This window comes from Citrobacter sp. NCU1 (assembly GCF_010231475.1).
In the GTDB taxonomy this organism is placed as follows: Bacteria; Pseudomonadota; Gammaproteobacteria; order Enterobacterales; family Enterobacteriaceae; genus Citrobacter_D.
In genome coordinates this window covers 1-54373 of sequence record NZ_NRDO01000012.1, presented here as the reverse complement: position 1 = coordinate 54373, position 54373 = coordinate 1, and the positions used below count along the sequence as shown (strand labels likewise).

Below are 54373 nucleotides of genomic sequence, written 5' to 3'. Positions count from 1 at the left end.
TACGTGCGACCAGGTAGTCAGAGTTGTTATAGCTTGAAATCACTTGGATTTGAGCAATATTTGCTATTGCTATCTTTTGTCATGAACTCCATTTCATTGATGTAGTATTAAGGCTCAGCAATGAATTTGAAGAGAAAAGAGGATTTATGGACCTGTCTCCCCTTGATAAATGGTTAAAAGTATCCACATGGAATACCCTTCATCCATCTGATGAAAAAAGATTTAATCAAGCAGTTTTGAACCTTATGCGAGTAAATGGTGCAACGGGTATCCATCCTGATGATTTCAAAAATTATATTATGGAGATGTTCCAGGGGAGGTTAGAACACGACTATTTGGTGCGTGTAGTGGAACGTTATACAGATAAATACGATGCGATATCCTCCTTCTATTATGATAATGATTTGCTCCAGTAATGAATAATGGTCACATCATAAGCGAAATGAGGGCAGTCTGAAAAAACGTGTACCCAAGGGTGTACCCAATTTTGCGGTGTGATTTTATATCATACCGATTTACTGGGTTTTAATGGGGTTCTGATGCTTCATTTTGTGCATCAAAACAGGGCGCTCGCGCCCTGTTTTGCATTACGGTAGTGCATAACACTGGAGAATGCGATGACAGAGAAACAGGTTGTTTTTAGTGGACAGGTCACACTCCCTGCGGTGGGACAGGGGACCTGGTATATGGGTGAAAAGCCCCATCATCGACGAGCCGAAGTGACAGCACTGCGTGCGGGCATTGATTTGGGTCTAACGCTTATCGACACCGCAGAGATGTACGCTGAAGGTGCGGCAGAGGAGGTGGTTGGCGAAGCGCTGGCAGGCAGGCGTGATCAGGCCTTTCTGGTCTCAAAAGTTTACCCCTGGAATGCCGGAGGGCAAAAAGCCATTACGGCATGTGAAGGCAGTCTGCGCCGCCTTAATACCGATTACCTGGACCTCTATTTATTACACTGGTCAGGCGGTTTTTCATTTGAAGAGACGGTCGAGGCGATGGAAAAACTGATCGCACAGGGAAAAATCCGTCGCTGGGGCGTTTCTAATCTCGATACTGACGCTATGCAGAAATTGTGGCTGGTCGCTGGCGGGAAGCAGTGCGCCACCAACCAGGTGCTTTATCATCTGGCCTCCCGCGGGATTGAGTACGACCTGCTGCCATGGTGCCAGCAGCATCAGCTGCCGGTGATGGCATACAGCCCGCTGGCGCAAGCCGGGCGGTTGCGTAGCGGCTTATTGAACAATCCCATCGTTAATGACGTTGCTCATGCTCATCATGCGAGTGCGGCGCAAATTCTGCTGGCGTGGGTCATTAGTCATCAGGGCGTGATGGCGATACCAAAAGCGGCAAATGTGGAGCATGTGCAGCAGAACGCGGCGGCACTGAATATTACTCTTTCAGCCAGTGAGCTGGCTGCACTGGATAACGCGTATCCGGCCCCGAAGGGGAAAACCGCGCTGGATATGGTGTGATGATGCCGGATGTTATTTTCGAAGGCCAGATAAGACGTGAGTCGCCATCTGGCATTGTAGGCCGGATGGCGATGCTCACGCATCTTATCCGGCCAACAGAAACACCGGCATCACTGATCGCTTAACGTTTGGCGACGCTAAGGGTCTGTGCCAGACGGGAAGGTTTCTCTTCGGTGGCCTTTTGCGGCGCGGTAGCGTACGCCGTTTCCACACAAACAAACGTCTTGTAGCCATCATCCGGCATATCACCCATGCTCACGGACAGCGCCGGGCCTGGGTTCCAGCCGACAACGTTGAGGTGATGATGGTGTACGACGTCAATATTGCGATTGAGCGCATCATCGTGAATGACGCTACAGGCTTGTGGATTCAGGTACACACGGTCAGTCCTGTCCGGGAACGTTTGCACACCGTCGGCCAGCACATCTTCTTTGGCATCGTTCACTTTATCGATATAGCGATCGCCAAGACCACTCACTTTCACTGCCGCAATATCACCGACGTTAAAATAGGTGTGCAGCGCGGATGTCGTTTCAAACTCACCGTGGGCTTCCAGTTCGATCTCGCAGGTTTTCCCCAATTTAAAGCGGGCTAACAGCGAAAAATCATGCGGCCAGAACTTCCGGGTGGCGTCGCTATGTTGCAGTTCGAAGGTCAGGACCACGCCGTTATCGTCTTCGTTGTGCGCTTTGAGCGTCCATGGCAGATTGCGGGCAAAACCGTGAGCAGGCAGGCCTGCTTGTGCCGCCGGGCCGAACCACGGCCAGCAAATCGGCACGCCGCCGCGCAACGCGGTGCCTGTTTTGAACGGCGTCGTGTTGCTTAGCCACAGAACGTCGTCTTCTCCAGCCGGTTTCCAGGAGAGCAGGTGCGCGCCCTGTAATGCGAAAGACGCTTTTACCTGCGGGTGGTCGACAACAATGACCTCCAGCTCATCAAGCTGGCGGCGGGAGAGGACAGGGGTAATATGTTCGACTACCGGAAGTGCAAAAATTTTATTGATCATCACGCAATCCTTTCTCTTCAGGCAAAAAAAAGAGCGACCGAAGTCGCTCTCTTATAGATTACTGTTTCATTCCAACTTATTTGGAGATGTGAGCAATCAGATCCAGAACTTTGTTGGAGTAGCCGGTTTCGTTGTCGTACCAGGATACCAGTTTCACGAAGTTGTCGTTCAGTGCGATACCTGCTTTAGCATCGAACACGGAAGTGCAAACTTCACCGTTGAAATCGGTAGAGACAACGTCGTCTTCGGTGTAACCCAGAACGCCTTTCATCGGGCCTTCGGAAGCTGCTTTGATGGCTTTCTTAATGTCTTCGTAAGAAGCCGCTTTTTCCAGACGAACAGTCAGGTCAACAACGGATACGTTCGGGGTCGGAACACGGAACGCCATACCAGTCAGTTTACCGTTCAGTTCTGGCAGAACTACGCCAACTGCTTTAGCAGCACCGGTAGAAGAAGGGATGATGTTCTGAGCCGCGCCACGGCCGCCGCGCCAGTCTTTGTGAGACGGGCCGTCAACAGTTTTCTGAGTAGCGGTGGTTGCGTGAACGGTGGTCATCAGGCCTTCAACGATACCGAAGTTGTCGTTGATAACTTTAGCCAGCGGCGCCAGGCAGTTGGTGGTGCAGGATGCGTTGGAAACGATGTCCTGGCCAGCATATTTGTCAAAGTTAGCGCCTTTAACAAACATCGGGGTTTTGTCTTTGGACGGGCCAGTCAGAACCACTTTTTTCGCGCCAGCGGTGATGTGCTTACGAGCGGTTTCGTCAGTCAGGAACAGACCAGTAGCTTCAGCAACTACGTCAACACCAACTTCGTCCCATTTCAGGTTAGCCGGATCACGTTCAGCGGTAACACGGATTTTTTTACCGTTAACGATCAGATGACCGTCTTTCACTTCAACGGTACCGTTGAAACGGCCGTGAGTGGAGTCATATTTCAGCATGTAAGCCATGTAGTCAGCGTCTAACAGATCGTTGATTGCAACGATCTCGATGTCAGAACGTTCTTGAGCAGCACGGAAAACAATGCGACCGATACGGCCAAAACCGTTGATACCTACTTTGATAGTCATATATTCCACCAGCTATTTGTTAGTGAATAAAAGGTTGCCTGTAAAATTACAAAAACCTTACGCAGCGTCAAGCGGAATCGTGTCAATCATTGCGACAAATCAATCCTATGAACAAGCTTTGCACGACTGATTCGCCTCACTCTTCCTTTGGGCTTGAAACCACGTGGGGGCGGCGCCCCGAATTTTAAAGGGCAACTCAGATAAAAATGTGATTGCGATCACGAATCATGAGCTGCCATTTCGCCAGGTTCAAGTTTAGAACAAAAGTTCACACTGGGGTGTTAATGTTTTGTTAGAATCGGTTGCGTGATGTGAGTAAATCTACAGCGAGATGCGAGTAAATGGCTAACCAACCCTCTCCGGAAGAACTGAAAAAAAATTTGTCGGAAATGCAATTTTATGTAACGCAAAATCACGGCACAGAACCGCCGTTTACCGGGCGTTTGCTGCATAACAAGCGGGGTGGAACCTACCATTGTCTGGTCTGCGATGCTGCGTTGTTTCACTCCCAGACGAAGTTTGATTCGGGCTGTGGTTGGCCCAGTTTTTATGAGCCGGTCAGTGAAGAGTCCATTCGTTACATTAAAGATAATTCCCATGGGATGCAGCGTATAGAAATTCGTTGCGGCAACTGTGATGCGCACCTGGGACATGTCTTCCCGGACGGCCCGCAACCGACCGGCGATCGTTATTGCGTCAATTCCGCCTCATTAAGCTTTACCGATGATGAAAATGGCGAACAAATCAAAGGTTGAAAAAACGATTCAGCAAATTATTCCAAAGGAGCGGACTTATCATGAATCTTGACGAGATGATCGACAGCATGACACCGGAAGTTTATCAGCGGTTATCTACCGCGGTTGAACTGGGGAAATGGCCTGATGGCGTTGCGCTGACGCCGGAACAAAAAGAGAACAGTCTGCAACTGGTGATGCTCTGGCAGGCGCGCCATAATACCGACGCGCAGCATATGACGATAGACACCAACGGTCAGATGGTCATGAAGAGCAAACAGCAGTTGAAAGCCGATTTCGGCATTGTGCCGCCGCCGATAGCGACGCTGAAAGTGCAGTAAGCGGCGCTTGCCGATGGCGTTATCGCGCCACCGGCAACATTATCATCATTGCTGTGTCTCTTCCCAGTCCGCCAGGGTATACAGCGTTGCGCCTGCGCCCGACATCTCCATAAATGCCTGCGCGCTGTCCTGCGGCTGGATATTCACGCCACGACAGCCATCGGTGATGACATTCACCGTGTAGCCCAACTGTAACGCATCCAGCACGCTAAACTTCACGCAGTAGTCGGTTGCCAGCCCCATGATGATAAGCGTATCCACGCCATGCTCATGAAGCCAGGCGTCTAACGCCGTTTTCTGGCGACGGCCGTTATCATAAAAAGCACTGTAGCTATCGACCCGCGGGTTTTCACCCTTATGAAAAATGGCCGTAATGGCACGTTGGTTGAGCAGGGGATGTAGCGCCGCGCCGTCGCTGTTTTGCACGCAGTGATCGGGCCAGAAGGTTTGCGCCAGACCGTCAAGCTGCCCCTGACTGTACGCCTGTGCCTGATGCTGACTGGCAAAGCTACCGTGACTGGCAGGGTGCCAGTCCTGACTTGCGATCACGGCATCTCCCCGGGAAGCACACCAGGCAATCAGTTGGTTGGCAACCTCTACTGTGCTGTCTCCTTCAGGAACCGCCAGCGCGCCACCCGCACAAAAGTCATTCTGTAAATCGACCAGTAACAAAGCCCGGTTTGTCATATTGTCCTCCTGAGGGTGACTTAGTCATCCGGTGTCAGTTCACCGCGAAGGTTCTGCGTCATCGCGGTGCGAATAGTTTGCGTATCTACGCCCTGACTCAGCAAATAATGCAGTTTGGTTAGCGTTGCCTCAACGGTCATGTCGGCACCGCCGATAACCCCGGCGTGCGCCAGCGCGTTACCTGTGGCGTAACCTCCCATGTTCACTTTGCCGGACATACATTGCGTAAGATTGACCACGACAATACCCCGTGAGCTGGCGTCTTCCAGTTCTTTCAGGAACTCTTTGTTTTGCGGCGCATTTCCCACTCCGTAAGAGCGCAAAATCAGCGCTTTTACCGGCTGGCGCAGGAAGTTACGTACCACATCGGCGGAAATTCCCGGATAAATAGTCACCACACCAATCGGTTGCGGCGTGATCGGGTGAACGCGCAATTCACCGTCGCCGTGCGGTGCGGGCGGGGTGCCCAGGCGACGAATATGGATCCCGGCTTCCAGTAATGGCTGCAGATTCGGAGATGCAAAGGCATCGAAACCGTCAGCGTGCGCCTTGGTGGTGCGATTACCACGGAAAAGACGATTATTGAAAAAGAGCGTCACTTCGTTGATCGGGTAATTCGCCGCGATATACAGCGCATTCAGCAGATTGATTTGGCCATCGGAACGCAGCTCCGCTAGCGGGATTTGTGACCCTGTCACTATGACCGGTTTACCCAGATTCTCCAGCATGAAAGAGAGTGCAGAGGCGGTAAACGCCATAGTGTCGGTGCCGTGCAAAATGACAAAACCATCGTATTCGTCGTAATGCGCTTTGATGTCTTCTGCAATATGCTGCCAGTCTTCCGGTGTCATATCGGATGAATCCATCAAGGGGGCGTATTCATGAATAGTGAAGTCTGGCATTTCAGGACGGTGGAACTCGGGCATCAGCGCCAGTTGGCGTTGAAGATGGCCGGAAACAGGAATGTAGCCTTGTTCGGAACGCTGCATACCAATGGTACCGCCAGTATAAGCAACGTAAATCGATTTCTTCTGCATGATAGTTTCTTCTGGAACATAAAAAACCCCTCTTCGTGTGAAGAGGGGTTGATGATTAGCGAACGTTCGCGCAGGTTAAACAGAACGCATAACGGTTTTGCGGATCATTAAACGCCGCCAGTTTGTCGCTCTCTGCTTTTACCACATTTGCCGCAGAGACCAGCGGTGCTGGCAACATTGCCTGAATGGCTTCTGGCAGCATAGCGCGAACCGAGCCGGACATGCTGTCCATGACCATATCAAAGAAGGTTGGCTCATCCTGATAATAATCAAGATGCCATTGCTTGATTTTGGCCAGTTCAGCGGCTTTGGCAACCGCATCGTCAAAGTCGCCCAAACTGTCGACCAGACCATTGGCTTTCGCATCCTGTCCGGTCCAGACATGGCCTTGCGCAATCTTATCAATTTGCTCCGGTGTGCTCTTACGCGCATCGGCCACCAGCGTGATAAAGCGTTTGTAGCCGTTCTCAATACTCAGTTGAATCATCTGTTGCACTTCTGGCGGCAGGGCTTTGGTCATTGACATATCCGCCAGTGGGGAGGTGGAGACGCCGTCAGTATGTACGCCAATCGAATCCAGACTGTTTTCAACGGTGTTGATCACCCCGAAGATACCGATAGAACCGGTCAGGGTACTGGGGTTGGCCACAATATAGCTGGCAGGCGTTGAGATCCAATAACCGCCGGAAGCGGCCATGCCCCCCATTGAAACCACAACTGGCTTACCTGCCGCTTTCGCTGCCGCCAGTTCTGCACGGATCACTTCGGAGGCGCTGACACTACCGCCAAGACTATTGACGCGCAAGACAATCGCTTTCACTTTAGGATCCAGACGTGCGTCGCGGATCTGTGCTGCGGTCGTGTCGCCACCGACATTCCCCGGCGTCTCTTCGCCATCCATGATTGCGCCATTCGCGAACACAACGCCAATGCTGTCGCCAGTATCAGAAGGCGGATTCAGCGAGTAATCGTAATAGCTGATGGCGCGGTAATTATTTTCCTTCTTGCTCCAGCCAAACTGTTTGGTCAGCGCTTTTTCTACTTCGGCGCTGGAGGCCAGCGCATCCACCAGTTTGTTATCCAGCGCGTATTTCGCCGTATCGCCATCCACTTTGCTCAACCCGTCGAGCATGGCCTGCGCACCTGGGAATACCTGTTGGGCAGGGATCTGACGGTTTGCGGCAACGGTATTCAGGTAGTTTTGCCACAGTTCGCCAATCCAGCGACTGTCCGCTTCGCGCGCGGCTGGGGACATATCATCACGAATAAACGGTTCAACGGCGGATTTGTAGGTTCCTACGCGGAAAACGTGCGTGGAGACTTTCAGCTTATCCAGCAGGGATTTGTAATACAGACCATTGGTGGCAAATCCGTGCAGATCGACGGCCCCTTGCGGAGAAAGCCAAATCTTATTCGCGAAGCTCGCCAGGTAATACTGCCCCTGAGTGTAGTTATCACCCACGGCAAAAACGGGCTTCCCGCTGTCGCGGAACTCGCGCAACGCCTTACCGATGTACTGCATGGAGGGTTGATCCGCCCCGGCGAAATTTTTCAAGTCCATTACAATGCCGGTAATATTACGGTCGTCCTTCGCCTGACGAATCGTATTTACGATATCAAACAGCGAGTTTTCCTGCAGTCGGTCAGAACTTGCGCCAAAAAACTGGCGACCCAGAATACCCAGCCGGTTGGTACTGGAGGGTTTATCGACGATCACGCCGGAAATATCCAACAGTAGCGCGCCACGCGCTGTTTGCTCGCTGGTATGGCTGCTGCTGACCTGCATCCAGATGCCCACACCCACCAACACCAGCAGAATAAAGAACAGGTTAAGCACCAGTTCACGAACGAAATTCAGCAGTCGCCACGTCCATTTAAAACATCCGGCAATAATTCGCCACAGGGTTCGCATGTATACTCCCTAACCAAAAAAACAACGCCATTCTCACCGTATCAGGAGAAAGCGCTAAGATGAGGCTATCGTAATGACCCAACCGGCTCTTGTCAGCAGGAATCACTGCCTGTGCTGTAACAAAATCTGCTCACGTGTTAATTTTGTGAATTAACATCATTGCTGGAGTTAACTAAATGGATGCACTCGAATTACTTGTTAACCGCCGTAGCGCCTCTCGTCTGGCCGAACCGGCCCCCGCGGGTGAACAGCTGCAAAATATTTTGCGGGCGGGTATGCGCGCGCCGGATCACAAATCTCTGCAACCCTGGCGTTTTTTTGTGATTGAAGGCGAAGGGCGCGAACGTTTTAGCGCCACACTGGAGAACGCTGCCATCGCGCAAGGCGGGGATGAAAAAGCCGTTGAGAAAGCCCGTTCTGCGCCGTTTCGCGCGCCGCTCATCATTGCCGTGGTGGCGAAGTGCGAAGAGAACCACAAAGTGCCCGTCTGGGAACAACAGATGTCAGCGGGCTGTGCGGTGATGGCGATGCAGATGGCGGCGATCGCGCAAGGTTTCAATGGGATCTGGCGCAGTGGCGCATTAACGGAAAGCCCGGTCGTGCGCGATGCTTTTCAGTGCCGGGCGCAGGATAAAATTGTGGGATTCCTCTATCTGGGGACGCCGCAACTGAAAGCCTCAACGAGCATTAACCTGCCGGACCCGACGCCATTCGTCCGTTATTTTTAAGATATTCGACGAAACTGTCTGGATTATGAGCAAAGACGCCGGAATTCAGACAGTCACTCTTATCACATCACAGAATGAGCGTTACCATAGCTGAATTGCAATGACAGGAGATGTCCATGAGCGAGCAAACTATTCGTTTAACGCAATACAGCCACGGAGCCGGTTGCGGTTGTAAAATTTCCCCTAAAGTGCTGGAAACCATCCTGCATAGCGAGCAGGCGAAGTTTGTCGACCCGAACCTGCTTGTGGGTAACGAAACCCGCGATGATGCGGCGGTGTACGATCTGGGGAATGGCACCAGTATTATCAGTACCACCGATTTCTTTATGCCGATCGTTGATAATCCGTTCGATTTTGGTCGTATTGCGGCGACCAATGCCATTAGCGATATTTTTGCGATGGGCGGCAAACCGATTATGGCGATTGCCATTTTAGGGTGGCCTATCAATACGCTTTCCCCGGAAATTGCCAGAGAAGTCACCGAAGGCGGGCGTTTTGCCTGCAAACAAGCCGGTATTGCGCTGGCGGGCGGTCACTCCATTGATGCGCCGGAACCGATTTTTGGCCTGGCCGTCACCGGCGTCGTGCCCACTGAGCGCGTGAAAAAGAACAGTACCGCGCAGGCCGGGTGCAAACTGTTCCTCACCAAACCGCTGGGGATTGGCGTGCTGACGACCGCAGAGAAAAAATCACTGCTGAAGCCGGAACATCAGGGGCTGGCGACCGAAGTGATGTGCCGAATGAACATTGCGGGCGCGGCGTTTGCCAATATCGATGGCGTGAAGGCGATGACCGATGTGACCGGTTTTGGGTTGCTGGGGCATTTAAGCGAAATGTGTCAGGGCGCAGGCGTGCAGGCGCAGATTCATTATCAGGAAGTGCCAAAACTGCCGGGCGTGGAAGAGTATATTCAATTGGGTGCGGTGCCGGGCGGCACGGAGCGCAACTATGCCAGTTACGGGCATTTGATGGGCGAAATGCCGCACGCGGTACGTTCTCTGTTGTGCGATCCGCAAACGTCTGGTGGACTGCTGTTGGCGGTGGCGCCGGAATCCGAAGAGGAAGTTAAAGCGACCGCGGCGGAGTTTGGTATCGATCTGACTGCCATTGGCGAGCTGGTTGAAGCCCGTGGTGGGCGCGCCATGGTTGAGATCCGTTAATTCGATGCGGTTGTATATTGCCGAAAAACCGAGTCTGGCCCGCGCGATTGCGGACGTGTTGCCAAAGCCGCATCGCAAAGGCGATGGTTTTATCGAATGCGGAAATGGGCAAGTGGTGACCTGGTGTATCGGTCACCTGCTTGAACAGGCGCAACCCGACGCCTACGACAGCCGTTATGCGCGCTGGAGCTTAGCCGATCTTCCGATAGTGCCGGAAAAATGGCAGTTGCAGCCGCGTCCTTCCGTGACCAAACAGCTCAACGTCATCAAACGGTTCCTGCATGAAGCCAGCGAAGTGATTCACGCGGGAGACCCCGATCGTGAAGGGCAGTTGCTGGTGGACGAAGTGCTGGATTACCTGCAACTGGCCCCGGAAAAACGCCATCAGGTGCAACGTTGTTTGATCAACGACCTTAACCCGCAGGCGGTCGAACGGGCGATTGAACGTCTGCGTTCCAACAGCGAATTTGTACCGCTGTGCGTTTCGGCGCTGGCGCGGGCGCGCGCCGACTGGCTGTACGGCATCAACATGACCCGTGCGTATACCATTCTGGGGCGCAACGCCGGTTATCAGGGTGTCCTCTCGGTGGGACGGGTACAGACGCCGGTTCTCGGGCTGGTGGTGCGCCGCGATGAAGAGATCGAAAATTTCGTCGCCAAAGATTTTTTTGAGGTGAAAGCGCATATCGTCACGCCAGCCGATGAACGGTTTACGGCTCTCTGGCAACCCAGCGAAGCCTGTGAACCGTATCAGGACGAAGAAGGGCGTTTACTTCATCGCCCACTGGCGGAACATGTGGTAAACCGTATTAACGGTCAACCTGCGGTGGTTACCAGTTATAACGATAAACGGGAATCAGAATCCGCGCCGCTGCCGTTTTCACTCTCCGCCTTGCAGATTGAAGCCGCCAAACGCTTCGGGCTGAGCGCGCAGAATGTGCTCGATATTTGCCAGAAGCTGTATGAAACCCACAAACTGATCACCTACCCACGTTCTGACTGTCGCTATCTGCCGGAAGAACATTTTGCCGGACGCCATGCGGTGCTGAACGCGATCAGCGTCCATGCGCCGGATCTGCTGCCGCAACCGGCGGTCAATCCGGATACCCGTAACCGCTGCTGGGATGACAAAAAAGTCGATGCGCACCATGCGATCATTCCGACCGCACGCAGTTCATCGATAGCCCTGAACGACAACGAAGCGAAGGTCTACAACCTGATTGCGCGCCAGTATCTGATGCAGTTCTGCCCGGATGCGGTGTTCCGCAAGTGCGTGATTGAGCTGGACATTGCGAAGGGCAAATTTATTGCCAAAGCCCGGTTCCTGGCGGAAGCGGGATGGCGCACGCTGCTGGGCAATAAAGAACGTGATGAAGAGAACGACGGTACGCCGTTGCCGGTGGTCGCGAAAGACGATGCGCTTTTGTGCGAGAAAGGCGAAGTGGTCGAACGTCAGACCCAACCACCGCGCCACTTTACAGATGCGACTTTGCTCTCGGCAATGACCGGTATCGCTCGCTTCGTGCAGGACAAAGATCTGAAAAAGATCCTGCGTGCAACCGACGGTCTCGGCACCGAGGCGACCCGCGCTGGTATTATTGAATTACTGTTTAAACGCGGTTTTCTGACCAAGAAAGGGCGCTACATTCACTCCACCGATGCCGGAAAAGCATTGTTTCATTCGCTGCCGGAAATGGCGACCCGCCCTGATATGACGGCGCACTGGGAGTCAATCCTGACGCAAATCAGTGAGAAACAGTGCCGCTATCAGGATTTTATGCAGCCATTGGTTGGAACGCTGTATCAGTTGATCGATCAGGCTAAGCGTACGCCGGTTAGGCGCTTTAAGGGGATTGTTGCCCCAGGCGGCGGTGAGAAGAAAAAGTCTGCGCCGCGTAAACGTACGGCGAAAAAAAGCCCGCCATCAGATGAAGTGGCAGTGGGGCGATAGCGTAAGCGAATGGTGCCGTTTTCAATGAATTGCACTCGTCCGTAGGTCTGATAAGCGAAGCGCCACCAGGCATTTTCACCGGACTCTTGCCGGGGGCGCTGCGCTTGCCCGGCCTACCAAGAGTGCAGTTTCAATGAATTGCCCCCGCTAGTAGGCCTGATAAGCGAAGCGCCATCAGGCATTTATGGTTAAATCACACCCTGACCCAGCATTGCGTCGGCCACTTTGACGAAGCCCGCAATGTTTGCGCCACGAACATAGTTTGTCTGTTTATTTTCACCGCCGTACTCCACGCACGCATGGTGAATATCCAACATAATGTGGTGCAAACGCGCATCCACTTTCTCCGCCTTCCAGCCTAAACGCGCGGCGTTTTGCGCCATCTCCAGCCCGGAGGTGGCCACGCCACCTGCGTTAGCCGCTTTACCTGGCGCGAACAGGACGCCTGCTTCGAGGAACAGATCGGTGGCTTCGATGGTGGTCGGCATGTTTGCGCCTTCCGCCACCGCTTTCACGCCATTGGCGATAAGCTGGCGAGCCGCATCAACATCCAGTTCGTTTTGCGTTGCACATGGCAGGGCGATATCGACCGGAACCGCCCACGGTTGTTTGCCTTCCAGATAGGTCAGACCAAATTCACGCGCGTAGTCCGCGACGCGACCGTCGTGGCTGGCTTTGATTTCGCACAGGCGCGCCAGTTTTTCTTTCGTAAAGCCGCTTTCGTCAACGACGGTGCCGCTGGAGTCCGAGGCGGTAACCACACGGGCACCAAACTCCATCGCTTTTTCAATGGCGAATTGCGCCACGTTGCCGGAACCGGAAACCGCCACGCGCATCCCTTCAAAGCCAAGACCGTGGCGTTTGAGCATCGCTTCAGTGAAGTAGACCAGACCATAACCGGTCGCTTCCGGGCGGATCAGGCTGCCGCCGAAGGAGAGACCTTTGCCCGTAAAGACGCAGGCGCTATTGTTGGAGAGCTTGCGCATCATCCCGGCCATATAGCCCACTTCACGCCCGCCCACGCCGATATCACCGGCTGGCACATCGGTATCCGGCCCCAAATGGCGATACAGTTCGGTCATCAGCGCCTGGCAAAAACGCATCACTTCGCCTTCGCTTTTCCCTTTCGGGTCAAAATCGCTACCGCCTTTACCGCCGCCCATTGGCAATGTGGTCAGGGCGTTTTTAAAGGTCTGCTCAAAACCGAGGAATTTCAGAATCGACAGGTTAACCGAAGGGTGGAAACGCATCCCGCCCTTATAGGGACCGATCGCGGCGTTGAACTGTACGCGCCAGGCCCGGTTTACCTGAACCTGATTGCGGTCGTCCAGCCAGACGACGCGAAACTGGATCACGCGCTCCGGTTCAACAAGACGTTCCAGTAACGACATTTGACGATAACGGGGATTCTGCTCAAGGAAGGGCCATAGCGTGGTCATCACTTCACGGACGGCCTGCGCGAACTCGGTTTGATTCGGGTCGCGCTTTTGAACATGGTTGAGGAAAGACTCCAGAGAACATGTCTGATCCATAGATTTAAAAACCTCTTATATTTTAATGTGGTTGTAATTGTGTTTTATGTGAATAGGTGTTTGCAGATTTTGACTATAACATCAGCAATGTGACGCTAAGCAAGAAAAAAATCATGCTGCTGCGCAAATTAATAACGAAGCGGGCGTCATGACTAAAAGTGATGATAGAAGGGCTAAAGTTTAGGGTGTTTACTACCGTTAATAGGAAAGACGAGTTCAATTTAAAAGGAATGACTATGCGCCGTTTATTGATGGCCGCTGTTGCAGTGGCACTGATGCCTTACGCTGTGCAGGCGAATGACCGTTATCGCCCGGATGTTGACGTTAGCATACCGCCGGAGGTTTTTAGCTCCAGCGGACAGCGTCCTCAGCCCTGTAATCAGTGCTGCATTTACCAGGATCAAAATTATTCAGAAGGGGCCGTCATCAAAGCCGATGGCGTACTGTTGCAGTGCCAGCGTGACGACAAAGCCCTCAGCACGAATCCGCTGGTCTGGCGTCGCGTAAAACCTTAAATGCTTCTAATAGCGGAATGTCTGCCGGGGCGAGTGGATAATTAAGCGCGTCTTCAGGCGAGCACCAGAGCAGACGCTGGTGTTCGTGTGCGCGCAATGTACCGTTAAAGTCCGGGACGTGCCAGGCATGCAGATGAATTAATCGCCCCGACACTTCACGCTGATGGCTGGCGATATACTGCCCAACCACCGCGTCGATCCCCAGTTCCTCCCTGAGTTCACGCACCAACGCCTGCGGCTGGCTTTCACCGGACTCGACTTTACCACCGGCAAATTCCCACATTCCGGGCTGGTCAGCATGTTCCGGGCGCTGAGCCAGTAAAATTTTGCCATCACGCTCAATGATGGCGGCAACGACGTCGAGAGATTTCATTATATTCAACACTGCCTGACGAGAGAAAATGCCATAATATCCGCAGTGTTATCTAACCTGAAGAACTTTACACTTACGGGAGCATGTGTGCTTGATCGCTATCTTCACCCTGGAATTAAACCTCTCCTGAATCGGTGCGCCAGTTTGCTGGATAAACCGGCGATTACGCCGGACGGACTGACGCTGCTTGGTTTTGCCATCGGCATGTTGGCCTTGCCGTTTCTGGCATTAGGCTGGTATCTGGCTGCGCTGGTCGCTATTGTATTGAACCGATTTTTGGATGGTCTGGATGGCGCACTGGCCCGGCGTAGAGGACTGACGGATGCGGGCGGATTTCTCGATATTTCTCTCGATTTTCTCTTTTACGCGCTGGTGCCGTTTGGTTTTATTCTCGCCGCACCGGAGCAAAATGCCCTCGCCGGCGGCTGGCTGCTGTTTGCGTTTATCGGCACCGGCAGCAGTTTTTTGGCCTTTGCCGCGCTGGCGGCGAAACATCAGATTGATAATCCCGGCTATGCGCATAAATCGTTTTACTATCTGGGCGGACTGACGGAAGGGACGGAGACCATTCTGCTGTTTGGGTTGAGTTGCTTATTCCCGGCGTATTTTTCGTGGCTTGCGTGGATATTTGGCGCGTTGTGCTGGATGACCACCTTTACGCGAATCTGGAGTGGCTACCTGACGCTGAAATCGCTTCAGCGTGCCGGATAAGACGTGTTGCCGAATGGCGCTACGCTTATCCGGCCTACACAACGTAGCGCCATCAGGCATTCATGATTTAGAGGCTGCTGTCCGGACCTCGTTCGCCGGTGGCGACCGGATTTTTCGGGTCGCGGCTCCACTCGTACCAGCCGCCGTCATACACGGAGACATTTTTCCAGCCCATCGCCCGGGCATAGATAAACGTTTCTGAGGCACGCCAGCCAGTACCGCAGTAGAAGGAAACCTGCTGATCCGCCAGGATATTCCACTGCTTCCACATGGCGGCGATATCGTCTGCGCTGCGCATGGTGCCGTCCGGGTTGTGGAAGTCTTCCATGTGCGTAGAGTCGCTGCCGGCATGACCCCAGCGCGCGCCGGCAATCTCGCCTTTCGGTTTGATGTAATTGTATCCGCTGGTGGTGCCAATAAACTCAGGCCAGGAGCGAATGCTGACCAGCGAAGCATCCTGGCGATGCAGCAGGGCGCGCGCCTGTTCCATATTCAACATCAGCTGCGGTTGCGCCGGAATGGCGACGCCAAAATCAGGTTCCGCTTTCACTTTTGGCGGCGTGCCGCGTTCAACCGGCAGCCCGGAGTCGGACCAGCTTTGCCAACCGCCATCAAGCACGCGAACATCTTTCACACCGGCATAGAGCATGATCTGTGCGACACGCGCCGCTGCGTAAACGTCGCGACCATACAGAACCACTGTCGTATCGTGACGAATGCCATGTTTCGCCAGAATCGCGTTGTTGCCGCCGCTACTGAGCGCGACCGCTTCGGTGGTGAGTGTGGGATAGCGACCTGCGCCGAGCCAAAGTCCTGGCATATATTGGGCGATACTGACAGAGAATCCGACCGAAAAAGCCAGCAGCGCCGGACGAACAAGCAACGGACATTTTACACAGCAGAATATCTTACCTTTTGTCCAACCCAGCGTTTGCGCCACCAGTATCAGGCGCGGGTCGATGCGTTGCCAGGCCGGACGTAGCGCAAATAGCATCCACGGAATCACCCACAGCAGATGCCCCCAGATAACGGTAGCGTACTGACCGTCCAGTTCCAGTCGCAGCGCGAGGATGTATTGCCCGCTCACCAGCGGTAGCGCCGGTAGAACAATCGGCAACCAGAGCCAGCCATGTCCACGTGATGGGCCCCATTCCAGCCATAACAGAATCATGATGAGTCCGATGGCGCTGGCAGCGAGGCCCAGAGACAGACTGTTGAATAACGCCTCAAGGTTGACTGACGCAGGGTGAGCGATAAGCGCCAGCAGCACAGAGCACAGTACACCCGTTAACGGCAGCATCAGCGAAAGCGTTTGGCCCGGTCGCGTCGATGAGCGGCGACGGCGCACGCCGTTCATCGTGGGGAGGGTACGTTGCCAGGCGCGCCACAGCAGATAGCCTGTCAGCGCGAAGGCAACGAGCAGCCCCACCAGCAGAAAACTGACCAGCGCGCCTTTGATCTGTTGATCGCTATCTCCCTGACTTAACCATTGCCAGCTTAATACCGCCAGCGTAGGTGGATTGCCTGGCCCGAGAATGATCGCCACGTCAACAACCGAGAGTGACCAGGCGACAACCGCCAGCATTACCGCCCCCAGCGCGGGCGCCACAGAAGGTAACAGCAGCCAGTTCAGACATTGCAGACGACTGTAACCGAGCGTATCGAGCACGATAACCTGCTGAGAAAGCTGTTTTTCACTGAGCAGTGCCGCGAGGATCCACAGAATAAAGGCGCTCTCTTTCACCGCCAGAGTTACGCCAAGCCCGATACCATAGCGATCCAATAACGGCGAGAAAAAAGGCATTGTGCGGTACAGCCACCCGCCTTCCGCAAACAGCAGCAACGCGCTGGTGGCAAAGGCCACATGCGGAATCGCCAGCAGCCACGGCAGACGTGCGCACAGACGCAGCCACCTGGCACCCGGCCAGAGGGCGACAATCACCGTCAGGGCAATCGTCAGCGCGCCAACTGCGGCAATGGTCGCCGAGATAAGCGTCGCCAGCAGCGCCTGTGATAGCTGTGGGTCGGCAAACAGCGCCAGCCAGTGTTTGATGGACAGCGCGGGAATGATGAGCGCAAACGCGCCAGGCACCAGCGGCGAGTAGATCGCCGCCATCATGCACCAGAGCAGCGAAATTAACGTGTACCGTAACGGCGTAGCCATTCTTGTTCCAGCGCGTTTACCCATGCGGCGTGAGGTTCAGGCAGTACGGCGGGTAATCCTTCCGGGACTCGCGACTGTAAGACGCGACGTTGCGCATCCGGCAGCTTTTTGGGATCCAGCACCGAAGGGTCGCCCCAGAGTGCGGGATCGGCTTTGCGTAATTGCGCCTCAGGGGAGAGCAGAAAATTAGCGACTACCTTCGCACCCGCGCTGGCACGGGCATTCGCCGGGATCGTGACGAAATGCACGTTGCCTACCATGCCCTGAGTAAAGCCAAAACGGTAGCCGGTCGCGGGGAGTTCGCCGCTGGCGATTTTTTGTTGCGCATGGGCGGGGTTAAAGGTCATGGAGATGCGCAGCACACCGGCATTAAGCAGCGCGTCCAGACGCGCAGGAGATGGCGGAAAATCGGCACCTTTACGCCACAGCCAGGGATGCAGCGCATCAAGATAGTGCCAGAGTGGCGCAGTCACCTCGGCAAACGTGGCGCTATCGGGGGCGATTTTTAGGGCATCAGGCTGAGATGTTAGCGCTATCAGCAACTGTTCCAGAAAGGCGGTGCCGGTAAAATCCGGTGGTCGCGGATAGGTCACGGTCCCAGGATACGTTTTGGCAAATTCCAGCAGCGCCTGCGGGGTTTTGGGTGGTTCGGGCGTGGTCGCGCGGTTGGCAATGAAGGTCAGTTGCGCGCCGCCCCAGGGCGATTCTGCGCCTTCAGTGGGAATGGCGAAGTCCTCGTTCACCGGTTGTTGTGTATCCACGAATCGCCAGTTTGGCAGCGCTTGCGCCCATCCGGTTTGCAGCAGTCCCGCCTCTTTCAGGGTTCGGAAGTTTTCGCCATTCACCCACAACAAGTCCACCGAGCCACCGGTTTTACGCCCGGCGGCAGACTCCGTCTGGATACGTTTGACGGCATCGGCGGCATCGGCGAGACGGACAATTTTAAGGTTTATCGCGTAATGGGTTTTCATTTCGCCGCTCACCCAGTCGAGATACTGATTGACGGCATTATCGCCGCCCCAGGCATTGAACCAGACGGTCTGTCCTTTCGCCTCCTCTTTGATCTGTTGCCAGTCGAGGGCATACGTGGTCTGGGAAAAGAGCGACAGTAACCCCAATAGCCATACACAGTGGCGCATGTTTTCCCCTTATTATTCGGATTTCGCGTCTGATGACGTCCCGCCCGGCAGGCGACACAGCCCCTGCGCAGGAATGTCCATTGACGAGTTAAAACGCGCCGATAAATTTTGTAAGCCGATAAGCGCCGTCAGTTCCGTTAGCGCCTGCACGTCAAAGTGGGCGGTCAGTGTGCGGCGTAGCGCGTCATCAACGCGAGGGGGCGTCATGCTGGCGGCTTCAGCATACTCCAGCGCCAGACGTTCCGACTCGCTAAACAGCGGGCTTTGCCGCCACTCGCTGACCGCCAGTAGTTTGTCCGTACTGCCTGTGCGTTCCGCGATTTTCATGTTGGTGATATCGACACAAAATTCGCACAGGCACATTTGCGCGATGCGGGCGCTGACGACGGCGCGTAACACAGGATCAAGCGGCGAGCGTTTGCGCTCCAGATAACCCACAAACATAGACACCAGATAAAAGAGGAAAGGAATACGCCCCCACCAGCGGATCGGGGTGAGCACTTCTCCGTAATGACGGCGATGCAGCCACGCCTGAGGACGTATAATCAGCGGGATTTTGTTCAGCGGCGGCAACCCCATCAGGATCTCCTCTTTTGACGTTCGCTATAGAATTTTCTGGCCGCAAAGACAACGACCGTGAGGGCGAACAGAATAAACAGTCCGCTCACGAACCAGAATGTCCCGCCGGTTAACAGGCTACCTGCCCATGAATAGACAATGGTTGCCGGTAGCTGACCCAGACCTGTCGCGATGAAAAAATGACGAAAACGGATCGACGTCAGACCGGCGGCGTAACTGATCGGATCGAAAGGGACAAACGGCAGCAGACGACAGATCAGAATAGTATGTTTGCCGTAACGCGCAAAAAAACCGTCCATGCTTTCCAGCACGGCTTTGCCGGTTAGTTTCTCGACAACGCTACGGCCCATTACCCTGGCGATGAAAAAGCAGAGGGCGGCGCCTGCCATCGCACTTGTCCAGGAGAGCAAAGCGCCCCAGAAGGCGCCGAACAGCGAGGCATTGGCAAAGGTGATGAGAAACGCCGGCAGCGGGGCGGCAATGGCCTGCAAGATCATCAAAATGAACGAGACCACTGCCGCCTGCGCGCCGTACGATTGAATAAAACGTTCAATGCCCTGTTGGTCCACGGCGGTAAAGGCCGCAAGACTGTGATGAATAAACGCATGAACACCAGGAATCAGCGCCCATGCACACAGCGCGGCAATTAACAGAAGGATGACTCCGGTGCGGTAAAACCAGAGAATACGCGGTTTATTGTGCATCATCCTGTTTGAACACCACCGTTGAGTTCAGCGATTGCCATAAGCCCTCCTGCCGTTAATCTTATTTTCCATGATGTGCCAGGATGCTGCATAGCGCTATTCTTCCGGATTATTTGACGACCAGCGTGCTGCGCTGCCCGGCGTATCGCCAGCATGCAGATTAACCTGTTTATGTCGGGCATATCGTTTGGCAAGCTGAATTAAAATAAATAACGACAGACCCGCCAGACAAAGTTTCACCATAAATACTGTGGTTATCCCTTCGCTGGAGAGTTCACTGGCCATCAGGGTATATATCAACAGTCCGGGAAACGTGGTGATGGCGGAAATAAACGTAAAAGGCCAGAATGAGATAGCCGTCAGGCCGTATGCATAATTTTGAATATTATAGGGAAATAACGGAATCAAACGCGTAAGGATTAAAAAATCAGTACCGTTGCGAATCATCCCTTTCTCAATCGCCTGAAATACGGGCGTGTGACCGACATATTTCAGCAACAGATCTCTGCCCAACCCGCGGGCAAGCAGAAAAGACAATGATGAGGCCAGTGTTGCCGCCACCAGGGAAAGTAGCGTTCCCCAGAAAGGACCAAATACTACGCCGCCAACAATGACCAGTACGCTGCCGGGCATCAGGCAGAGTGTGGCAATGATAAATAACAGGATATACAGGATGTAGGCGAGCGCGCCGCTTTGGCGAACGATTTCTTGCAGATGGGGTAAATTAACAACGAAATCGAGGAGTCCACGTGAATGAATAGCGTAAATCACAGCGCCAATAAAAAGACAGGCGATCGCTAATTTACACTCGGCTTTCATCACAGGAATTTCCTATATCAAGACTTGATAATAGAGAGTTTGTCGGGGAAACAAAAAACGAGCGTGACAATATAATAAACGGCAGTAAGGAACAAATTCTTACTGCCGCTTTGTTGATTTTACTCAATAATTATCCCGTCCTCGCCCAGCGCAGCTGTCAGGACGTCAGCCTGTTTTATCCGCGAAAGGTGGCCCAGATTGGCGCGTGATCGGAAGGTTTTTCCATGCTGCGAATTTCATAGTCGATGCCCGTTTCCACGCAACGTTCGGCCAGTGGATGGCTCGCCAGCAAAAGGTCTATACGCAGGCCACGGTTATCGTCAAATCCTTTCGAGCGGTAATCAAACCACGAGAATTTGTCGACGGTTTCTGGATTTGCCTGGCGGAAGGTGTCAACCAGGCCCCAGTTCAGCAGCCTTGCCATCCATTCACGCTCTTCCGGCAGGAAGGAACACTTACCGGTACGCAGCCAGCGTTTGCGGTTCTCTTCACCAATACCGATGTCCAGATCGGACGGGCTGATATTCATATCGCCCATGATCAGCACGGGATTCTCCCGTGTTAACTCCGTTTCCAGATAGTTTTGCAAGTTCTGGTAAAACTGCGCTTTTGCCGGGAATTTCAACGGGTGGTCGCGGCTTTCACCCTGAGGGAAATAGCCGTTAATGACGGTGATATTCCCCAGCGGAGAGGGGATTTCCGCCATGATTATCCGGCGTTGCGCTTCTTCGTCATCTTGCGGGAAGCCACGGCGCACGGCAATCGGTGTCTCTTTGGTCAGCAGCGCGACGCCATAATGGCCTTTTTGCCCATGATAGAAAACGTTGTAGCCCAGTTTTGCCACCTCTTCGAGAGGGAACATGTCGTCGTGAACTTTTGTCTCCTGTAAGCCAATAACATCCGGTTGGTGTTTTTCGACAATGGCTGCCAGTTGATGAGGGCGGGCTCGCAGGCCGTTGATATTAAAAGAGACAAATTTCATAGTTGCTGCCACTTTGTAAGGTGAATAGTGCAAGGATGTTAGCAGAAATTAGCCTGACTGACTGCCACTTGTCGTGAGATTGCGGCGATGAGTGTGAATGGTATTAACAATGGCGCAAAAAATGCCCTGTTTTAGGGCGGGCCGCGTCAGAATGAGGCAGTCATTTCCGAGAAATTTCGTATACGATCACAATTCCAGAATTATATTTGGCAACTGAATAATATTGCGTTTTTTCCTCTTCATGCTCATCGGATACGCAAACATATTCACTTTTTATGCAATTAAAGTGAATATTCTCAGGGCGTAACTGTTTGATTTTCCGTTCTCATCTCCCATTTATGCATTTTTAGCACTGGCTGGCACGAACTCTGCAATCTACATTTACAGCGCAAACACTCATATTTATTAACATATAAGTAACTTTTAATTTACCCAAAGAGGTCGCTATGTCTCTGTCAGTTACGCGTGAAAACTTTGATGAATGGATGATGCCCGTATACGCACCCGCGCCGTTTATTCCGGTTCGTGGGGAGGGCTCGCGCTTATGGGATCAGCAGGGTAAAGAGTATATCGACTTCGCAGGGGGGATCGCCGTTAACGCGCTGGGGCATGCGCATCCGGCATTGCGTGAGGCATTGAATGAGCAGGCGGCAAAGTTCTGGCATACCGGGAATGGCTACACCAATGAGCCCGTCCTGAGACTGGCAAAGCAATTGATTGATGCCACCTTTGCCGAACGTGTCTTCTTTTGTAACTCAGGCGCAGAAGCGAACGAAGCGGCGTTAAAACTGGCGCGCAAGTACGCCCATGACCATTTTGGCAGCCATAAAAGTGGCATCGTCGCGTTCAAGAATGCGTTCCACGGGCGGACGCTGTTCACCGTCAGCGCAGGCGGACAGCCGGCCTATTCACAGGATTTTGCACCGCTGCCGCCGGATATTCGTCACGCCGTGTATAACGACCTCAATTCTGCCAATGAACTGATCGACGACACCACCTGCGCGGTGATTGTGGAGCCGATGCAGGGGGAAGGCGGTGTGCTGCCAGCGACAAAAGAATTTTTGCAGGGGCTTCGCGATCTGTGCGAGCGCCACAATGCGTTGCTGATTTTTGATGAAGTGCAAACCGGTGTCGGGCGTACGGGCGAACTTTATGCCTATATGCATTATGGCGTGACGCCGGATCTTCTGACCACTGCAAAAGCGCTGGGTGGCGGTTTCCCCATTGGCGCGTTGTTGACCACAAAACGGTGTGCCAGCGTGATGACGGTGGGCACCCATGGCACGACCTACGGCGGTAATCCGCTGGCGTCGGCGGTGGCCGGAAAATTACTGGAGATCGTCAATACCCCCGAGATGCTCAATGGCGTCAAACAGCGTCACGAGTGGTTTGTTGAACGGTTGAATGCCATCAACGCCCGTTTTGGATTGTTCAGTGAAATCCGGGGCCTGGGATTGCTGATCGGCTGCGAGCTGACGGCCGAATTTGCTGGAAAAGCCAAACAGATTTCACTGGAAGCGGCAAACGCGGGTGTCATGGTGCTGATTGCCGGGGGCAACGTGGTGCGTTTCGCCCCTGCGCTTAATGTCAGTAAAGAAGAAGTGTCTACCGGGTTGGATCGCTTCTCCCTGGCCTGCGAACGTATTAAAGCAGGGGGTTCATCATGATGGTGATCCGTCCCGTCGAACGCGCGGACATTACCGCGCTGATGCAACTTGCTGCGAAAACGGGCGGCGGGCTGACCTCCTTACCGGCGAATGAAGAGACGCTGATTGCGCGAATCGATCGCGCAATCAAAACCTGGCAGGGGGAATTGCCAAAAAGCGAGCAGGGCTACGTGTTTGTGCTGGAAGAGAGTGAAACTGGCGCGGTGGCGGGAATTTGCGCCATTGAAGTGGCGGTGGGGCTGAACGATCCCTGGTATAACTATCGGGTCGGGACGCTGGTACATGCGTCGAAAGAGTTGAATGTTTACAACGCATTGCCGACGCTATTTCTCAGCAATGATCATACCGGCAGTAGCGAACTGTGTACGCTGTTTCTCGACCCGGACTGGCGCAAAGAGGGCAATGGCTATCTGCTCTCAAAGTCGCGATTTATGTTCATGGCGGCCTTTCGCGACAAATTCAACGAGAAAGTGGTCGCCGAAATGCGCGGCGTGATCGACGAGCATGGTTATTCTCCCTTCTGGCAAAGCCTTGGGAAACGCTTTTTCTCGATGGAGTTTAGCCGGGCCGATTTTCTGTGCGGTACGGGGCAGAAAGCGTTTATTGCCGAACTGATGCCCAAGCATCCTATTTATACGCACTTTCTTTCAGACGAGGCACAGGCCGTGATTGGCGAGGTGCACCCTCAGACGGCACCCGCTCGCGCAGTGCTCGAGAAAGAAGGTTTCCGCTACCGGAACTATATCGATATTTTTGACGGTGGCCCGACGCTGGAATGCGATATTGATCGCGTACGGGCGATCCGCAAAAGCCGACTGGTGGAGGTCGTTGAAGGGCAGCCCGCGCAGGGGGAGTTTCCTGCCTGCCTGGTTGCCAATGAAAACTACCACCATTTTCGCGCCACATTAATACGTACCGACCCGGACACACAGCGTCTGGTGCTGACCGCAGCGCAATTAGATGCGCTGAAATGCCACGCGGGAGAAAAGGTTCGTCTGGTGCGCCTTTGCGCTGAGGAGAAAACGGTATGACGCTATGGATTAACGGCGACTGGATAACCGGTCAGGGAGAACATCGCATTAAAACCAACCCGGTGAACGGAGACGTTCTCTGGCAGGGCAATGATGCGGACGCGACGCAGGTATTACAGGCAAACCGCGCGGCGCGGGCGGCGTTCCCCGGCTGGGCGAAGCGCGGGTTTAATGAGCGACAGGCGGTGGTCGAGAAATTTGCGGCGTTACTGGAGAGCAATAAAGCAGAACTGACGACCATTATTGCCCGAGAAACCGGTAAACCCCGCTGGGAGGCGGTAACGGAAGTGACGGCAATGATCAACAAAATCGCCATTTCGGTGAAGGCATATCACATCCGTACCGGAGAGCAGCACAGTGAACTGCCGGATGGCGCGGCGACGTTGCGCCATCGTCCGCATGGCGTTCTGGCGGTGTTTGGTCCGTACAACTTTCCTGGGCATTTACCGAACGGCCATATTGTTCCGGCGCTGCTGGCGGGGAATACGCTGATCTTTAAACCCAGCGAGTTAACACCGTGGACCGGCGAAGCCGTGATGAAACTGTGGGAACAGGCCGGATTACCGCCAGGTGTGTTGAATATGGTGCAGGGCGGGCGCGAAACCGGGCAGGCGCTGAGCGCGTTGGACGACATTGACGGACTGCTTTTCACCGGTAGTGCGAACACCGGTTATCAACTGCACCGCCAGTTGTCCGGTCAGCCGGAAAAAATCCTCGCGCTGGAAATGGGCGGCAACAATCCGCTGATCGTTGAAGACCCTGCGGATATCGATGCGGCTGTGCATCTGACCATCCAGTCGGCGTTTGTCACTGCCGGACAGCGTTGTACCTGCGCGCGTCGTCTGTTGGTGAAAAAAGGAAAAACCGGTGATGCGTTCCTGGCGCGTCTGGTGGAGGTCAGCCAACGCCTGACGCCAGGGGGCTGGGATGACGAACCTCAGCCTTTCATGGGCGGATTGATCTCTGTTCAGGCGGCGCGTCATGTGTATGAAGCATGGCAGAAACTGGAATCACTGGGCGGAACTACGCTACTGGCACCGCGCGTGCTGCAAGAGGGCGCCTCGCTACTCTCACCTGGCATTATCGAAATGACCGGCGTGGCAAACGTGCCGGATGAAGAAGTGTTTGGCCCGTTGCTGGGGGTCTGGCGCTATGACGATTTTGATGAGGCGATTCGGCTGGCGAATAACACTCGCTTTGGATTGTCGTGCGGTCTGGTCTCACCGGATCGTGAACAGTTTGAGCAACTGTTGCTCGAGGCGCGGGCCGGGATCGTCAACTGGAATAAGCCGTTGACGGGGGCTGCCAGTACGGCGCCGTTTGGCGGAGTTGGCGCCTCCGGCAATCATCGGGCGAGCGCCTGGTATGCAGCGGATTATTGCGCCTGGCCGATGGCGAGTCTTGAGTCACCGGCATTAACGTTACCCGCGTCACTCAGTCCCGGACTCGATTTTTCTCATGAGGAGCCGGTATGAAAGCGTGTGAAGTCAATTTCGATGGACTGGTCGGTCTGACGCACCATTATGCCGGGCTGTCATTTGGCAATGAGGCGTCGACCCGTCATCGTTTTCAGGTGTCAAACCCGCGGCTGGCGGCGAAGCAGGGATTATTAAAGATGAAGGCGTTGGCGGACGCCGGATTCCCGCAGGCGGTGATCCCGCCGCATGAGCGTCCGTATCTCCCTGTGCTCCGTCAGCTAGGGTTCACCGGCAGCGACGAACAGGTGCTTGAAAAGGTGGCGCGTCAGGCGCCGCAATGGCTTTCCAACGCCAGTTCTGCTTCACCGATGTGGGTGGCAAACGCGGCGACAGTGTGCCCGTCGGCAGATGCGCTGGATGGTAAAGTGCATTTCACAGTCGCCAATCTGAACAACAAATTCCATCGCGCTCTGGAAGCCTCAACCACCGCCGCATTACTGCGGGCGATTTTTCGTGATGAGACGTGTTTTTCCGTGCACAACGCGCTGCCTCAGGTCGCGCTGTTGGGCGATGAAGGCGCGGCGAACCATAACCGTCTGGGGGGCGATTACGGCGCAGCAGGCGTGCAACTGTTTGTTTATGGTTGTGAAGAGGGAAATAGCGTACGGCCAACGCGCTATCCGGCACGGCAAACCCGTGAGGCCAGCGAAGCCGTGGCGCGTCTGAATCAGGTGAATCCCCGGCAGGCGATTTTCGCCCAACAGAATCCGGAGGTTATCGACCTTGGCGTTTTCCATAACGATGTGATTGCGGTGTCTAACTGGCAGGTGCTGTTTTGCCATCAGCAGGCGTTCGTGAATCAGGGTGATCTCATGAACCGGCTGCGCGCATCTGTGGACGACTTTACGCCGATTGAGGTCGCGTCGTCTGATGTCACGGTACAAGATGCGGTTGCCACATATCTGTTCAACAGCCAGTTGTTAAGCCGTGAAGACGGTTCCATGATGCTGGTGCTGCCGCAGGAGTGTCGTGAACACGCTGGGGTATGGCGTTACCTGAATGGACTGCTTGACGCGGATAACCCGATAAGCGATCTCCGGGTCTTTGATTTACGTGAAAGCATGTCAAATGGCGGCGGGCCTGCCTGTTTACGTCTGCGTGTGGTCTTAACCCCCGAGGAACAACGGGTAGTGAATCCGGCGGTGATGATGAACGAGGCGCTCTTTACGACGCTGAATCAGTGGGTTGACCGCTATTATCGTGATCGTTTGACGGCGGCAGACCTTGCCGATCCGCAGTTACTGCGTGAAGGACGCGAAGCGCTGGATGCGCTGACGCAGTTGCTTAACCTGGGGTCGGTCTATCCCTTCCAGCAATCAGGAGCAAATAATGGATAACTTTCTGGCGCTGACGCTGGCGGGAAAACCACCGGACATCAGGCAGGGGGACGCCAGTGGCTTTCGCTGGCGGTGGTTAGGTCACGGGTTACTGGAACTCACGCCAGACGCGCCCGTGGATCGCGCTCTGGTGCTTTCAGCAGGGATTCATGGCAACGAAACCGCGCCGGTGGAGATGCTGGATGCGCTGCTTTCAGCACTTTTTCAGGGGCGACAAACGTTGCGCTGGCGACTGCTGGTGGTGCTGGGGAATCCGCTGGCGCTCTCGGCGGGGAAACGGTATTGCCACAGCGACATGAACCGGATGTTTGGCGGGCGATGGCAGGAGTTTCCTGAGAGTGAAGAAACGGAGCGTACCCGCGAGCTGGAGCAGTGTCTGGAGAATTTTTTTGCGGGCGGCAGTGAACGGTTACGCTGGCATCTCGATCTGCATACCGCGATTCGCGGCTCTTATCATGTACGGTTTGGGGTATTGCCTCAACGTCCCATTCCCTGGGAGGAGACGTTTCTCAGTTGGTTGGGCGCGGCGGGGCTGGAGGCGCTGGTGTTCCATCGTGCGCCGGGAGGCACCTTTACGCATTTTAGTTGTGAGCATTTTGGCGTGCTGTCCTGCACGCTGGAGCTCGGCAAGGCACTGCCGTTTGGCCACAATGATCTCACGTTGTTTGCGCCCACTGCACAGGCATTAGCGTCGTTGCTTGCCGGTAATATCGCCATTGCAGGAGACATCTCTCCGATACGCTATCGGGTGGTGTCGCAAATTACCCGTCGCAGCGACGCTTTTATCCTGCATATGGATAACCAGACGCTGAATTTCACGCCATTTAAGGAAGGGACGGTGTTAGCGCAGGATGGTGAAGAGCGGATGGTCGTGACTCATGACATTGAATATGTTCTCTTTCCCAATCCGAATGTGGCGTACGGTTTACGTGCCGGACTGATGCTGGAGAAACTTCCTTAGCGATATTTACCCTCGGGTTAACGCCTGAGGGGATTATACCCGCCGGACGTCAGTTCGCAGGATTACGGATTATTCCTGGATAACTGCTTTATTAATCACCACTGTTGCGGTATAGTTTTTCACAATCCCTTCAAAATCAGCATATTGTAATTTTTTATTTCAATTCTCCTCGATTTATTCTTTTTTTCTTCATAATTGGCGAAAAACTGTTTTTTACACTTTCATTGTTTTACCGTTGCTCTGACTTATTGACGAATAAGCCAGTAAAGTTAATCTCGTCAACACGGCACGACCGTATCAGAAATGCCGTAAAATAACTGAAAGGAAGGATAAAGATTATGCGTAAATTAACTGCACTGTTTGTTGCTTCTACCCTGGCGCTGGGCGCTGCAAACCTGGCTCACGCAGCTGACACTTCCAGCGCGGCTACTGCTGACTCTATGCCGATGATGCACCATAAAGGTAAATTTGGGCCGCATCACGATATGATGTTTAAAGACCTGAACCTGACCGATGCGCAGAAACAGCAGGTTCGCGAAATCATGAAAGGCCAGCGTGACCAGATGAAACGTCCGCCGCTGGAAGAACGCCGCGCGATGCATGACATCATTGCCAGCGACACCTTTGATAAAGCCAAAGCGCAAGCGCAGATTGCGAAGATGGAAGAGCAGCGTCAGGCGAACATGCTGGCGCACATGGAAACGCAGAACAAGATCTACAACATTCTGACCCCGGAACAGAAAAAACAATTTAATGCCAATTTTGAGAAGCGTCTGACAGAACGTCCGGCGCAGGAAGGTAAAATGCCTGCATCTGCCGAGTAATCTCGCAGTCAACATTCAAGACCGCCGGCCCTGTTCACAACATCAACACGATGTGGACAGGGTCGGCGGTTTTTCTTTATTTCTCACTAAGGTAAATCCTCACTGCTGCCGATAACGATACCGTGCATGATTTGGCGCACCGCATCTTTCAGGAGTGACGATGGAATACTTTGATATCCGTAAAATGCCGGTAAACCTCTGGCGTAATGGGGCAGGTGAAACGCGAGAAATTTGCTGTTTTCCTCCGGCGACGCGCGATTTTCACTGGCGCGCGAGCATCGCCTCAATTGCCGGCAACGGCGAATTCGCGCTTTTCCCTGGGGTGGAACGCGTGATTACGTTGCTGGAAGGGGGGGAAGTCACTCTGGACGGCGGCAAGACCTTTACCCACACCCTTAAACAGTATCAGCCGTTTACTTTTGCGGGCGAGCATGCGGTGAAAGCGAAACTGACGGAGGGGAAAATGTCGATGGATTTCAATATTATGACCCGCCGTGATTGTTGTCAGGCGAAAGTCAGGGTTGCCGATCGCTCCTTTACAACATTTGGCTCGCGTGGCGGCGTGGTGTTTGTCATTAGCGGAGCCTGGCAGTTGGGTGAAAAATTACTGACGGCCGATCAAGGCGCCTGCTGGGATGATGGACGACATACGTTGCGGTTGTTGAAATCCGAGGGGAAACTGCTGTTTAGCGAGATCACCTGGCTGGCGGGTCATTCGCCAGCGTCGGTGCAATAATTTCACATTGTGTTGTGGGCAATGACAGGCCGAATAGAGGACGCGCTATCCGGCCTGACGTGACGGTCAGATCTCGCTTTTTTTCCAGAAATCATCAAAGACGGTAATCGGTGTGCGGCGCTTATGCTCCGTCTTTAAATACCAGCCTTCAATAATTTTTGCCGTTTCGGCCGCCAGCGTTTTGCCTTCCAGATAATCATCAATATTGTCATAGGTGACACCCAGTGCGGCTTCATCAGGAAGCGAAGGGCGATCGTCTTCGAGATCGGCGGTAGGCGCTTTCTTATATAAATGCTCTGGACAGCCCAGGGCGGCGAGCAGTTGCTTCCCCTGTCGCTTATTCAGACGGAAAATAGGATTGATATCGGTACCGCCGTCACCGTACTTGGTGAAGAACCCGGTCAGCGCTTCTGCCGCATGATCGGTCCCCACCACGACGCCGCTGGTCATTCCGGCGATGCTGTACTGTGCTTTCATCCGTTCGCGGGCTTTCTCATTGCCACGGACAAAGTCACTCAGCTCAATGCCCGCTTCGCGCAACGCCTGCTCGCTGGCCAGCACGGCGCCTTTGATATTAACGGTCAATACGCGGTCAGGTTGAATAAAGGAGATAGCATCCTGGCAGTCTTGTTCATCAGCCTGTACGCCATATGGCAGACGCACGGCAATAAATTGCAGACTCGCGTTACCCGTTTCTTCCCGTAGCTCCGTTATCGCCATCTGGCATAATTTACCGGTTAATGTGGAGTCCTGACCGCCGCTAATCCCCAGAACCAGCGATTTCAAAAAGGGGTAGGTGCTCAGATAGGATTTTAGAAAATCCACGCTGCGGCGAATTTCTTCTTCGGCATTAATGTGCGGTTTTGCGCCAAGCGCCTGGATAATCTTTTGCTGCAGAGTCATTCAACTCCTCCGAAACGATCAAAATAATCACGATGCGTTAAAGCTAACGCTTTGCTGCGTAAACGACAAGGCTCACCGGCACGAGTGGCGCAATTTACGGCCTAAAAAGAGAACATTTGGTTTAAAGAGAATTATCCGAAACACGTATCGTAGGAATAGTAAGCTTGAAAAATGGTTTGATGTATTCCAGGCTTATCTAACACGCTGATAAACAAGAGGACGGAAAATGAACAAGAAAATGGCAGGAATTCTAAGCGCAGCGGCCGTAATGACGATGTTGGCAGGGTGTACGGCGTATGACCGTACCAAAGACCAATTTGTACAACCTGTCGTCAAAGATGTGAAGAAAGGTATGAGCCGGGCGCAGGTTGCACAAGTTGCCGGGAAACCTTATTCCGAAGTGAGCATGACGCATGCTCGCGGTACTTGCCAGACGTACATTCTGGGTCAACGGGATGATAAAATAGAAAGCTACTTTGTCGCGCTGGACGACACTGGACATGTCATTAACTCAGGTTACCAAACCTGTGAAGAGTATGACACCGACCCGCAGACAGGTAAGTAGTCACTCCTGCCTAATGCCAGAGCATCTGAGAGAACCGGCCACTGCGCCGGTTTTTTATGGCGATGATAATCTTATTTATTATCGCGAATTATTTGCCCAAAATGTGAAGGTAGTCATAACGCAAGGTCAATGAGAGACAATTTGCTAGGTCAAGGAAATACCATCCATAGGTTCGATACCGTATACTCATTTCAGCCACCTAAAAAAGTAATTTCGGTTACGCAAGTTACCCAGGGCATGGATGCAGGTTAAGGCTTGCGCAATGTCTGGCTGACAGACAATCGCACATGAGGAACGTTTTTATGGAAAAGAAACACATTTATCTGTTTTGTTCTGCGGGCATGTCGACATCGTTACTGGTATCGAAAATGCGTGCCCAGGCTGAGAAATATGAAGTTCCGGTCGTTATTGAAGCATTTCCTGAGACTCTGGCCGGAGAAAAGGGACCTGTTGCAGATGTCGTTTTATTAGGCCCGCAAATTGCTTATATGTTGCCTGAAATTCAGCGTTTGCTACCGGGCAAACCTGTAGAAGTAATTGACTCGCTGCTGTATGGCAAGGTCGATGGTTTAGGCGTGCTTAAGGCTGCTGTTGCAGCAATTAAAAAAGCCGCTGCGCATTAATTTTAATTTTTCCCGTCAAAGAGTTATTTCATAAACATTCACCGCAATATTTTATTGCGGTATTTAAGGGTATTTTTCTATGAGTAACGCCATTGCTTCACTTGAAAAGGTACTCCTTCCTTTCGCTGTTAAAATAGGAAAGCAGCCGCACGTCAATGCAATCAAAAACGGCTTTATTCGCTTAATGCCGCTGACCCTTGCTGGGGCCATGTTTGTCTTGATCAATAACGTTTTCCTTAGCTTTGGGGAGGGGTCGTTTTTTTATTCATTAGGCATTCGGCTTGATGCATCGACGATTGAGAATTTGAACAGTCTGAAAGGCATCGGCGGAAACGTCTATAACGGTACGCTGGGCATCATGTCCCTGATGGCGCCATTCTTTATCGGCATGGCGCTGGCGGAAGAGCGCAAAGTCGATTCACTGGCCGCCGGACTGTTATCTGTCGCAGCCTTTATGACCGTAACCCCATACAGTGTAGGCGAAGCCTATGCGGTGGGGGCAAACTGGTTAGGTGGCGCTAATATTATCTCCGGTATTATTATTGGTCTGGTCGTGGCCGAAATGTTTACCTTTATTGTTCACCGCAACTGGGTGATTAAATTACCGGACAGTGTGCCTACTTCAGTTTCACGTTCATTCTCGGCATTAATTCCAGGTTTCATTATTCTCTCCATTATGGGGATTATTGCCTGGGCGCTGGCAAATTACGGTTCAAACTTCCACCAGATTATTATGGACACCATTTCTACACCGCTGGCGTCGCTGGGCAGTGTGGTGGGGTGGGCATATGTTCTTTTTGTTCCGCTGCTGTGGTTCTTCGGTATTCACGGTTCACTGGCGCTGACAGCGCTGGACAGCGGCATCATGACTCCCTGGGCTCTGGAAAACATCGCAATCTACCAACAGTTTGGTTCTGTAGATGCGGCCCTGGAAGCTGGTAAGACGTTCCACGTATGGGCAAAACCTATGCTGGACTCCTACATCTTCCTCGGCGGCAGCGGTGCAACACTGGGCCTGATTATTGCTATCTTCCTGGCATCGCGTCGTGCGGATTATCGTCAGGTTGCGAAACTGGCGCTACCTTCCGGTATCTTCCAGATTAACGAACCTATTCTGTTCGGTTTGCCGATTATCATGAACCCGGTGATGTTTATTCCATTCATTCTGGTACAACCGATTCTGGCCGGTATCACGCTGGTGGCCTATTACATGGGGATTATCCCGCCGATTACCAACATCGCGCCGTGGACGATGCCAACCGGCTTAGGGGCATTCTTTAACACCAACGGTAGTGTCGCGGCTTTGCTGGTCGCTCTGTTCAACCTTGGTGTCGCCACGCTGATTTATCTGCCGTTCGTTGTGGTCGCCAACAAGGCACAGAACGCGATTGATGAAGAAGAAAGCGAAGAAGATATTGCTAACGCACTGAAATTCTAAATTGACTCCGGCATGGCGTGCCATGCCGGGACACACCAGAGGACGGATGATGATCGATCTCGAAAATATTGTGGATACACAGTCAGAAGCGGAAGAACTTGAAGAAGTGGTGATGGGACTTATCATCAATTCGGGTCAGGCTCGCAGCCTGGCATACGCCGCACTGAAGCAGGCCAAGCAGGGTGATTTTGAGTCTGCAAAAGCGATGATGGAGCAGTCGCGGATGGCGCTCAATGAAGCGCATCTTGTGCAGACTAAACTGATTGAAGGCGATCAGGGTGAAGGTAAAATGAAAGTCAGTCTGGTGCTGGTACACGCTCAGGATCATCTGATGACATCAATGCTGGCGCGCGAACTGGTCACCGAGTTGATAGAGCTTCACGAGAAGTTGAAATAGCGAGGGGAAATATGATGCAGCTACAGGTTAACGCACCGGAAATTGCGACCGCTTTTGAGCAGCAGCTTTTCAACGGCAAAAATTTCCATGTGTTTATCTACAACAAAACTGAGAGTATCAGTGGGCTGCACCAGCACGATTACTACGAGTTCACCCTTGTATTAACCGGTCGCTATTATCAGGAAATCAACGGCAAACGGGTGTTGCTGGAACGTGGAGACTTTGTTTTTATCCCTCTGGGGTCGCACCATCAAAGTTTTTATGAATTTGGCGCCACGCGTATTCTGAATGTCGGTATCAGTAAACGTTTTTTTGAACAGCATTATCACCCTTTATTACCGTTTTGTTTTGTGGCATCGCAGGTGTATCGGGCAAACAGCGCCTTTCTCACCTATATCGAGACAGTGATTGCGTCGCTCAACTTTCGTGATAACGAACTGGATGAGTTTATAGAAGTGGTCACCTTCTATATCATTAATCGGTTACGGCACTACCGGGAAGAGCAGGTGATTGGCGATATTCCGCAATGGCTTAAAGCCACCGTGGAGGCGATGCACGACAAAACGCGGTTTGGTGAAAACGCGCTGGAAAATATGGTACACCTGTCTGCAAAATCCCAGGAGTATCTGACTCGCGCGACCCAGCGGTATTACAGCAAAACGCCGATGCAGATTATTAATGAAATCCGCATCAATTTTGCGAAAAAACAGCTGGAAATGACCAACTATTCGGTGACAGATATCGCGTATGAAGCGGGATATAGTAGCCCAAGTCTGTTTATTAAAACCTTTAAAAAATTGACGTCATTCACGCCGAACAGTTATCGGAAAAGACTGACTGAAATAAATCAATAACGATTTATTTGTTCTGCTTAATTATTTTAAAGCTTGCCCGAAAATAATTCTGGGACGCCATACGGCTGTCCCATATTGGGCGAAGCATAATACACGCCAGTGTGTTTACACTGAAGGGAGATATTATGAACCAGCAATTAAAGATCGTCACTATTGGTGGCGGGAGCAGCTACACCCCTGAATTACTTGAAGGATTTATTAAACGTTATCACGAATTACCGGTTTCTGAATTATGGTTGGTTGACGTGGAAGGCGGTAAAGAGAAACTGGATATTATTTTTGACCTTTGCCAGCGAATGATCGACAAGGCTGGCGTGCCGATGAAATTATTTAAGACCCTGGACCGCCGTGAAGCGTTGAAAGGGGCTGACTTTGTCACGACCCAGTTGCGCGTGGGTCAACTGAAAGCCCGTGAACTGGATGAGCGTATTCCGCTCAGTCAGGGATATCTTGGTCAGGAGACCAACGGTGCCGGTGGTCTGTTCAAAGGGCTGCGAACCATTCCGGTTATCTTCGACATCATCAACGATGTGGAAGAACTCTGCCCGAATGCGTGGGTGATTAACTTTACCAACCCGGCAGGGATGGTGACTGAAGCGGTATATCGGCACACTAACTTCAAGAAATTCATTGGTGTGTGTAATATTCCGGTTGGCATGAAAATGTTTATTAATGACGTGCTGAAATTATCGGCAGAGGACGACCTGTCTATTGACCTGTTTGGTTTGAACCATATGGTCTTTATTAAAGATGTGCTGGTGAATGGTGAATCCCGCTTTGCCGAACTTCTCGACGGTGTTGCTTCCGGTGTGTTGAAAGCCTCAACGGTGAAGAATATTTTCGATCTGCCATTTAGCGAAGGGTTAATTCGCTCTCTGAATCTGTTGCCGTGTTCTTATCTGCTGTATTATTTCAAACAGAAAGAGATGCTGGCCATTGAATTAGGGGAATATTATAAAGGTGGCGCTCGCGCTCAGGTTGTGCAAAAAGTGGAGAAACAACTTTTTGACCTGTATAAAAATCCAGAACTTAATGTGAAGCCGAAAGAACTTGAGCAGCGCGGCGGGGCATATTATTCCGACGCCGCTTGTGAAGTGATTAACGCAATTTATAATGACAAGCAGACTGAACATTATGTCAACATTCCACATCATGGGCATGTTGACAATATTCCGGCTGACTGGGCGGTAGAAATGACCTGTACGTTAGGACGCAATGGCGCAACGCCACATCCGCGTATTACGCATTTTGACGAGAAAGTGCTGGGTCTTATCTATACCATTAAAGGGTTTGAAGTCGCGGCAAGTAAGGCGGCGCTGAGTGGTGAATTTAATGATGTCTTGCTGGCGCTTAACCTGAGCCCGCTGGTGCATTCTGACCGTGATGCGGAGAGCCTGGCGCGCGAACTGATTCTGGCGCATGAAAAGTGGCTGCCTCGTTTTGCTGACTGCGTTGAAAAGCTCAAAGAACATTAACAGAGGGTGGCTATGGAACGCTTATTGATTGTGAATGCGGATGATTTTGGTCTGAGCAAAGGGCAAAACTACGGCATTGTGGACAGTTTTCGTCATGGCGTGGTCACGTCCACGACCGCGCTGGTCAATGGCGACGCTATCGATCATGCCGTTCAACTAAGCCGTGAAGTCCCTGAGCTTGCGGTAGGAATGCATTTTGTTCTGACGCTGGGGAAACCGTTAACGCAGATGCCCGGCCTGACCCGTGATGGCCGTCTGGGGAAATGGATCTGGCAGTTGGCGGAAGAGGATAGCTTACCGCTGGACGAAATTTCCCATGAACTGGAATGTCAGTATCAGCGTTTTATAGAACTGTTTGGTAAAGCGCCAACGCATCTGGACAGTCATCACCATGTCCATATGTTCCCGCAGGTTTTCCCGCGGGTGGCGCATTTTGCCGCACAGCAGGGCGTAGCACTGCGAATTGATCGCCAGACGGTATTTAAAGATACCGATTTACCGAGGGGGCTGCGAAGCTCACAAGGGTTTAGCAGTGCGTTTTATGGTGAGGTGATTTCTGAGTCGCTGTTTCTGCAGGTGCTTGACGCTTCAGCAGAAAAAGGCGAAGCATCTCTTGAAGTTATGTGTCATCCGGCCTTTGTCGATAATACTCTTCGTCAGAGCGCCTATTGTTACCCCCGCTTGACTGAACTTGATGTGCTTACGTCCCCGTCATTGAAAAATGCCATTGCGGAACGTGGGTATCGTCTCGGCAGTTTTCTTGATGTGTAGAGCCTGAGTTTGCGGCGCGAGAAGGCGCCGCATTTTTTTATTTTGCCCCGTTTTATGTTTGCTGCGCGCTATTTCCTCTTCCATTCTCTTGTTGTGATCGCCACGATGCGTGTAACCGCACATGCGGGACAGGACGCCGGGGGGCAAAATCGGCTAAGATAGTGTTTTTCTGATTTTTTGAATTTGCCTTTAGTGAAACAATTGATGATGAAACCTCTTCGCCAACAAAATCGCCCGGTTATCAGCTATGTTCCTCGTGTGGAGCCTGCGCCACCGGAACACGCGATAAAAATGGACGCATTTCGTGACGTGTGGATTTTGCGTGGAAAATACGTCGCATTTGTCTTAATGGGGGAGTCGTTTCAACGATCGCCTGCGTTTACTCTTCCGGAGTCAGCGCAGCGCTGGGCAAATCAGATCCGCCAGGAAAATGAGCTGGCCGAATAATGGGATATAAAAAAACCGCCTGTATGTCCTACAGGCGGTTTTTTACACATCATGGGAATGAATTAGTGGTGAGCCAGTTCGGCATCATCCTCACTGTCCAGAAGGGTTTTATCCGTTTGCTTCAGCCATTGACTGGTCAGGGTACCTGCCGTCATTGAACCACTGACATTCAGCGCAGTACGCCCCATATCGATCAGCGGTTCGACGGAAATCAACAGGGCAACCAGCGTGACCGGCAGTCCCATCGCAGGCAGAACGATCAATGCTGCAAACGTCGCGCCGCCACCCACACCTGCAACACCCGCAGAGCTTACCGTGACAATACCGACCAGCGTGGCAATCCATACGGGATCCAGCGGGTTAATTCCAACGGTAGGTGCCACCATAACGGCCAACATTGCCGGGTACAGACCCGCACAACCGTTCTGGCCAATCGTCGCGCCAAAAGAGGCCGCAAAACTGGCGATAGATTCCGGAACGCCCAGACGACGCGTTTGCGCTTCAACGTTCAATGGAATCGACGCTGCGCTGGAACGGCTGGTAAAGGCAAAGGTCAGGACAGGCCACACTTTGCGGAAATATTTCAGCGGGCTAACGCCATTGACGCCAAGCAGAACGCCATGTACGACAAACATAATCGCCAGGCCGAGGTATGACGCCACGACAAAGCTGCCCAGCTTGATGATGTCCTGTAAGTTAGAACCCGCCACGACTTTGGTCATCAGTGCCAGTACGCCATAAGGCGTTAACTGCATCACCAGACGGACCAGTTTCATCACCCAGCTTTGCAGGGTATCGATAGCGGTTAACACGCGTTCGCCTTTCGGCGCGTCATCTTTCAGCAGTTTCAGCGCTGCAATGCCGAGGAATGCGGCGAAAATGACCACGCTGATGATCGAGGTTGGGTTCGCCCCGGTCAGGTCGGCAAACGGGTTTTTCGGGATGAATGAAAATACCAGCTGCGGTACGCTGAGGTCGGCCACTTTGCCCACATAGTTGGTTTCAATCGCCGTCAGACGTGCGGTTTCTGCGCCACCCTGAACCAGACCTTCAGCAGTCAGACCAAACAAATTAGTCACCAGTACCCCCACCAGCGCGGCAATCAGCGTGGTGAACAGCAAGGTGCCGATGGTCAGAAAACTGATTTTTCCCAGTTGAGATGCGTTATGAAGGCGTGCCACCGCGCTCAGGATAGAGGCGAAGACCAGCGGCATAACAATCATTTGCAGCAGTTGCACATAGCCGTTACCGACAATGTTGAACCACTGAACTGAATCTTTTAAGACCTGGCTGTCAGATCCGTAAATCGTGTGCAGGACAAGGCCAAAGACCACGCCCATCACCAGACCCACCAGTACTTTCTTTGCCAGACTCCACTGTTTGTGACGGGCTTGCGCCAGCACAAACAGCAGTACAACGAACACCACAATGTTCGCAATTAATGGAAAATTCATCCCCGTTCTCCTGATCTTTTTTATCTATGTCGCTTCGTTACAGCGATTCTGTTGACGCAAGATTAGCAGAACTGTGAGTTGCCTCTTATATTCAAATGGAATTGTTTATTCCAAAAGTGACAGTTACGTCGATTTACTAATCAATTTGGTGATTTATAAAACGGTTAAACTGAAATTGCAGCGTATTGATCATATGCGAAGACCAACGTACTGCACTGTTTTCGGGGATTGTTTGCGGCATCCACACGGCCCAGGCGAACAGCGCCATGCAGAGAAAACGCTCCAGCTGGTTGCCTTTTTGCGGAACCAGTATTGGCAGACGAAAGCGCCAGCGACACGGCCAGAGCAGAGGGACGCCTGCCGGCGTTAGCATATCGGCCAGAATATGGCTTAAGTAGCCCAGTACCATGCCCTGCAGGGCGTCAGCCGGGATTATCCAGCTCTCCGGGACTTTCAAATAAAACGTCGTCAACAGCGCAAACACCGCCAACAAACTGTGTGTAAATCCGCGATGACCAAAAGCCCTGGCAATCGGTTTGGAGACCCATTTTAACCGCTGTCCGAGCAATGACTTTGGATGATCAATGTCAGGCAACAGACAGGTCAGAATTGCTGAAGGGACAATATGCCACCAGTCTCCCTGCGCGAGAACGGGCGTGAGCTCGGCATTTTTGGCAAATACCGCACAGGCAATTGAAAAAAGGAGGTGGCCTTCCGCCGTCATGATAGAACCCAATAAACTGTCAATTCATACAGTATAGGGTTTTTGTACAGTAGGCGGAAGAGGTGACGTTGTAACCCTATGTCACAAAAGTGGTGATTAGCGTGCCAGCCAACCACCGTCAACAGCAAGGGTATAGCCGTTGATGTAGGCAGAAGCGTCTGAGGCGAGAAAAACCACCGGGCCTTTCAGGTCGTCAGGTGTGCCCCAGCGCCCGGCCGGAATACGATCGACGATCTCTTTGCTGCGCCCGGCATCATCGCGCAACTGCTGCGTATTGTTTGTGGCCATATACCCCGGGGCGATGGCATTGACGTTGATCTGGTGTGGCGCCCATTCATTGGCGAGCAAACGGGTAAGGCCCAGCACACCGCTTTTGGAGGCGGTATAAGAGGGAACACGGATCCCGCCCTGGAAAGAGAGCATGGAGGCAATATTGATGATCTTTCCGCCATCACCTTGCTGTAAAAACTGACGCGCAACGGCCTGTGAAAGAAAGAAAACAGATTTGAGATTCAGGTTCATTACGTCATCCCAGTCTTTTTCGCTGAAAGAGAGCGCATCGTCGCGGCGAATCGTCCCGGCGTTATTGACCAGAATATCCACCCGCCCGAATTTCGCTACCGTCTGGCTGACGATATCCGCGATAGCGCTTTGCTGGCTCAGGTCGGCCTGAATCGTCATAAACTGCCTGCCCAGCGCCGCAACTTTCGCTGCCGTCTCCTGGGGTATCTTGCGGTTTACACCAACGATGTTGCAACCTGCCTCAGCAAGCGCGACGGCCATACCCTGGCCAAGTCCGGTATCGCAACCGGTAACGATCGCTGTTTTTCCCGACAGACTAAACGTATCCAAAATCATACTTACCCCGGCTACCCATTTTTATCAGCGATAACTTCTAAAAGAAGGATAGAAGAGGTTGTGAGGGAATTCAATAAAAATGAAACGTTGTTTTAAAAAATAATAGGGGCAAAGCGCTATTGCCCCTGACGGTTAGCCACGTAAATGGGTGGCTGTAAGATCGGATAATGAGGCTAGCTTGACGTCGGCGAGCGCAAAACGCGCATCGTGTTGACCCTCGTGTGCGGGAACGACGATGGAGCGCATACGTGCGGCTTTTGACGCCACCATGCCGTTGACGGAGTCCTCCAGCGCGACGCAGGCTAACGGGTCTATGCCCAGTTTGGTTGCGCAGTCGATGTAAACCTGTGGGTGCGGCTTGCTGTAGGGGAGTTTTTCCGCTGAGGCAAGGGCGTCGAAGCTTTCGCGCAGGCCAAACATGGTCAGGACTTTTTCCAGCATATGCAGCGGGGAGGCTGACGCCAGACCGACCAGTAATCCCTGAGATTTACACAGGGCAACGGCCTCACGGACGCCAGGCAGCAGTGGGCGCGTTTCTTCTACCAGTGCGATAGCCCGCGCGATGATTCGGTCAGTGACTTCCTGACGATCAGGTCCCTTCCAGGGCTGTTGTGCATACCACAAGTCGACGACCATATCGATACGTAAACCCAGGGTGTCCGGGAGTTCATGGCGGCGGCCGATATCTACGCCTAAACTTGCGATCACATCCAGTTCAGCCTGATCCCATAGCGGCTCGGAATCAATCAGTAATCCATCCATATCAAAAATTGCAGCAAGAATTTGACGCGGGGTTGACATCACAACCTCTCCTGTTGAGATTAAAACGTAAGGTATTGAGCGTACATTATGGTTACTAACGTATCATAGCGTCTTTAAAGATCGGGCGAAAACAGTTATCAGCAGGTAGACTTAAGGCCAAAACGACGCGTCTTTATCAAGGGGAACTCATGACGTATCAACAAGCTGGACGCATTGCTATCTTAAAAAGGATTATGGGATGGGTGATTTTCATCCCTGCGCTGATTTCTACGCTGGTGTCGGTATTGAAGTTTATGTACGCCCACAGCGAGAAGCAGGAGGGGATTAATGCGGTGATGCTCGATTTTGCTCATGTGATGATTGACATGATGCGCGTGAATACTCCGTTTCTGAACTTGTTCTGGTACAACTCGCCGACACCGGATTTTCAAAACAGTATCAATGTGATGTTCTGGGTGATTTTTGCCCTGATCTTCATTGGTCTTGCGTTGCAGGACTCTGGCGCCAGGATGAGCCGTCAGGCGCGTTTTCTCCGTGAGGGGGTTGAGGATCAACTGATCCTGGAGAAAGCCAAAGGCGCTGAAGGGATATCGCGCGAACAGATCGAGTCGCGTATCGTCGTGCCACATCACAGCATCTTTCTGCAGTATTTCCCGCTTTATATCCTGCCGGTGATTATTATCGTGCTCGGCTACGTCTTCTTTTCTGTGCTGGGATTTGTCGGATAAAAAATGCCGGATGGCGCTGATGCCTTATCCGGCTTACGGTGAGTTGTTGTGGCCCGATATGCGTCGCGCCATCGGGCACAAGCACTATGCTGCCAGCAGCCTGTCCATAGCTTTTTGCGCAATGACCAAATGTTTCCCGCCAAACAGAATCGCCCGGTTGAGTAACGTATACAACTGATAGACAGGCTGGCGATCCAGAAAATCTAACGGTAACGGGGAAACAGACTGGTAGCCATCATAGATCTGTGGAGGTTGATCGGTATGCAGTGGCAGCATCGCCAGATCGCACTCCCTGTCACCCCAGTAGCAGGCAGGGTCAAAGATATAAGGCCCATTCGGTCCCAGTGCACAGTTTGCAGACCACAGATCGCCATGTAAAAGTGAGGGTTGTGGTTGGTGCGAGGAGAGTCGCTGTTGAATATGTTCAACAATAGCGTCGATGTTACCGAACGCTATTCCTTTTTCTGCAGCCAACTCTAACTGCCAACCGATACGTTGTTCTGCGAAAAAGGTTGACCAGCGTCGTTGCCAGGCATTGGGTTGCGGAGTGGTAGAGAGTGCGTTATCGAAATCAAGACCGAATTGCGGTTGTTCGCTCCATGCGTGCAAATTCGCGAGTTGCTGACCCAGAATAAACGCATTATGGGCATCCAGCGGACGGGGCGGGAGATAATCCATCACCAGGAAACTGTAGTCTCTGTCCGAACCGACGGCCCACACTTTTGGCACCGTAACGGTTTTACTGCGAGAGAGCAATTCCAGTTGGTCAGCTTCGGCGGTAAAGCCCGGAAGGAGTTCTCTTTCATCACACTTAACGAAAAAATCACGTCCCGCATAGCGTAAATGCCATGCGGCATGGATCTCTCCGCCAGGCAGTTCATTACGCAGTTCGATTTCGCCTTCACCTAATTGCTCGCTTAAAAGACGACTGATAGCCTGCCACATGATGTCTCTCCCCATGTTGTCTGCCAGATCATAAGGTTAGCGCATAAATGCGGTAAAAAAACACGAACTGACGCACACCTGAGCCGCGTCGTCGCTGTAATGGCACTTATTGCTTGTCTTTTCGCCACTCCTCCCATGTGGCAACGGAAATTCCGGGTTTATTGCCTAACGCACTTTCAGCCAGCCCTGCGGTGAGTGCCGTCACCTCATCTTTACTCAGTGCGCTAATGAGACCAAAGGTGTTTGTGCCCAGTTCATGTACGTTTCCGTCTTCATCCGTCAGGGTCAGTAAGAAACCACCGCGTGTCAGGTGGTTATTAAGCTCATTAATTTCCGTCAAAGAGTGTTCATGAAACGTTACGGTTATGACATAACGGGTGATGTCACCACTGGCCATAATTCACCTCTTTGTAATCACATGACTTTTCAGCATAGACGGAGAATCATCATGCTGACAGATTTGTCGGCGAATCCCCTCACAATTAAGGAGGGGAAACCGTTATGACTGCGTCAGATAAGCATAAATTTTTTGTGTATCCTCAGAAGAGCACAAACGAGTCCCCTGATTGAGCGTTGCTGCGCTCCCCGCGGCAACACCGAACCGCACCATATCTTCCAGAGACGCACCCTCAGCCAGTTTAAGCGTCATGGCGCCAACCATGCTGTCACCCGCACCCACGGTGCTCTGACTTTTGACTGGGGGAGGGACGACCTGAACGCAGGTGTCGGTATCGACTGCCAACGCACCTTGTGGACCCAGAGAAACCACAACCCGATGTGCTTTACCGCTTTTCACAATCTCCAGGGCCGCGTTACGTACGTCATCAGGTTGGGTGAGTTCACGATTGACCAGGGCGCTCAGTTCTTTTTGGTTGGGTTTAACCAGTTCAATATTGCCGATATCTAAGGCAGCGCGGAGCGCTTCCCCTGAACTGTCAACAATGCAGCGGATGCCTTGCTTCTGCGCAGCCGAGAGAAGCTGTGTGAGTTTTTCCAGCTTGACGCCGGGCGGCAAACTGCCGCTGATGACGAGCAACGCCCCGGATTCAATTTCGAGTACCTGTTCTTCAAGCAGTTGAAATTCATTATCGGTAAGCGATGCGCCGGGCATCACGAAGCGATATTGCTCGCCGCTGGATTCGACGTGGACGTGCAGATTCTGGCGGGTCCAGTCTTTGGCTTCAATTGTCGCGACGGGAACATGCTCATCGGCCAATAGGGCGATCAGGTGTTCGCCGGTGGCACCGCCCGCAGGGAAAATGGCAGTGGCGGTACCGCCAAGATGTGAAATTGCGCGGGCGACGTTGATACCACCGCCGCCGGGTTCAAAAACCGGTGACGTGCAGCGGAGTTTCCCTTCGGGATAGATTTGCGGAGTGAGTGTTGCGCTATCGAGAGAGGGCGCAAGTGTTAACGTATAGATACGTACCATCATTACCTCCTGTTAGGCTGAATTCAGTCTGGCACCGAACGCCAGGAAAGTGAAGTAATTAACGATATGATTTAGTGGCTATTTATTCAAAATTTGCATTATGTGTAGATATAAATAATTTATTGATTTAGCAACGCCCTTATTCAAAAAATGAAATAAGAATTCATTGCTATGTTATTCGAGCCTTTTTATAATTTGTTACCTTTCCAGCGATCGTTTGTCTTTGATCCCTAAGAAGGAATCCGGGACCGTCATGGTCTCTTTTTTTGTTGTACGGACTCTTTATAAATGAAGCTTTTGAAGACAGTACCCGCTGCATTAATGCTGGCGGGTGGCGTCGTTGCGTCAATGCATGCCGCCGCCGATGATTCCGTTTTTACTGTCATGGATGATCCCACCACCGCGAAGAAACCCTTTGAAGGTAACCTGAATGCGGGATACCTTGCTCAGTCAGGCAATACCCAAAGTTCTTCCTTGACGGCGGACACCACCATGACCTGGTACGGGCAAACCACCGCATGGTCGCTGTGGGGGAATGCCAGCAACACCTCATCAAATGATGAACGTTCCTCGGAAAAATATGCAGTGGGCGGTCGTAGCCGTTTTAACACCACAGATTATGATTATCTTTTTGGTCAGGCTAGTTGGCTTACCGACCGCTACAACGGCTACCACGAGCGTGACATTGCGACGGCAGGTTATGGTCGTCAGTTTCTCAATGGGCCGGTACACAGTTTCCGTTTTGAATTCGGTCCCGGCGTTCGTTATGACGAACGCACCGATGATACGACAGAAACTCAGCCGCTCGGTTATGCTTCAGGCGCTTACGCCTGGCAGATGACGGATACCACTAAATTCACGCAGGGCGTGTCAGTGTTCGGGGCGGACGATACCACCCTCAATTCGGAGACGGCTCTGGATGTCGCCATCAATGAACATTTCGGTTTGAAGGTTGCCTATAATGTGACCTGGAACTCCGAGCCACCGGAAACGGCACCAGAGCATACGGATCGCCGTACGACAGTTTCATTGGGTTATAAGATGTAAATGCGCGCCGGGTCGTCTACAGGCGATCCGGCTATTATAAAGTGCGTGGTTATTCTTTTCAGAAAGTTATTTCAGTCATCACCGATGAGGTAATATTCGCGCGCATTTGCGTTTTATTATTGCGTAGGGAATAGACAGCACTTAACGCTTCGTCATTTTGCTGAAGTTAACCCCAGATCATCGCCGCCCAGCGCAGCAAAAGCATTGCACCACAGATGGCAATCAATACGACCACCATCTTCCAGTGTTTTTTCGCAAAGCGGTTCGTCGGAATTTTCCTTTTCCTGTTAAATCCACACTGATTTTCTGAGTGTAACAAAGTCGCGGCAAGTCAGTGAGTTGATTTACATCATAGGGATCAGTGTGATTGCGGCTTTGAACGACAGACAATGCCGTGTACACTGTCAAACGGTATTATCAAAAAGCGGACGTAGGTTACGGTATCGCCACGCGGGTGGTACGTGACATATTTCGCAGAGTGAAGCGGGAATCAGTCCATTACTTTTTGATAAATTTAACACTGAAACTTTGTATGTGATCTTTCGTGTAAGTAACATCCGGCATTTCTCTTCATTCTCTTCTGTTCCTTCCCGTTTCACTAATTCCGCACACTGTCTCACTTTCTCTTATTTACCCGTTTCAATTTAGTTCATCTTATCCTTGTTCGTGCCGTAGAATCTGTGTACCAAATCGTGTACCAATTCGCGTTAAAACGAACAGGGATTTCCATGCCTCTTAACGACACTAAACTCAGACGCATTGATGGTAAGCCATATGATGGCCCTTCTGAGATTGCAGATGGCGGCGGATTGTCTGCCAGGATCAGCCCCAAGGGACTAATCACCTTTCAGTATCGATACCGGATTAACGGTAAACCGGCTCGGCTGAAACTCGGCACCTATGGGCAAATGTCTATCAGGGAAGCCAGAGAGGCGATGGAGGAGTGCAAGAAGTGGCTGGAGGAAGGTCGCGATCCGGCAATTCAGAGAAAGATGAACAAAGCTAAGGTGTCTCAGTCACCAAGTATCAGCATGCTGGTCGATGAGTGGCTCGAAAGCCCGTCTGTAAAATCTCTGGTTAAATTCGACTACTGGAAGCGGATGCTGAAGCTTCACGTGACCGACAACTACGGGAAGCTCATCGCCAATGAAATGGATCCGGTTGAGTGGGAGAAAATCTTCCTACGCATTACGAAGGCCGGCTCTCCAGTTCAGGCCGGAAATGTCCTGGTAAAGATGAAGCAGGTGATCCGGTACGCGCTAAGGCGCAAGCGCATAACCTCCAACTCACTCATGCTTCTTGAGTTGAACGACATTGGTTCAAGGCCGGAAGACGGTGAGCGCTTTCTTAACGACGATGAGATTGGCGTGTTCTGGAATGCTATCGACAGAACAAAGATGTCATGGCAAAACAAAATGCTGATCAGGATTGTTGCGCTTACTGGATGCCGTGGCGTCGAATTGCGCCTGGCTAAGAAGGGGGATTTTGACCTGAAGGGCAGGGAGTGGGTTATCCCGAAGGAGAACTCAAAGACGCGTAAGAGGTTTGTTCGCGGGATATCAAACCTTGCCGCTGATTATCTTCAGCAGGTGTTCGACATCTACCCGAACCTGTCGATCGTCTTTCCTCCAACTAAGTTACAGGAAGACAGGCCCATGTCTGCCAGCACATTAATATCACTGGCCGAACAGGTTGAGGATGTTATGGGAGGGGATCACTGGTCTTTACATGATCTTAGAAGAACGTGCAAAACCAAAATGGCAGAGCTTGGAGTTGCGCCCCATGTATCAGAGAAAATACTGGGGCATAAATTAACGGGGATGCTGGCTATCTATGACCAGTACGATTACATCCCCGAGCAACAGGAAGCAGCAGAATTGTGGGCGAAGAAAATTCAGGATTGCGCGGAAAGCAGCCCCTTGTCTTTGCAGAACTGAATGACCTCAACGTAACGAAACAGGGCGCCGCCTTTTGGTGGATGAAGCTCTTCCACTTCCTGTGGGAATGGTGTTCCTGCCTGTTCCCACTGCTTACGCTTGCGATAAAATGTCGTTCTGGAGATACCACCAAGCATCTCCTGAATGCGCTCACGGTTAACCAGAACCGGTTGAATGCTGATTGTTGTTTGCATGCTTTTCTCCAGGCAAAAAGAACCCGGCGCGCGGCCGGGAAAATGATAACGATGGTTGGGCTTTCGCACCCAATAGCCAGCTCATAACTGGCTATCAGTTACGCTCAGTATTTTCCGTACCACCAACCATCATTACCGTCTTCGAGGTCGATTCTTTCACATCCGACTATTTGGAAGACTTTAAGCGAACATGAAAACGTGCCTGTGGCACTGCACGAAACTCCGTCCTTATCAACACCAAGCCGGATACTCTTGGTGTCCTCATCTATCTGAATATCAATTCGCTTACCTCGCAGTGGGACTTTTTTGCTAACGCTTCCTCCTCCGTAACCGGACTTTATTTGCCGGAATCTAACTGATGGCGATTTTGCCCATCCGCGCATATTGCGCTGGCTTATGAATGCCATACTCTCTCCTCATGCCGCCCGCATAGCGCGCAGCGATTTAATGTGCTCGCTCGTCTCCAGTTCGGCGCGTATCTGTGCCGCCTCGTGGTGGTCGAGGTGCTCGAAATTTTGATTGAATCGGTCGATTGACGCGGTGTTGATCCGGCCCTGTCGCCAGTAGCGGACTATTTGTGATGTGGTGGAATGGATTACGACGGGCCAACCTGATTGGTCAGCGTATGTCTGACCGCGCTGGATTAGTTGAAACATGAGGATTACCCATGCTTCATGAGGAATACTGTCATAGCAGCGCGCAGAGCATTAGGGTGCTCATACTCGTATAGAGGACTGGCGGTAGCACCATGAACACCTTCATCATTCCAGTTCCAGAGGATGTTAATTTCGTGTTCTTCAATAATCGGCCAAGCGTCAGCCGGGTTGTTGCATGGATCGAACTTCGTCCATACTGCATCTTTAATTAAAAGTGCTGCCCCATCATGAATTCCGAATTCTTTTATTCCTGATGCCTTGGCTACCTCAACGCTGATTTCACCATCGCTCATCGTGCTGTAATCCATCACATTCCCCTTTGCTTATTCTTCAATTCGATTTCTTCCTGGCAACTGGCGCACGTCTGGCAACCAGCCACGGCAGCGCGTCGTCTCTCGTCGATAGGATCGCCGCACTCAATACAGTGCTCTGCTGATACGGCGTTGCGGTTGAGTCGGTGAGCCTGAATGGTAAGTTGCAGACGTTGCTCGGCCAGTTCGTTGGCCTGATCAATTATTTCGGCTGTCATGGCGATACCCCTTCAAGAATTGAGTTAATTTCTCTTTGTAACTGGCTTTGGCCTCTTTCTTTGTTGGCTTCCACTCTCCGTAAATACTCACATCACGGTAATTTCCTATCCGATACATCCGGCAGTTTCCTTTGTGGTCGTAATCCACGCATGGTTTGTTAATCCCCAACCATTCATGGAATTCGTAACCACAGTCAGCGTCCAGATACTCCTGATAATTGCACTTGGCTTTATGTTTTCTGGCGCTGATTTTTGGTGGCTCATAATCGACAACATCGCCATAAACAATGCCGTCAGTGGGGTGGTAGCGCTCAGGAGACGAATGTGGCGCTGTATCCAGCACAACGCCGATGTAGTGGCCGAAATCCTTAACGATGGTTCCATGCTCTCCATACGCAATAACTCGCCGGCCTACGCAGGCGGTAACGCCATATTGGAAGTTGATGTATTCGAAGCTCATTTTTAGTGCTCCCTGAATTGCTGATTTATTCTGGTGAAGGTGAACGCGAGCAATAAAAAAGGCCGCTGTAGCGACCTGGTGATTCGGTTGGTTAGCGTCATGCAGCGTCCTCAATCTGGTTTAAGCAGGGAGAATGCTGCCGCAGCCACTCTTGGAACTTGTCCATTGCCAAGGGCTTTAATTCTGTCCACCCGATGGGCCACCCCATTAGCCACTCTTCCCACTCCGGGTTCAGCAGGCCACCAACTTGGTCGTTGAGGTTGCGTGAGCGTCGCGGGTCGTTCCATCTCGCCAAAGAGCCTGACCGGTAATCCCTCGCCTGAGGTGTCGCGAACATTTCTCCCGACCACCCACAAACGGTCTCGTTTATGAGGCGCACCACATTCTTTTGCTGAAACACGACTCCACTGGCAATCAAACCCAATTTCGGCAAGGTCACTGATGATTCTTGCAAGTCCTCTTCCAATAAGGAGCGGTGAGTTTTCCACGAAGACGTATTTAGGTCGTACCTCATCGATGATTCTTGCCATTTCTCTCCAGAGTCCAGACTTGTCCCCATCGATTCCTGCACCTCTACCGGCTGAGCTGATGTCCTGGCACGGAAACCCGCCAGAAACGACATCAACAACTCCTCTCCACGGCTTTCCGTTAAAACTGCACACGTCAGACCAAATCGGGAAAGGTCGGAGAATTCTATCGTTTTGTCGTTGCGCGAGAATCTGTGCGGCGTAGGCATCACGTTCAACTGCGCAAACTGTTCGCCAGCCAAGGAGGTGTCCACCGAGTATTCCTCCGCCAGCGCCTGCGAAAAGAGCCAGCTCATTCACGTAACCCCCTAATCACGATTCCACTCCGTACCGGCCATTAAGGCGGCCAGTTTTAACGACGAACTCCAGAAGGCTGACACCAAGCGGCGCAACCTGCCTGTGATGTTTCTGGATGATTGGCTTCACGGTGGCCTCCCAGTTAGGCTTTGGCCTTTTGCTCATTGCCTGCCTGATTTCCTCGGTGCATCGACGGCATGCGGCGCGGCAGGCATTCTCTTGCTCTGGCGTCATGCAGCCTCCCGGCGGGCGAGAAGTTTCGCCCCGAAAGCCATCAACTCGTCCCGATCCACAGTTGCGAAATGGCAGTGTGTTCGCGGGTACGGTCGCCAGATGATGAGCATGCTCCCTTTGTTGTTTCCCGAGACTGGCTTACCGGTGACCGGGTTGATGAATGCCAGGCGCCCGGCAGTGATGAATCGCACCTCGCTGGAAGACTGGATCGCCTCCTTGAACCAGCCAACCGAAGTGTCAGCAGGAACCAGCATGACCGTGCCGATCTGATTGGCGCTCTCGGCTGCAGCCTTCTTCACGAACGGCGTGATGTCGCTATACGGTGGGTTGAGCCAGACATGGCCGGGGATGGTGAGATAGTCACTCCACGGCGTTTCAAGTGTGTTCTGCTCGGCGGTGATGAACTTGCGACACAGCGTGTTATGCGGCGCTGCGTCGGCATCCAGTTGAAAGCAGAACTCAGCATCAAGCGCGGCGAATAAAGCGGGTGGTGTAAGCCACAGATCGCGCTGTTCTGCTGGCGTGTTACTTCCGGTGTAGTCGGTCATGCTGCCTCCTGTCTTTCTCTGTATTCTTCCGCCAGGCGCTGTGCTTTAAGCGGATTGCAAATCACATCACCCCATGGCATTAACCATCCGTTCTGACCGGTAATGAATGGCAGGCGGACGCCGTAAACAACGATGTCGTCGTGAGCATGTGTCATCAGTCGCTCCTTGTATGACCGAAGCGCCCACGGTAATTACGCATCCGATCGTCGGTATAGGTTGGTTGAACCGGCCCGACAATCTGCCAGGCTGGTCTGAATGATGCTTCAAAGTTGTCCCGCCACACTCGCTTGCTCCATAGCTCCTCTGAATGCCGGAGGAGGCGAGCTTCCTTGCTCTCAGGTACGCACGGCTTCCCCAGCGTTTTGTCGAGATGATCGAACAAGCGAGCCAGCACCTCTTCTTTGGTGCCGGATCGCTTTATCGGGCGAAGATATCCCGCCCCGGGAAGAGGTGAAGACATGTTGATGCTCCTGATATTAGTTGGTCAGTTTCTGCCAGATAGCGGAAACGTATTTGGCCTGGTGAATGGCATCATCAAGCGCGTTGTGGCGGGTGCCATCGAATGGCATGTCGCGCTTAGGGTCGAATCCGATTACTTTGCCCATCTCTACCATGGTGCGAACGTCACGGTCATTCCACCATTGCCATGGTGGCTGTTGGCCTGTTAATGCATAACTGTTGCGGAGAATAACGCAGTCGAATGAAGCGCCATTCCCCCATACCTGAACGAACCGCGGATTGGCATGCTTACCGATGAAATCAGACAGACATGAAAGCGCGCTTGAAAGGTCTTGTGTGTCAGTGGTTAATGACTTCCGAGCGTCTTCCCCTTGTTCCATCCACCACAAAATTGTTGAGGCGTCAGGTCTGGCACGGAATCGCATCGATGATTCAAGTGAAACATTAACCTGAAAATCGTCTGCTGTTACTCCGGTGTTCGGATCAAAAAATACGGCACCAATAGAAATAATCGGCGCGTATGGGCCGTTGCCCATAGTTTCGAGGTCAATCATTAAGTGGTTCATATTCTTCCTTAAAATGGGATATCGTCGTCAAAATCCATGGGCGGTTCGTTCTGCGGCGCTGGAGTGCTGCGTTTCTGCTGCTGACGAGTCTGGCCACCGCCTGACTGGTTGCCTGTATGCTGCTGACCACCACCCGCCGGTGCGCCGCCGTTCTGCCGTCCGCCAAGCATCTGCATGACGCCGCCGACGTTGACAACAATCTCTGTGGTGTACTTTTCAACGCCTGACTGATCTGTCCATTTGCGGGTACGCAACTGGCCTTCGATGTAAACCTGAGAGCCTTTTCTCAGATATTCGCTGGCAACTTCAGCCAGTTTGCTGAACAGCACCACACGGTGCCATTCGGTCTGCTCCTTCATTTCGCCTGTCTGTTTATCACGCCACGATTCGGAAGTAGCAAGCGTGATGTTGGCCACTGCTCCACCATTCGGCAGATAACGAACCTCCGGATCCTGTCCGAGATTCCCCACAAGGATCACCTTGTTTACGCCTTTGCTTGCCATTTATGCCGCCTGTTTTAGTTCTCTGATTCGAATGCCGGATACGTCTTTGCACTTCGCCTGGTGATCGGGGAAACCATTCAATCGATTCCAGGTTGCTGCGTACGCTTCCTTGAGTTTTGTGCTGTCATTTTCTGAGCTTGCGTACTGAGTGAACTCGGCGAGGATTTGGTCGGCGCCTGCCGGATTTACGTGATGAACTTCAGCGTCGGCGTCGATCGCAGTTTCCTCAGTAGGAATGCAGAAGGCCTGAAACGCTGCGTATTTGTAGGCGATCGACATGGCCTTGTTGGTGGCCTTGTCACCGCTGTCCATCGCTTCACCGTAGGTTGTCACCGTGTGAATACTGCCGTCTTCAGTGCTGACGAAATCGAAGTCAGCCTTAACGACGACGTAGAACAGGACGCCGCCTTTCTGCGTTGTTCGTTCAGTAACAGTTCGCTCAGTAATCCGTGGAAGGATAAGAAGCCCGTGATTAACAAGGGCAGGGGCCAGCGCGTTGTAGACCTGGTCGATTCCGCGAAAGTTAAATCCCTGCTGCGCGTTTTTTCGATCCTTGCTTATTCCGGTGGTAGCCATATCCTTGGCTACTGCGCTGATTGCTGCGTATACCTTTTTCTCTGTCATTGAAAGTTCCCCGCAAATTCGTCCCAGTTGATTACCGGGTTCTGACGTTCTGCCGCCAGGTTAACCGGCTCGTCTTTGTCATCCGGCGTGATGGGGATAACGTCGCTCATCAGCCGGACAAAAGCATCGTCATCCCATCGTTCTGCTGCGCTCATGCTGCTTGCTCCTGATGGGTGATGACGTATCCCTGCTCAGCCAGCCATTCGAGAACGACAGCGCCGTCCAGTTGATTGAGTACTTCGCGAGTGTTGACGGTGCCGGACAGAACCACGCCTTCAAGTTCAAGTTGAATGGTGTTATGCGGCCCTACAGACGTGCGCATTTCTGCGCATTCGCATGTGATATCCATGAATCACCTCAGTAGTTAATTTTTGCGTGTGGCACCAGGCCATCTTTCAAAGCTGTGAGGACTTCGATCGCCTGTTCACGAGTGATGCTGGTATTGGCAGTCAGTGCGTTGACGATGTCAGTGCCTACAATCTTGCGGTGCTTAACGTCAGCCTCACGTTTCGCTGTTTCATCGGCGATACGCTTCTCTTCTGCCAGTCGTGCGGCTTCCTTCGCTTCAGCTTCACGGCGTACCTTGTCGGCGGCTTCCTGTGCCTTACGCTGTTCTTCGGCAATGGCGGCCTGTTTGTCACGTTCTGCCTTTTCTGAGGCTGCCTTCTTATCAGCTTCCGCTTTCTGCTCAGCGGCGATACGGTCACGTTCTGCTTGCTCGGCTTTCAGTTTCAACTCCGCCTCACGACGTGCTGCTTCAGCGCGTTCACGCTCTGCTTTTTCTTCTGCTTCGCGTTTTGCCTGCTCTGCCGCCTGGCGTTTCAGTTCTTCTTCGTGAGCAATGCGTTGGCGTTCCGCTTCCTCAGCTTTCGCCATGGCGTCACGATCGAAGGCATCGTTCATCAGCAGTGCCATTTCGTGGTCAGTTTCGACCTGCTTCTTGAGTGCCTCGAGGGCTGCCTTTTCCTCTGCCTCGATGCGGAGCCGTTCTTCTTCGGCAGCTTTCTCAGCTGCGATACGCTCCTGTTCGGCTTCCCATTCGGTGAGAGGGCGGCGGACTTCATCTTTCAGCGCGTCGAGTCGCTCACGCACAATCCGGCGGCTTTCGTCGATCTGCTTCGGTAGCGCCTTCAGTTCGGCGACAAGGTATTTGCCAGCGTTATCGATGTACGTTTTTGAGCGGGCCACCTTGTGCGCCATTGATGCGATGGCGTCACGGCCTTTCTTGGTAGATAAGTCCGGCACCAGGCTACGGGCTTCTTTCTCGATCGCCTCAATAATCGGGTCGAGTTGCTCTTTGGTGGTGAACACTGCCATCGCGTTCTGCTTTTCAATGACGACTAAATCCGTTACTTCGCTCATGGGTTCTCCTGAATTTTGATTGCACGAACCTCGTCCGCTTAATGCCAGACTGGTTGGTTGAATGGGGTGGGGGGTTAATGGGTTAGTTTTGAGTTCCAGGACTCAATCGCCGTGATGGGAGAGTCAAAGGTAGCAGGGGCAATCCATCCACAGCACTTAATCTGAAATTTATTTAGGATGTATGGCTCAGGGTTAATCCTGCATCCCTGATTCCACTCAAAGGCCTTTATGGCTGGTTTTTGTTTGCAGAAAGGGCACTCAACCGCATCAGGTAGCGATTCAAAAGAGATATCAGGCATCGTTGAATCATCTTCAGCCCACTGTAGCTCAGCAGGAACATTGATCTTACCCACGTAATGTGGACACAACCCTAAGCGAGATTCTGGTTTTCAAATTGTTCCG

Annotated in this window: 63 protein-coding genes and 3 pseudogenes; 27 read left to right on the top strand and 39 right to left on the bottom strand. The window is 52.4% G+C overall.

The window, feature by feature from the left end; translation table 11 throughout:
- Window positions 1–146: 146 nt before the first annotated feature.
- Together CJP72_RS05095 and CJP72_RS05090 are read left to right on the top strand one after the other, a co-directional pair.
- Window positions 147–416, top strand: a complete 270-nt coding sequence (locus CJP72_RS05095; protein ID WP_162379753.1) for a hypothetical protein — start codon at window positions 147–149, stop codon at window positions 414–416.
- A 201-nt stretch (window positions 417–617) separates the two neighbouring features.
- Window positions 618–1472, top strand: coding sequence for an aldo/keto reductase (locus CJP72_RS05090; protein WP_162379813.1), 855 nt, complete (start codon window positions 618–620; stop codon window positions 1470–1472).
- Window positions 1473–1593: 121 nt separating this feature from the next.
- Here the strand turns inward: CJP72_RS05090 and CJP72_RS05085 are convergent, their stop codons facing one another.
- Window positions 1594–2478, bottom strand: a complete 885-nt coding sequence (locus CJP72_RS05085; RefSeq protein ID WP_162379812.1) for a D-hexose-6-phosphate mutarotase — start codon at window positions 2476–2478, stop codon at window positions 1594–1596.
- Between the two features lie 76 nt (window positions 2479–2554).
- The gene (gene gapA / locus CJP72_RS05080) at window positions 2555–3550 is read right to left on the bottom strand and encodes a glyceraldehyde-3-phosphate dehydrogenase (RefSeq protein ID WP_162379811.1); all 996 of its coding nucleotides are present in this window, start codon (window positions 3548–3550) and stop codon (window positions 2555–2557) included.
- A gap of 341 nt (window positions 3551–3891) precedes the next feature.
- Between gapA and msrB the strand changes: the two genes are divergently transcribed.
- Together msrB and CJP72_RS05070 are read left to right on the top strand one after the other, a co-directional pair.
- Entirely contained in the window at window positions 3892–4305 is a 414-nt protein-coding gene (gene msrB, locus CJP72_RS05075) for a peptide-methionine (R)-S-oxide reductase MsrB (RefSeq protein WP_162379810.1), read from the top strand.
- A gap of 41 nt (window positions 4306–4346) precedes the next feature.
- Window positions 4347–4625 carry a YeaC family protein gene (locus CJP72_RS05070; RefSeq protein WP_162379809.1) on the top strand — a complete coding sequence of 93 codons (279 nt, stop codon included), beginning with the start codon at window positions 4347–4349 and terminating at the stop codon, window positions 4623–4625.
- A gap of 45 nt (window positions 4626–4670) precedes the next feature.
- On the opposite strand, the gene pncA is transcribed toward CJP72_RS05070, so the two are convergent.
- Genes pncA through sppA form a run of 3 tightly spaced genes read right to left on the bottom strand, consistent with a single transcriptional unit; the run spans window position 4671 to window position 8261 of the window.
- Window positions 4671–5312 (bottom strand): bifunctional nicotinamidase/pyrazinamidase, encoded by a 642-nt coding sequence (pncA, locus tag CJP72_RS05065; protein ID WP_162379808.1) that lies wholly within the window; start codon window positions 5310–5312, stop codon window positions 4671–4673.
- 20 nt (window positions 5313–5332) lie between these two features.
- Window positions 5333–6349, bottom strand: a complete 1017-nt coding sequence (gene ansA, locus CJP72_RS05060) for an asparaginase (RefSeq protein ID WP_162379807.1) — start codon at window positions 6347–6349, stop codon at window positions 5333–5335.
- 55 nt (window positions 6350–6404) lie between these two features.
- The gene (sppA, locus tag CJP72_RS05055) at window positions 6405–8261 is read right to left on the bottom strand and encodes a signal peptide peptidase SppA (protein ID WP_162379806.1); all 1857 of its coding nucleotides are present in this window, start codon (window positions 8259–8261) and stop codon (window positions 6405–6407) included.
- A gap of 176 nt (window positions 8262–8437) precedes the next feature.
- Between sppA and CJP72_RS05050 the strand changes: the two genes are divergently transcribed.
- The 3 genes and pseudogenes from CJP72_RS05050 (at window position 8438) to topB (ending at window position 12105) form a co-directional block, all read left to right on the top strand.
- Window positions 8438–8989, top strand: coding sequence for an NAD(P)H nitroreductase (locus tag CJP72_RS05050; protein WP_162379805.1), 552 nt, complete (start codon window positions 8438–8440; stop codon window positions 8987–8989).
- Between the two features lie 116 nt (window positions 8990–9105).
- Window positions 9106–10149, top strand: a complete 1044-nt coding sequence (gene selD, locus CJP72_RS05045) for a selenide, water dikinase SelD (protein WP_162379804.1) — start codon at window positions 9106–9108, stop codon at window positions 10147–10149.
- 4 nt (window positions 10150–10153) lie between these two features.
- A pseudogene (topB, locus tag CJP72_RS05040) lies at window positions 10154–12105 on the top strand (DNA topoisomerase III).
- Between the two features lie 183 nt (window positions 12106–12288).
- Here the strand turns inward: topB and gdhA are convergent.
- Window positions 12289–13632, bottom strand: coding sequence for an NADP-specific glutamate dehydrogenase (gene gdhA, locus CJP72_RS05035; RefSeq protein ID WP_162379802.1), 1344 nt, complete (start codon window positions 13630–13632; stop codon window positions 12289–12291).
- A gap of 236 nt (window positions 13633–13868) precedes the next feature.
- Between gdhA and CJP72_RS05030 the strand changes: the two genes are divergently transcribed.
- The gene (locus tag CJP72_RS05030) at window positions 13869–14147 is read left to right on the top strand and encodes a YnjH family protein (protein ID WP_162379801.1); all 279 of its coding nucleotides are present in this window, start codon (window positions 13869–13871) and stop codon (window positions 14145–14147) included.
- Here the strand turns inward: CJP72_RS05030 and CJP72_RS05025 are convergent.
- A complete protein-coding gene (locus CJP72_RS05025) occupies window positions 14107–14520 on the bottom strand; it encodes a pyrimidine (deoxy)nucleoside triphosphate diphosphatase (protein WP_162379800.1) in 414 nt (137 codons plus the stop codon). The genes CJP72_RS05030 and CJP72_RS05025 overlap by 41 nt on opposite strands.
- 87 nt (window positions 14521–14607) lie before the next feature.
- On the opposite strand from CJP72_RS05025, the gene CJP72_RS05020 reads away from it, so the two are divergent.
- Window positions 14608–15231, top strand: a complete 624-nt coding sequence (locus CJP72_RS05020) for a CDP-alcohol phosphatidyltransferase family protein (RefSeq protein ID WP_162379799.1) — start codon at window positions 14608–14610, stop codon at window positions 15229–15231.
- Window positions 15232–15298: 67 nt separating this feature from the next.
- Here the strand turns inward: CJP72_RS05020 and CJP72_RS25195 are convergent.
- The 7 genes and pseudogenes from CJP72_RS25195 to xthA form a co-directional block, all read right to left on the bottom strand.
- Window positions 15299–15970 (bottom strand): annotated as a pseudogene (locus tag CJP72_RS25195) (sulfurtransferase); the annotation flags it as partial.
- A pseudogene (locus CJP72_RS26260) lies at window positions 15947–17395 on the bottom strand (thiamine ABC transporter permease); the annotation flags it as partial. The pseudogenes CJP72_RS25195 and CJP72_RS26260, both read right to left, overlap by 24 nt.
- Entirely contained in the window at window positions 17368–18534 is a 1167-nt protein-coding gene (locus tag CJP72_RS05010; RefSeq protein ID WP_162379798.1) for an ABC transporter substrate-binding protein, read from the bottom strand. The pseudogene CJP72_RS26260 and the gene CJP72_RS05010, both read right to left, overlap by 28 nt.
- 12 nt (window positions 18535–18546) lie before the next feature.
- Complete coding sequence (locus CJP72_RS05005) at window positions 18547–19113, bottom strand: carboxymuconolactone decarboxylase family protein (protein ID WP_162379797.1); 567 nt, start codon at window positions 19111–19113, stop codon at window positions 18547–18549.
- Window positions 19113–19820 carry a TVP38/TMEM64 family protein gene (locus CJP72_RS05000; protein WP_162379796.1) on the bottom strand — a complete coding sequence of 236 codons (708 nt, stop codon included), beginning with the start codon at window positions 19818–19820 and terminating at the stop codon, window positions 19113–19115. Before CJP72_RS05000 ends, CJP72_RS05005 begins: the two co-directional genes overlap by 1 nt.
- Window positions 19821–19913: 93 nt before the next feature.
- Window positions 19914–20636 carry a TVP38/TMEM64 family protein gene (locus tag CJP72_RS04995; RefSeq protein ID WP_162379856.1) on the bottom strand — a complete coding sequence of 241 codons (723 nt, stop codon included), beginning with the start codon at window positions 20634–20636 and terminating at the stop codon, window positions 19914–19916.
- Between the two features lie 175 nt (window positions 20637–20811).
- Window positions 20812–21618 (bottom strand): exodeoxyribonuclease III, encoded by an 807-nt coding sequence (xthA, locus tag CJP72_RS04990; protein ID WP_162379795.1) that lies wholly within the window; start codon window positions 21616–21618, stop codon window positions 20812–20814.
- A 446-nt stretch (window positions 21619–22064) separates the two neighbouring features.
- On the opposite strand from xthA, the gene astC reads away from it, so the two are divergent.
- The 7 genes from astC (at window position 22065) to ves (ending at window position 29652) form a co-directional block, all read left to right on the top strand.
- Window positions 22065–23285, top strand: a complete 1221-nt coding sequence (astC, locus tag CJP72_RS04985; RefSeq protein WP_162379794.1) for a succinylornithine/acetylornithine transaminase — start codon at window positions 22065–22067, stop codon at window positions 23283–23285.
- A complete protein-coding gene (astA, locus tag CJP72_RS04980) occupies window positions 23282–24316 on the top strand; it encodes an arginine N-succinyltransferase (protein ID WP_162379793.1) in 1035 nt (344 codons plus the stop codon). Before astC ends, astA begins: the two co-directional genes overlap by 4 nt.
- Complete coding sequence (astD, locus tag CJP72_RS04975; RefSeq protein WP_162379792.1) at window positions 24313–25791, top strand: succinylglutamate-semialdehyde dehydrogenase; 1479 nt, start codon at window positions 24313–24315, stop codon at window positions 25789–25791. Before astA ends, astD begins: the two co-directional genes overlap by 4 nt.
- Entirely contained in the window at window positions 25788–27131 is a 1344-nt protein-coding gene (gene astB / locus CJP72_RS04970; protein WP_162379791.1) for an N-succinylarginine dihydrolase, read from the top strand. Before astD ends, astB begins: the two co-directional genes overlap by 4 nt.
- Window positions 27124–28092 carry a succinylglutamate desuccinylase gene (astE, locus tag CJP72_RS04965; protein ID WP_162379790.1) on the top strand — a complete coding sequence of 323 codons (969 nt, stop codon included), beginning with the start codon at window positions 27124–27126 and terminating at the stop codon, window positions 28090–28092. Before astB ends, astE begins: the two co-directional genes overlap by 8 nt.
- 338 nt (window positions 28093–28430) lie before the next feature.
- On the top strand, window positions 28431–28916 hold the full coding sequence (spy, locus tag CJP72_RS04960) for an ATP-independent periplasmic protein-refolding chaperone Spy (RefSeq protein WP_162379789.1): 486 nt from the start codon (window positions 28431–28433) through the stop codon (window positions 28914–28916).
- A gap of 160 nt (window positions 28917–29076) precedes the next feature.
- Window positions 29077–29652, top strand: a complete 576-nt coding sequence (ves, locus tag CJP72_RS04955) for an environmental stress-induced protein Ves (RefSeq protein ID WP_162379788.1) — start codon at window positions 29077–29079, stop codon at window positions 29650–29652.
- A 66-nt stretch (window positions 29653–29718) separates the two neighbouring features.
- Here ves and nadE read toward each other — a convergent pair whose 3' ends face one another.
- Window positions 29719–30555 carry an ammonia-dependent NAD(+) synthetase gene (gene nadE / locus CJP72_RS04950; RefSeq protein WP_162379787.1) on the bottom strand — a complete coding sequence of 279 codons (837 nt, stop codon included), beginning with the start codon at window positions 30553–30555 and terminating at the stop codon, window positions 29719–29721.
- A 226-nt stretch (window positions 30556–30781) separates the two neighbouring features.
- On the opposite strand from nadE, the gene osmE reads away from it, so the two are divergent.
- The 8 genes from osmE to cedA all read left to right on the top strand — a co-directional run bounded on the left by osmE (window position 30782) and on the right by cedA (window position 37125).
- Window positions 30782–31120 (top strand): osmotically-inducible lipoprotein OsmE, encoded by a 339-nt coding sequence (gene osmE, locus CJP72_RS04945; protein WP_162379786.1) that lies wholly within the window; start codon window positions 30782–30784, stop codon window positions 31118–31120.
- A 302-nt stretch (window positions 31121–31422) separates the two neighbouring features.
- On the top strand, window positions 31423–31743 hold the full coding sequence (gene chbB / locus CJP72_RS04940) for a PTS N,N'-diacetylchitobiose transporter subunit IIB (protein ID WP_238339998.1): 321 nt from the start codon (window positions 31423–31425) through the stop codon (window positions 31741–31743).
- A 79-nt stretch (window positions 31744–31822) separates the two neighbouring features.
- Window positions 31823–33181 carry a PTS N,N'-diacetylchitobiose transporter subunit IIC gene (chbC, locus tag CJP72_RS04935; protein WP_162379784.1) on the top strand — a complete coding sequence of 453 codons (1359 nt, stop codon included), beginning with the start codon at window positions 31823–31825 and terminating at the stop codon, window positions 33179–33181.
- Between the two features lie 49 nt (window positions 33182–33230).
- Window positions 33231–33578, top strand: coding sequence for a PTS N,N'-diacetylchitobiose transporter subunit IIA (chbA, locus tag CJP72_RS04930; RefSeq protein ID WP_162379783.1), 348 nt, complete (start codon window positions 33231–33233; stop codon window positions 33576–33578).
- An 11-nt stretch (window positions 33579–33589) separates the two neighbouring features.
- Complete coding sequence (chbR, locus tag CJP72_RS04925) at window positions 33590–34432, top strand: transcriptional regulator ChbR (protein WP_162379782.1); 843 nt, start codon at window positions 33590–33592, stop codon at window positions 34430–34432.
- 125 nt (window positions 34433–34557) lie between these two features.
- Window positions 34558–35907, top strand: coding sequence for a 6-phospho-beta-glucosidase (locus CJP72_RS04920; protein WP_162379781.1), 1350 nt, complete (start codon window positions 34558–34560; stop codon window positions 35905–35907).
- A 12-nt stretch (window positions 35908–35919) separates the two neighbouring features.
- Window positions 35920–36678, top strand: coding sequence for a chitin disaccharide deacetylase (gene chbG / locus CJP72_RS04915; protein WP_162379780.1), 759 nt, complete (start codon window positions 35920–35922; stop codon window positions 36676–36678).
- Between the two features lie 204 nt (window positions 36679–36882).
- Window positions 36883–37125 (top strand): cell division activator CedA, encoded by a 243-nt coding sequence (gene cedA / locus CJP72_RS04910; RefSeq protein ID WP_162379779.1) that lies wholly within the window; start codon window positions 36883–36885, stop codon window positions 37123–37125.
- A gap of 62 nt (window positions 37126–37187) precedes the next feature.
- On the opposite strand, the gene tcyP is transcribed toward cedA, so the two are convergent.
- From tcyP to hxpB, 4 genes are all read right to left on the bottom strand, one after another.
- Window positions 37188–38579 (bottom strand): cystine/sulfocysteine:cation symporter, encoded by a 1392-nt coding sequence (gene tcyP / locus CJP72_RS04905; protein WP_162379778.1) that lies wholly within the window; start codon window positions 38577–38579, stop codon window positions 37188–37190.
- A gap of 136 nt (window positions 38580–38715) precedes the next feature.
- Complete coding sequence (locus CJP72_RS04900) at window positions 38716–39303, bottom strand: metal-dependent hydrolase (protein WP_162379777.1); 588 nt, start codon at window positions 39301–39303, stop codon at window positions 38716–38718.
- Between the two features lie 96 nt (window positions 39304–39399).
- Window positions 39400–40161: a 2-dehydro-3-deoxy-D-gluconate 5-dehydrogenase KduD gene (kduD, locus tag CJP72_RS04895; protein WP_162379776.1), complete on the bottom strand. Its 762-nt coding sequence runs from the start codon at window positions 40159–40161 to the stop codon at window positions 39400–39402.
- 132 nt (window positions 40162–40293) lie between these two features.
- Window positions 40294–40962: a hexitol phosphatase HxpB gene (gene hxpB, locus CJP72_RS04890; protein ID WP_162379775.1), complete on the bottom strand. Its 669-nt coding sequence runs from the start codon at window positions 40960–40962 to the stop codon at window positions 40294–40296.
- 149 nt (window positions 40963–41111) lie between these two features.
- Here hxpB and CJP72_RS04885 point away from each other — a divergent pair, with 149 nt between their 5' ends.
- Window positions 41112–41651 carry a YniB family protein gene (locus tag CJP72_RS04885; RefSeq protein ID WP_162379774.1) on the top strand — a complete coding sequence of 180 codons (540 nt, stop codon included), beginning with the start codon at window positions 41112–41114 and terminating at the stop codon, window positions 41649–41651.
- Window positions 41652–41735: 84 nt separating this feature from the next.
- Here CJP72_RS04885 and CJP72_RS04880 read toward each other — a convergent pair whose 3' ends face one another.
- The 3 genes from CJP72_RS04880 to pfkB form a co-directional block, all read right to left on the bottom strand.
- Entirely contained in the window at window positions 41736–42596 is an 861-nt protein-coding gene (locus CJP72_RS04880; RefSeq protein WP_162379773.1) for a fructosamine kinase family protein, read from the bottom strand.
- A 106-nt stretch (window positions 42597–42702) separates the two neighbouring features.
- Window positions 42703–42993 (bottom strand): type V toxin-antitoxin system endoribonuclease antitoxin GhoS, encoded by a 291-nt coding sequence (gene ghoS / locus CJP72_RS04875; protein ID WP_162379772.1) that lies wholly within the window; start codon window positions 42991–42993, stop codon window positions 42703–42705.
- A 102-nt stretch (window positions 42994–43095) separates the two neighbouring features.
- Complete coding sequence (gene pfkB, locus CJP72_RS04870; RefSeq protein ID WP_162379855.1) at window positions 43096–44028, bottom strand: 6-phosphofructokinase II; 933 nt, start codon at window positions 44026–44028, stop codon at window positions 43096–43098.
- 288 nt (window positions 44029–44316) lie between these two features.
- On the opposite strand from pfkB, the gene CJP72_RS04865 reads away from it, so the two are divergent.
- Entirely contained in the window at window positions 44317–45075 is a 759-nt protein-coding gene (locus CJP72_RS04865; protein WP_162379771.1) for a DUF481 domain-containing protein, read from the top strand.
- A gap of 166 nt (window positions 45076–45241) precedes the next feature.
- On the opposite strand, the gene yniD is transcribed toward CJP72_RS04865, so the two are convergent.
- Complete coding sequence (gene yniD / locus CJP72_RS04860; protein ID WP_162379854.1) at window positions 45242–45349, bottom strand: small membrane protein YniD; 108 nt, start codon at window positions 45347–45349, stop codon at window positions 45242–45244.
- Window positions 45350–45803: 454 nt separating this feature from the next.
- Between yniD and CJP72_RS04855 the strand changes: the two genes are divergently transcribed.
- Complete coding sequence (locus CJP72_RS04855; protein ID WP_162379770.1) at window positions 45804–47012, top strand: tyrosine-type recombinase/integrase; 1209 nt, start codon at window positions 45804–45806, stop codon at window positions 47010–47012.
- Here CJP72_RS04855 and CJP72_RS04850 read toward each other — a convergent pair.
- The 16 genes from CJP72_RS04850 to CJP72_RS04775 form a co-directional block, all read right to left on the bottom strand.
- A complete protein-coding gene (locus CJP72_RS04850) occupies window positions 46970–47206 on the bottom strand; it encodes a helix-turn-helix domain-containing protein (protein WP_162379769.1) in 237 nt (78 codons plus the stop codon). The two genes, CJP72_RS04855 and CJP72_RS04850, sit on opposite strands and share 43 nt — an antisense overlap.
- A 416-nt stretch (window positions 47207–47622) precedes the next feature.
- Window positions 47623–47862, bottom strand: a complete 240-nt coding sequence (locus tag CJP72_RS04845) for a DUF4222 domain-containing protein (protein ID WP_162379768.1) — start codon at window positions 47860–47862, stop codon at window positions 47623–47625.
- Between the two features lie 5 nt (window positions 47863–47867).
- Window positions 47868–48170, bottom strand: coding sequence for a phage protein NinX family protein (locus CJP72_RS04840; RefSeq protein WP_162379767.1), 303 nt, complete (start codon window positions 48168–48170; stop codon window positions 47868–47870).
- The gene (locus CJP72_RS04835; protein WP_162379766.1) at window positions 48170–48391 is read right to left on the bottom strand and encodes a TraR/DksA family transcriptional regulator; all 222 of its coding nucleotides are present in this window, start codon (window positions 48389–48391) and stop codon (window positions 48170–48172) included. The genes CJP72_RS04840 and CJP72_RS04835 overlap by 1 nt, the downstream gene beginning before the upstream one ends.
- On the bottom strand, window positions 48372–48851 hold the full coding sequence (locus tag CJP72_RS04830) for a hypothetical protein (protein ID WP_162379765.1): 480 nt from the start codon (window positions 48849–48851) through the stop codon (window positions 48372–48374). The genes CJP72_RS04835 and CJP72_RS04830 overlap by 20 nt, the downstream gene beginning before the upstream one ends.
- A 110-nt stretch (window positions 48852–48961) precedes the next feature.
- On the bottom strand, window positions 48962–49678 hold the full coding sequence (locus CJP72_RS04825; protein ID WP_162379764.1) for a DNA cytosine methyltransferase: 717 nt from the start codon (window positions 49676–49678) through the stop codon (window positions 48962–48964).
- A 12-nt stretch (window positions 49679–49690) separates the two neighbouring features.
- Window positions 49691–49909, bottom strand: coding sequence for a hypothetical protein (locus tag CJP72_RS04820; protein WP_162379763.1), 219 nt, complete (start codon window positions 49907–49909; stop codon window positions 49691–49693).
- Window positions 49906–50457, bottom strand: coding sequence for a phage N-6-adenine-methyltransferase (locus tag CJP72_RS04815; protein WP_162379762.1), 552 nt, complete (start codon window positions 50455–50457; stop codon window positions 49906–49908). Before CJP72_RS04815 ends, CJP72_RS04820 begins: the two co-directional genes overlap by 4 nt.
- The gene (locus tag CJP72_RS04810; protein ID WP_162379761.1) at window positions 50454–50612 is read right to left on the bottom strand and encodes a DUF1317 family protein; all 159 of its coding nucleotides are present in this window, start codon (window positions 50610–50612) and stop codon (window positions 50454–50456) included. Before CJP72_RS04810 ends, CJP72_RS04815 begins: the two co-directional genes overlap by 4 nt.
- Entirely contained in the window at window positions 50612–50917 is a 306-nt protein-coding gene (locus tag CJP72_RS04805) for a hypothetical protein (RefSeq protein WP_162379760.1), read from the bottom strand. Before CJP72_RS04805 ends, CJP72_RS04810 begins: the two co-directional genes overlap by 1 nt.
- Before the next feature lie 16 nt (window positions 50918–50933).
- Window positions 50934–51482 carry a 3'-5' exonuclease gene (locus tag CJP72_RS04800; protein WP_162379759.1) on the bottom strand — a complete coding sequence of 183 codons (549 nt, stop codon included), beginning with the start codon at window positions 51480–51482 and terminating at the stop codon, window positions 50934–50936.
- Between the two features lie 8 nt (window positions 51483–51490).
- Complete coding sequence (locus tag CJP72_RS04795; RefSeq protein ID WP_162379758.1) at window positions 51491–51985, bottom strand: single-stranded DNA-binding protein; 495 nt, start codon at window positions 51983–51985, stop codon at window positions 51491–51493.
- A complete protein-coding gene (locus CJP72_RS04790) occupies window positions 51986–52609 on the bottom strand; it encodes an ERF family protein (RefSeq protein ID WP_162379757.1) in 624 nt (207 codons plus the stop codon).
- Window positions 52606–52764 carry a hypothetical protein gene (locus CJP72_RS04785; RefSeq protein ID WP_162379756.1) on the bottom strand — a complete coding sequence of 53 codons (159 nt, stop codon included), beginning with the start codon at window positions 52762–52764 and terminating at the stop codon, window positions 52606–52608. The genes CJP72_RS04790 and CJP72_RS04785 overlap by 4 nt, the downstream gene beginning before the upstream one ends.
- On the bottom strand, window positions 52761–52958 hold the full coding sequence (locus CJP72_RS04780) for a thioredoxin reductase (RefSeq protein ID WP_162379755.1): 198 nt from the start codon (window positions 52956–52958) through the stop codon (window positions 52761–52763). The genes CJP72_RS04785 and CJP72_RS04780 overlap by 4 nt, the downstream gene beginning before the upstream one ends.
- 8 nt (window positions 52959–52966) lie before the next feature.
- A complete protein-coding gene (locus CJP72_RS04775; RefSeq protein WP_162379754.1) occupies window positions 52967–53971 on the bottom strand; it encodes a hypothetical protein in 1005 nt (334 codons plus the stop codon).
- Between the last annotated feature and the right edge of the window lie 402 nt (window positions 53972–54373).

Excerpts from the sequence above, each read along its gene's own strand:
- CJP72_RS05095 (WP_162379753.1), top strand. The coding sequence starts at position 147 with ATGGACCTGTCTCCCCTTGATAAATGGTTAAAAGTATCCACATGGAAT.
- CJP72_RS05090 (WP_162379813.1), top strand. The coding sequence starts at position 618 with ATGACAGAGAAACAGGTTGTTTTTAGTGGACAGGTCACACTCCCTGCG.
- CJP72_RS05085 (WP_162379812.1), bottom strand. The coding sequence starts at position 2,478 with ATGATCAATAAAATTTTTGCACTTCCGGTAGTCGAACATATTACCCCT.
- gapA (WP_162379811.1), bottom strand. The coding sequence starts at position 3,550 with ATGACTATCAAAGTAGGTATCAACGGTTTTGGCCGTATCGGTCGCATT.
- msrB (WP_162379810.1), top strand. The coding sequence starts at position 3,892 with ATGGCTAACCAACCCTCTCCGGAAGAACTGAAAAAAAATTTGTCGGAA.
- CJP72_RS05070 (WP_162379809.1), top strand. The coding sequence starts at position 4,347 with ATGAATCTTGACGAGATGATCGACAGCATGACACCGGAAGTTTATCAG.
- pncA (WP_162379808.1), bottom strand. The coding sequence starts at position 5,312 with ATGACAAACCGGGCTTTGTTACTGGTCGATTTACAGAATGACTTTTGT.
- ansA (WP_162379807.1), bottom strand. The coding sequence starts at position 6,349 with ATGCAGAAGAAATCGATTTACGTTGCTTATACTGGCGGTACCATTGGT.
- sppA (WP_162379806.1), bottom strand. The coding sequence starts at position 8,261 with ATGCGAACCCTGTGGCGAATTATTGCCGGATGTTTTAAATGGACGTGG.
- CJP72_RS05050 (WP_162379805.1), top strand. The coding sequence starts at position 8,438 with ATGGATGCACTCGAATTACTTGTTAACCGCCGTAGCGCCTCTCGTCTG.
- selD (WP_162379804.1), top strand. The coding sequence starts at position 9,106 with ATGAGCGAGCAAACTATTCGTTTAACGCAATACAGCCACGGAGCCGGT.
- gdhA (WP_162379802.1), bottom strand. The coding sequence starts at position 13,632 with ATGGATCAGACATGTTCTCTGGAGTCTTTCCTCAACCATGTTCAAAAG.
- CJP72_RS05030 (WP_162379801.1), top strand. The coding sequence starts at position 13,869 with ATGCGCCGTTTATTGATGGCCGCTGTTGCAGTGGCACTGATGCCTTAC.
- CJP72_RS05025 (WP_162379800.1), bottom strand. The coding sequence starts at position 14,520 with ATGAAATCTCTCGACGTCGTTGCCGCCATCATTGAGCGTGATGGCAAA.
- CJP72_RS05010 (WP_162379798.1), bottom strand. The coding sequence starts at position 18,534 with ATGCGCCACTGTGTATGGCTATTGGGGTTACTGTCGCTCTTTTCCCAG.
- CJP72_RS05005 (WP_162379797.1), bottom strand. The coding sequence starts at position 19,113 with ATGGGGTTGCCGCCGCTGAACAAAATCCCGCTGATTATACGTCCTCAG.
- CJP72_RS05000 (WP_162379796.1), bottom strand. The coding sequence starts at position 19,820 with ATGATGCACAATAAACCGCGTATTCTCTGGTTTTACCGCACCGGAGTC.
- CJP72_RS04995 (WP_162379856.1), bottom strand. The coding sequence starts at position 20,636 with ATGAAAGCCGAGTGTAAATTAGCGATCGCCTGTCTTTTTATTGGCGCT.
- xthA (WP_162379795.1), bottom strand. The coding sequence starts at position 21,618 with ATGAAATTTGTCTCTTTTAATATCAACGGCCTGCGAGCCCGCCCTCAT.
- astC (WP_162379794.1), top strand. The coding sequence starts at position 22,065 with ATGTCTCTGTCAGTTACGCGTGAAAACTTTGATGAATGGATGATGCCC.
- astA (WP_162379793.1), top strand. The coding sequence starts at position 23,282 with ATGATGGTGATCCGTCCCGTCGAACGCGCGGACATTACCGCGCTGATG.
- astD (WP_162379792.1), top strand. The coding sequence starts at position 24,313 with ATGACGCTATGGATTAACGGCGACTGGATAACCGGTCAGGGAGAACAT.
- astB (WP_162379791.1), top strand. The coding sequence starts at position 25,788 with ATGAAAGCGTGTGAAGTCAATTTCGATGGACTGGTCGGTCTGACGCAC.
- astE (WP_162379790.1), top strand. The coding sequence starts at position 27,124 with ATGGATAACTTTCTGGCGCTGACGCTGGCGGGAAAACCACCGGACATC.
- spy (WP_162379789.1), top strand. The coding sequence starts at position 28,431 with ATGCGTAAATTAACTGCACTGTTTGTTGCTTCTACCCTGGCGCTGGGC.
- ves (WP_162379788.1), top strand. The coding sequence starts at position 29,077 with ATGGAATACTTTGATATCCGTAAAATGCCGGTAAACCTCTGGCGTAAT.
- nadE (WP_162379787.1), bottom strand. The coding sequence starts at position 30,555 with ATGACTCTGCAGCAAAAGATTATCCAGGCGCTTGGCGCAAAACCGCAC.
- osmE (WP_162379786.1), top strand. The coding sequence starts at position 30,782 with ATGAACAAGAAAATGGCAGGAATTCTAAGCGCAGCGGCCGTAATGACG.
- chbB (WP_238339998.1), top strand. The coding sequence starts at position 31,423 with ATGGAAAAGAAACACATTTATCTGTTTTGTTCTGCGGGCATGTCGACA.
- chbC (WP_162379784.1), top strand. The coding sequence starts at position 31,823 with ATGAGTAACGCCATTGCTTCACTTGAAAAGGTACTCCTTCCTTTCGCT.
- chbA (WP_162379783.1), top strand. The coding sequence starts at position 33,231 with ATGATCGATCTCGAAAATATTGTGGATACACAGTCAGAAGCGGAAGAA.
- chbR (WP_162379782.1), top strand. The coding sequence starts at position 33,590 with ATGATGCAGCTACAGGTTAACGCACCGGAAATTGCGACCGCTTTTGAG.
- CJP72_RS04920 (WP_162379781.1), top strand. The coding sequence starts at position 34,558 with ATGAACCAGCAATTAAAGATCGTCACTATTGGTGGCGGGAGCAGCTAC.
- chbG (WP_162379780.1), top strand. The coding sequence starts at position 35,920 with ATGGAACGCTTATTGATTGTGAATGCGGATGATTTTGGTCTGAGCAAA.
- cedA (WP_162379779.1), top strand. The coding sequence starts at position 36,883 with ATGATGAAACCTCTTCGCCAACAAAATCGCCCGGTTATCAGCTATGTT.
- tcyP (WP_162379778.1), bottom strand. The coding sequence starts at position 38,579 with ATGAATTTTCCATTAATTGCGAACATTGTGGTGTTCGTTGTACTGCTG.
- CJP72_RS04900 (WP_162379777.1), bottom strand. The coding sequence starts at position 39,303 with ATGACGGCGGAAGGCCACCTCCTTTTTTCAATTGCCTGTGCGGTATTT.
- kduD (WP_162379776.1), bottom strand. The coding sequence starts at position 40,161 with ATGATTTTGGATACGTTTAGTCTGTCGGGAAAAACAGCGATCGTTACC.
- hxpB (WP_162379775.1), bottom strand. The coding sequence starts at position 40,962 with ATGTCAACCCCGCGTCAAATTCTTGCTGCAATTTTTGATATGGATGGA.
- CJP72_RS04885 (WP_162379774.1), top strand. The coding sequence starts at position 41,112 with ATGACGTATCAACAAGCTGGACGCATTGCTATCTTAAAAAGGATTATG.
- CJP72_RS04880 (WP_162379773.1), bottom strand. The coding sequence starts at position 42,596 with ATGTGGCAGGCTATCAGTCGTCTTTTAAGCGAGCAATTAGGTGAAGGC.
- ghoS (WP_162379772.1), bottom strand. The coding sequence starts at position 42,993 with ATGGCCAGTGGTGACATCACCCGTTATGTCATAACCGTAACGTTTCAT.
- pfkB (WP_162379855.1), bottom strand. The coding sequence starts at position 44,028 with ATGGTACGTATCTATACGTTAACACTTGCGCCCTCTCTCGATAGCGCA.
- CJP72_RS04865 (WP_162379771.1), top strand. The coding sequence starts at position 44,317 with ATGAAGCTTTTGAAGACAGTACCCGCTGCATTAATGCTGGCGGGTGGC.
- CJP72_RS04855 (WP_162379770.1), top strand. The coding sequence starts at position 45,804 with ATGCCTCTTAACGACACTAAACTCAGACGCATTGATGGTAAGCCATAT.
- CJP72_RS04850 (WP_162379769.1), bottom strand. The coding sequence starts at position 47,206 with ATGCAAACAACAATCAGCATTCAACCGGTTCTGGTTAACCGTGAGCGC.
- CJP72_RS04845 (WP_162379768.1), bottom strand. The coding sequence starts at position 47,862 with ATGTTTCAACTAATCCAGCGCGGTCAGACATACGCTGACCAATCAGGT.
- CJP72_RS04840 (WP_162379767.1), bottom strand. The coding sequence starts at position 48,170 with ATGGATTACAGCACGATGAGCGATGGTGAAATCAGCGTTGAGGTAGCC.
- CJP72_RS04835 (WP_162379766.1), bottom strand. The coding sequence starts at position 48,391 with ATGACAGCCGAAATAATTGATCAGGCCAACGAACTGGCCGAGCAACGT.
- CJP72_RS04830 (WP_162379765.1), bottom strand. The coding sequence starts at position 48,851 with ATGAGCTTCGAATACATCAACTTCCAATATGGCGTTACCGCCTGCGTA.
- CJP72_RS04820 (WP_162379763.1), bottom strand. The coding sequence starts at position 49,909 with ATGACGCCAGAGCAAGAGAATGCCTGCCGCGCCGCATGCCGTCGATGC.
- CJP72_RS04815 (WP_162379762.1), bottom strand. The coding sequence starts at position 50,457 with ATGACCGACTACACCGGAAGTAACACGCCAGCAGAACAGCGCGATCTG.
- CJP72_RS04810 (WP_162379761.1), bottom strand. The coding sequence starts at position 50,612 with ATGACACATGCTCACGACGACATCGTTGTTTACGGCGTCCGCCTGCCA.
- CJP72_RS04805 (WP_162379760.1), bottom strand. The coding sequence starts at position 50,917 with ATGTCTTCACCTCTTCCCGGGGCGGGATATCTTCGCCCGATAAAGCGA.
- CJP72_RS04800 (WP_162379759.1), bottom strand. The coding sequence starts at position 51,482 with ATGAACCACTTAATGATTGACCTCGAAACTATGGGCAACGGCCCATAC.
- CJP72_RS04795 (WP_162379758.1), bottom strand. The coding sequence starts at position 51,985 with ATGGCAAGCAAAGGCGTAAACAAGGTGATCCTTGTGGGGAATCTCGGA.
- CJP72_RS04790 (WP_162379757.1), bottom strand. The coding sequence starts at position 52,609 with ATGACAGAGAAAAAGGTATACGCAGCAATCAGCGCAGTAGCCAAGGAT.
- CJP72_RS04785 (WP_162379756.1), bottom strand. The coding sequence starts at position 52,764 with ATGAGCGCAGCAGAACGATGGGATGACGATGCTTTTGTCCGGCTGATG.
- CJP72_RS04780 (WP_162379755.1), bottom strand. The coding sequence starts at position 52,958 with ATGGATATCACATGCGAATGCGCAGAAATGCGCACGTCTGTAGGGCCG.
- CJP72_RS04775 (WP_162379754.1), bottom strand. The coding sequence starts at position 53,971 with ATGAGCGAAGTAACGGATTTAGTCGTCATTGAAAAGCAGAACGCGATG.